Source organism: Myceligenerans pegani (genome assembly GCF_014892515.1).
Lineage (GTDB): Bacteria > Actinomycetota > Actinomycetes > Actinomycetales > Cellulomonadaceae > Myceligenerans > Myceligenerans pegani.
On sequence record NZ_JADBGR010000016.1, the window covers coordinates 1 to 41690 of the forward strand.

The 41690-nt window shown below is 72.7% G+C and carries 35 protein-coding genes and 2 tRNA genes; 16 read left to right on the top strand and 21 right to left on the bottom strand.

Annotated elements, in window-relative coordinates:
• Nucleotides 1-58: 58 nt before the first annotated feature.
• Genes amaB through IIE03_RS00685 form a run of 3 tightly spaced genes read right to left on the bottom strand, consistent with a single transcriptional unit; the run spans nucleotide 59 to nucleotide 4293 of the window.
• Nucleotides 59-1612 carry an L-piperidine-6-carboxylate dehydrogenase gene (amaB, locus tag IIE03_RS00675; protein WP_192860812.1) on the bottom strand — a complete coding sequence of 518 codons (1554 nt, stop codon included), beginning with the start codon at nucleotides 1610-1612 and terminating at the stop codon, nucleotides 59-61.
• Nucleotides 1609-3009, bottom strand: a complete 1401-nt coding sequence (hglS, locus tag IIE03_RS00680; RefSeq protein WP_192860813.1) for a 2-oxoadipate dioxygenase/decarboxylase — start codon at nucleotides 3007-3009, stop codon at nucleotides 1609-1611. Before hglS ends, amaB begins: the two co-directional genes overlap by 4 nt.
• Before the next feature lie 39 nt (nucleotides 3010-3048).
• A complete protein-coding gene (locus IIE03_RS00685) occupies nucleotides 3049-4293 on the bottom strand; it encodes an NAD(P)/FAD-dependent oxidoreductase (RefSeq protein WP_192860814.1) in 1245 nt (414 codons plus the stop codon).
• Between the two features lie 173 nt (nucleotides 4294-4466).
• Here IIE03_RS00685 and IIE03_RS00690 point away from each other — a divergent pair, with 173 nt between their 5' ends.
• Nucleotides 4467-5381 (top strand): SDR family NAD(P)-dependent oxidoreductase, encoded by a 915-nt coding sequence (locus tag IIE03_RS00690; protein WP_318842714.1) that lies wholly within the window; start codon nucleotides 4467-4469, stop codon nucleotides 5379-5381.
• A 102-nt stretch (nucleotides 5382-5483) separates the two neighbouring features.
• Here IIE03_RS00690 and dusB read toward each other — a convergent pair whose 3' ends face one another.
• Nucleotides 5484-6701, bottom strand: coding sequence for a tRNA dihydrouridine synthase DusB (gene dusB / locus IIE03_RS00695; RefSeq protein ID WP_192860815.1), 1218 nt, complete (start codon nucleotides 6699-6701; stop codon nucleotides 5484-5486).
• A gap of 174 nt (nucleotides 6702-6875) precedes the next feature.
• On the opposite strand from dusB, the gene IIE03_RS00700 reads away from it, so the two are divergent.
• Complete coding sequence (locus IIE03_RS00700; RefSeq protein ID WP_192860816.1) at nucleotides 6876-8594, top strand: carbohydrate-binding module family 20 domain-containing protein; 1719 nt, start codon at nucleotides 6876-6878, stop codon at nucleotides 8592-8594.
• A gap of 16 nt (nucleotides 8595-8610) precedes the next feature.
• Here the strand turns inward: IIE03_RS00700 and IIE03_RS00705 are convergent, their stop codons facing one another.
• From IIE03_RS00705 to IIE03_RS00715, 3 genes are all read right to left on the bottom strand, one after another.
• Complete coding sequence (locus tag IIE03_RS00705) at nucleotides 8611-9222, bottom strand: hypothetical protein (RefSeq protein WP_192860817.1); 612 nt, start codon at nucleotides 9220-9222, stop codon at nucleotides 8611-8613.
• A 144-nt stretch (nucleotides 9223-9366) separates the two neighbouring features.
• Complete coding sequence (locus IIE03_RS00710) at nucleotides 9367-11127, bottom strand: glycoside hydrolase family 13 protein (RefSeq protein WP_192860818.1); 1761 nt, start codon at nucleotides 11125-11127, stop codon at nucleotides 9367-9369.
• Between the two features lie 228 nt (nucleotides 11128-11355).
• Nucleotides 11356-12402 carry a LacI family DNA-binding transcriptional regulator gene (locus tag IIE03_RS00715; RefSeq protein ID WP_192860840.1) on the bottom strand — a complete coding sequence of 349 codons (1047 nt, stop codon included), beginning with the start codon at nucleotides 12400-12402 and terminating at the stop codon, nucleotides 11356-11358.
• Nucleotides 12403-12726: 324 nt separating this feature from the next.
• On the opposite strand from IIE03_RS00715, the gene IIE03_RS00720 reads away from it, so the two are divergent.
• The 3 genes from IIE03_RS00720 (at nucleotide 12727) to IIE03_RS00730 (ending at nucleotide 16553) form a co-directional block, all read left to right on the top strand.
• Nucleotides 12727-13953, top strand: a complete 1227-nt coding sequence (locus tag IIE03_RS00720; protein ID WP_192860819.1) for a sugar ABC transporter substrate-binding protein — start codon at nucleotides 12727-12729, stop codon at nucleotides 13951-13953.
• Between the two features lie 90 nt (nucleotides 13954-14043).
• Complete coding sequence (locus IIE03_RS00725; RefSeq protein ID WP_192860820.1) at nucleotides 14044-15630, top strand: ABC transporter permease subunit; 1587 nt, start codon at nucleotides 14044-14046, stop codon at nucleotides 15628-15630.
• Between the two features lie 32 nt (nucleotides 15631-15662).
• Nucleotides 15663-16553: a sugar ABC transporter permease gene (locus IIE03_RS00730; RefSeq protein ID WP_318842721.1), complete on the top strand. Its 891-nt coding sequence runs from the start codon at nucleotides 15663-15665 to the stop codon at nucleotides 16551-16553.
• A 25-nt stretch (nucleotides 16554-16578) separates the two neighbouring features.
• Here the strand turns inward: IIE03_RS00730 and dnaG are convergent, their stop codons facing one another.
• Nucleotides 16579-18621 carry a DNA primase gene (dnaG, locus tag IIE03_RS00735; protein ID WP_192860821.1) on the bottom strand — a complete coding sequence of 681 codons (2043 nt, stop codon included), beginning with the start codon at nucleotides 18619-18621 and terminating at the stop codon, nucleotides 16579-16581.
• 155 nt (nucleotides 18622-18776) lie between these two features.
• On the opposite strand from dnaG, the gene IIE03_RS00740 reads away from it, so the two are divergent.
• Nucleotides 18777-18968: a DUF4236 domain-containing protein gene (locus tag IIE03_RS00740; protein ID WP_192860822.1), complete on the top strand. Its 192-nt coding sequence runs from the start codon at nucleotides 18777-18779 to the stop codon at nucleotides 18966-18968.
• Between the two features lie 115 nt (nucleotides 18969-19083).
• Here the strand turns inward: IIE03_RS00740 and IIE03_RS00745 are convergent, their stop codons facing one another.
• The 4 genes from IIE03_RS00745 to IIE03_RS00760 form a co-directional block, all read right to left on the bottom strand.
• Nucleotides 19084-20250 (bottom strand): FAD-dependent monooxygenase, encoded by a 1167-nt coding sequence (locus IIE03_RS00745; protein WP_192860823.1) that lies wholly within the window; start codon nucleotides 20248-20250, stop codon nucleotides 19084-19086.
• Nucleotides 20247-20891, bottom strand: coding sequence for a TetR/AcrR family transcriptional regulator (locus IIE03_RS00750; protein WP_192860824.1), 645 nt, complete (start codon nucleotides 20889-20891; stop codon nucleotides 20247-20249). Before IIE03_RS00750 ends, IIE03_RS00745 begins: the two co-directional genes overlap by 4 nt.
• A gap of 206 nt (nucleotides 20892-21097) precedes the next feature.
• Nucleotides 21098-22195, bottom strand: a complete 1098-nt coding sequence (locus tag IIE03_RS00755) for a lytic polysaccharide monooxygenase (RefSeq protein ID WP_318842716.1) — start codon at nucleotides 22193-22195, stop codon at nucleotides 21098-21100.
• 95 nt (nucleotides 22196-22290) lie between these two features.
• A complete protein-coding gene (locus IIE03_RS00760; protein WP_192860825.1) occupies nucleotides 22291-22827 on the bottom strand; it encodes a MarR family winged helix-turn-helix transcriptional regulator in 537 nt (178 codons plus the stop codon).
• A gap of 87 nt (nucleotides 22828-22914) precedes the next feature.
• On the opposite strand from IIE03_RS00760, the gene IIE03_RS00765 reads away from it, so the two are divergent.
• From IIE03_RS00765 to IIE03_RS00790, 6 genes are all read left to right on the top strand, one after another.
• The gene (locus tag IIE03_RS00765) at nucleotides 22915-24261 is read left to right on the top strand and encodes an FAD-binding oxidoreductase (protein WP_318842717.1); all 1347 of its coding nucleotides are present in this window, start codon (nucleotides 22915-22917) and stop codon (nucleotides 24259-24261) included.
• A gap of 118 nt (nucleotides 24262-24379) precedes the next feature.
• Complete coding sequence (locus tag IIE03_RS00770) at nucleotides 24380-25816, top strand: MDR family MFS transporter (protein ID WP_318842718.1); 1437 nt, start codon at nucleotides 24380-24382, stop codon at nucleotides 25814-25816.
• A 121-nt stretch (nucleotides 25817-25937) separates the two neighbouring features.
• Nucleotides 25938-28346, top strand: coding sequence for a metallophosphoesterase (locus tag IIE03_RS00775; protein ID WP_318842719.1), 2409 nt, complete (start codon nucleotides 25938-25940; stop codon nucleotides 28344-28346).
• 69 nt (nucleotides 28347-28415) lie between these two features.
• Complete coding sequence (locus IIE03_RS00780) at nucleotides 28416-29714, top strand: deoxyguanosinetriphosphate triphosphohydrolase (protein ID WP_192860844.1); 1299 nt, start codon at nucleotides 28416-28418, stop codon at nucleotides 29712-29714.
• A 90-nt stretch (nucleotides 29715-29804) separates the two neighbouring features.
• Nucleotides 29805-30074, top strand: a complete 270-nt coding sequence (locus tag IIE03_RS00785) for a hypothetical protein (RefSeq protein ID WP_192860828.1) — start codon at nucleotides 29805-29807, stop codon at nucleotides 30072-30074.
• Nucleotides 30071-30469: a type II toxin-antitoxin system VapC family toxin gene (locus IIE03_RS00790; RefSeq protein WP_225997049.1), complete on the top strand. Its 399-nt coding sequence runs from the start codon at nucleotides 30071-30073 to the stop codon at nucleotides 30467-30469. The genes IIE03_RS00785 and IIE03_RS00790 overlap by 4 nt, the downstream gene beginning before the upstream one ends.
• Nucleotides 30470-30623: 154 nt before the next feature.
• On the opposite strand, the gene IIE03_RS00795 is transcribed toward IIE03_RS00790, so the two are convergent.
• The 3 genes from IIE03_RS00795 to IIE03_RS00805 all read right to left on the bottom strand — a co-directional run bounded on the left by IIE03_RS00795 (nucleotide 30624) and on the right by IIE03_RS00805 (nucleotide 32509).
• Nucleotides 30624-30696: transfer RNA gene (locus IIE03_RS00795), tRNA-Asn, on the bottom strand.
• Between the two features lie 102 nt (nucleotides 30697-30798).
• Nucleotides 30799-31305, bottom strand: coding sequence for a hypothetical protein (locus IIE03_RS00800; protein WP_192860829.1), 507 nt, complete (start codon nucleotides 31303-31305; stop codon nucleotides 30799-30801).
• A gap of 10 nt (nucleotides 31306-31315) precedes the next feature.
• Nucleotides 31316-32509, bottom strand: coding sequence for an AI-2E family transporter (locus IIE03_RS00805; RefSeq protein WP_192860830.1), 1194 nt, complete (start codon nucleotides 32507-32509; stop codon nucleotides 31316-31318).
• 183 nt (nucleotides 32510-32692) lie between these two features.
• On the opposite strand from IIE03_RS00805, the gene IIE03_RS00810 reads away from it, so the two are divergent.
• On the top strand, nucleotides 32693-33865 hold the full coding sequence (locus IIE03_RS00810; RefSeq protein WP_192860831.1) for an FAD-dependent monooxygenase: 1173 nt from the start codon (nucleotides 32693-32695) through the stop codon (nucleotides 33863-33865).
• A 133-nt stretch (nucleotides 33866-33998) separates the two neighbouring features.
• Here the strand turns inward: IIE03_RS00810 and IIE03_RS00815 are convergent.
• Nucleotides 33999-34072, bottom strand: a tRNA-Ile gene (locus IIE03_RS00815).
• Between the two features lie 282 nt (nucleotides 34073-34354).
• Between IIE03_RS00815 and def the strand changes: the two genes are divergently transcribed.
• Together def and IIE03_RS00825 are read left to right on the top strand one after the other, a co-directional pair.
• Nucleotides 34355-34840: a peptide deformylase gene (def, locus tag IIE03_RS00820; RefSeq protein WP_192860832.1), complete on the top strand. Its 486-nt coding sequence runs from the start codon at nucleotides 34355-34357 to the stop codon at nucleotides 34838-34840.
• A gap of 246 nt (nucleotides 34841-35086) precedes the next feature.
• The gene (locus IIE03_RS00825; RefSeq protein WP_192860833.1) at nucleotides 35087-35584 is read left to right on the top strand and encodes a DUF3145 domain-containing protein; all 498 of its coding nucleotides are present in this window, start codon (nucleotides 35087-35089) and stop codon (nucleotides 35582-35584) included.
• A 73-nt stretch (nucleotides 35585-35657) separates the two neighbouring features.
• On the opposite strand, the gene IIE03_RS00830 is transcribed toward IIE03_RS00825, so the two are convergent.
• The 5 genes from IIE03_RS00830 to IIE03_RS00850 form a co-directional block, all read right to left on the bottom strand.
• The gene (locus IIE03_RS00830; RefSeq protein ID WP_192860834.1) at nucleotides 35658-36902 is read right to left on the bottom strand and encodes a beta-ketoacyl-[acyl-carrier-protein] synthase family protein; all 1245 of its coding nucleotides are present in this window, start codon (nucleotides 36900-36902) and stop codon (nucleotides 35658-35660) included.
• 158 nt (nucleotides 36903-37060) lie between these two features.
• Nucleotides 37061-37309 (bottom strand): acyl carrier protein, encoded by a 249-nt coding sequence (locus IIE03_RS00835; RefSeq protein ID WP_123813823.1) that lies wholly within the window; start codon nucleotides 37307-37309, stop codon nucleotides 37061-37063.
• Between the two features lie 98 nt (nucleotides 37310-37407).
• Entirely contained in the window at nucleotides 37408-38409 is a 1002-nt protein-coding gene (locus IIE03_RS00840) for a beta-ketoacyl-ACP synthase III (RefSeq protein ID WP_192860835.1), read from the bottom strand.
• Nucleotides 38406-39410 carry an ACP S-malonyltransferase gene (locus IIE03_RS00845; protein ID WP_192860836.1) on the bottom strand — a complete coding sequence of 335 codons (1005 nt, stop codon included), beginning with the start codon at nucleotides 39408-39410 and terminating at the stop codon, nucleotides 38406-38408. Before IIE03_RS00845 ends, IIE03_RS00840 begins: the two co-directional genes overlap by 4 nt.
• 107 nt (nucleotides 39411-39517) lie before the next feature.
• Entirely contained in the window at nucleotides 39518-40819 is a 1302-nt protein-coding gene (locus IIE03_RS00850; RefSeq protein WP_192860837.1) for a PucR family transcriptional regulator, read from the bottom strand.
• Nucleotides 40820-40943: 124 nt separating this feature from the next.
• Here IIE03_RS00850 and IIE03_RS00855 point away from each other — a divergent pair, with 124 nt between their 5' ends.
• Nucleotides 40944-41645: a hypothetical protein gene (locus tag IIE03_RS00855; protein WP_192860838.1), complete on the top strand. Its 702-nt coding sequence runs from the start codon at nucleotides 40944-40946 to the stop codon at nucleotides 41643-41645.
• Nucleotides 41646-41690: the final 45 nt, after the last annotated feature.

The following is a 41690-nucleotide window of genomic DNA, read 5'->3' on the forward strand; positions in this document are numbered from 1 at the left end:
CATCCGACATCGAGCCGACCACGCGCGCTCGACGTCGAACCGACCGCGCACCGCGGGCTCAGCCGAAGTTGACGCCCTGCGCCAGCGGCAGCTCGTCCGAGTAGTTGATCGTGTTCGTCGCGCGGCGCATGTACTGCTTCCACGCGTCCGAACCCGACTCCCGCCCGCCGCCGGTGGACTTCTCGCCGCCGAACGCGCCGCCGATCTCCGCGCCGGACGTCCCGATGTTGACGTTCGCGATGCCGCAGTCCGACCCGGCCTCCGACAGGAACCGCTCCGCCTCGCGGGCGTCCAGCGTGAAGATCGCGCTGGACAGACCCTGCGGCACGCCGTTGTGCAGGGCGATCGCCTCGTCGAGCGTCTCGTACGTCATCACGTACAGCACCGGGGCGAACGTCTCCCGCCGCACGACGGCGGTCTGGCCGGGCATGCGCACGATCGCCGGCGCGACGTAGGTGGCCCCGGGGGCGCCGTCGACCGTCACCCGGCCGCCACCGACGAGCACCTCGCCGCCGTCGGCCCTCGCCTCTGCCAGCGCCTCGGTCATCCGCTCGGCCGAGCCCTCGTCGATCAGCGGCCCCACCAGCGTGCCCTCCGCGCGCGGGTCCCCGATCGGCAGGCCCTCGTAGGCGCGCACCAGGCGGGCGACGACGTCGTCCACGATCGAGGAGTGCACGATGAGGCGGCGCAGCGTGGTGCAGCGCTGGCCCGCCGTGCCGGCCGCGGCGAACACGACGCCCCGCGTGGTCAGGTCCAGGTCCGCCGACGGCGTCACGACGGCGGCGTTGTTCCCGCCCAGCTCCAGCAGGTAGCGGCCCATCCGGCCGGCGACCACGGGGGCCACGGCGGCGCCCATCCGCTCGGACCCGGTCGCGGACAGCAGGGCGACCCGCTCGTCGGCCACCAGCGCCTCGCCGGCCTCGAGTTCGCCCAGCACCAGCCGCGACACCTCGGACGGGTAGCCGGCCTCGACCAGCGCCCGGTCCAGCAGGGCGGCCGACCCGATCGCCGACAGCAGGGTCTTCTCGCTCGGCTTCCACACGACGGTGTCGCCGCAGACGAGCGCCACCGCGGTGTTCCACGACCACACGGCGACCGGGAAGTTGAACGCGCTGATCACGCCGACGACGCCGAGCGGGTGCCAGGTCTCCATGAGGCGGTGGCCCGGGCGCTCGGACGGGATGGTCCGCCCGCCGATCGACCGCGACAGCCCCAGCGCGTAGTCGCAGATGTCGATCATCTCCTGGACCTCGCCCAGGGCCTCGCTGGTGATCTTGCCCGCCTCGATCGTCACGAGCTCGGCGAGATCGGCCTTGTGCTCGGCGAGGAGCTCGCCCAACCGCTTGATCACGTGCCCGCGCGCGGGGGCAGGTACGGAACGCCAGGTGGTGAAGGCGTCGGCGGCCTGCCCGACGGCGGCCCGGGTCTCCGCGGCGCCATCGCGCCGCACCGTGACGATCCGCTCGCCCGACAGGGGCGAGCGCACCGGGATGCCCGCGTCGTCGGCGGCCTGGGGGACGCTCGCGCCGAGCCGTTCGAGCGCGGCCAGCGCCGCGGCGCGCAGCTCGGTGCTCAGGGGTGAGATGGACTGCGCCGGGGTGGTGGCGGTCATGACTGTCCTCCGGGGATCGTGGCAGGGGTCAGGGTCTCGGGGTCGACGCCGAGCGTCGCGGCGGTCGCCTGGCGGGACCGCTCGACCTGCCGAGCATAGAGCTCGAACGGGTCGTGCAGGTCGCGGCCCAGGGCGCCGGCCATCCAGTCGTCGTCGCGCTCGGCGCCGGTCTGTCCGGCGTCCTTCGCGCCCTCGTCGGTGAGGTTGGACTGGAAGATGCCGGCGGCGGAGCGGGGCAGGAAGTCCTCGTACACGACGGGGGCGCGGACGACGTGCGGGGCGCGCCCGCCGCCGTCGTCGGGCAGCAGCTCGTAGGTGAAGTAGCCGAGCCCTCGGTCGGCGAGCGCCGTCTCGCTGACGGGGAACGTGCGGTGCCAGATCTCGCGGCCGATCGCCTGGCGCTCGGCCTCGCCGGCACCGGCGGCACGCTCGTCCAGCTCGGCGACGGCGGCATCGTACGCGGCGCGGCCCTCCCGGGTGAGCGCGATGCCGCGCGCCTCGACCTCGCCGAACCGGACGCGGAGGGAGTCCTCGATCACCTGGCCGTCGGGTGTGCGGAAGGTGCGCGGCTCGGCGAGCGCGCGGAACGAGGTCTGGCGCAGCAGCACGTCCGGGCCCTCCCAGCGGGGCGGGCCCTGGATCGCGGGGATCATCGTGATCCCGCGGGCGGTCATCCGGGCGTACAGGTCGTCGATGTCGAGCACGCGCGGGGTGAGGTGGTTGATGTGCGTGGAGGCGACGCCGCCGATGTCGGCGGCGACGGCCGACACGCCCTCCAGCTCGCGGTACCAGGCCTGGTCCACGGGCTCCCGGGAGAGCTCGAACGCCTCGGTCGCGAGGCGCAGGAACTCCGCGGCGTCGGCGGCGGGGAGCCCGCCCTCGGCCTCGGCGCGGTCGGCGAGCCGCAGCAGCTGCGGCCCGAAGAGGCGCCGGGCGGCCAGGAACTCGTCGAGGCGCCGCTCCTGGTCCCGGGTGAAGAACCGGCGGTCGCCCGGCACGAGCATCGAGGTGAAGACGCGAAACGGGTTGCGGGCCAGCTCGTCGCGCTCGATCGGCCGGAACGCGGTCGAGATCACCGGGACCGACGACGACGAGGCGTCGCGCAGGTCGTAGAAGCCGACCGGGTGCATGCCCATGGCGCCGAAGATGCGCGCGACCTGCGAGATCTCGGTGGGCGTGCCGACGCGGATCGCGCCGTGGCGCTCGGCGGTCACGCGGTCGATCGAGCCGAGCCGTTCGGCGTCGGCGCCGTGCGTGGCGACGAAGTCGGCGTTGACCTCGTGGCTGACCTCCAGGAGCGTGGTGTAGGCGGGCACCTCCTTCCCGTACATGTCTGACAGCGAGCGGGCGAACGCCGCCCGCAACTGCCAGGGCTCAAGGAATTTCTCCTGAGACATGCCCCGTCCTTCCCTCAGCGCTTGTGGCGCGTGGTTCTGTCACCAGAATCTTTCCATGCCGAGGGGGGTTACGTCGATGTCCGGTTCCTGCTGTTCGAGGAGGTCCCGCACGACCTCGCCGACGGCGGGCGCGACCCGCGCCGCGGCGCCGTTGAACCCGGTCGCGTACAGCAACCCGGAGCTGTGCGCCCCGAGCAGCGGGAGCCCGTCGGGGGTCTCGGTGCGCGTGCCCATCCACCCGGGGGCGAGCGGAGCCTCGCCCAGGGCCGGCGCACACTGCGCCGCGGCCCGGCGCAGCACGGGGACCAGCCGCGGCTCGTGCCCCGGTTCCAGGGGCCGGTCCGGGCGCTCGACGCCCAGCATCACCCGGTCCGGCTCGGCGTTGGCGAACCAGAACGTGGAGCCGACGTCGATCGTGGCCGGGACCTGACCCGGCCGCGGGACGAGCGGCAGGGTGAAACCGAGGGCGCGCCGCCGGGCGACGAGGGGGAGGCGGAGGTCGCCGGGGTCCGCGGAGGCGGGCGGACCCGGGGCCAGGGAAGGCCCGGACGGCAGGTCCGACGCCGCGAGCTGCGCGGAATGCACCCCGGCGCACAGCACCACCGCGCCGGTGTGCACCTTCCCGTGCTCCGTCCAGGCCGCCGCGACCGCGCCGCCCGACCGCTCGATCCCCTTGACCATGCAGTGCTCCCGGAGCACCGCGCCCCGGTCGGCCGCCGCCGCGAGCAGGTCGGCCGCGGCGGTTCCCGGCGCATGCCACCGCTCGGGGGCGATCAGCGCCGCGCCCGCGTACTGCCAGGCGGCGACGTACGGGTTGAGCACCGCGGCGTCCTGCGCGCGGATCATCATGCTGTCCAGGCCCCGCGCGGCGTGCCGGGCGACCGCGTCGGTGTACGCGGCGACGAGGTCGTCGTCCGGCAGCAGGTGGAGGCTCGCGCGCGTCGATGCCCCGTGCCCGATGCCGGCGCGGGCCGGGAGGTCGGCGTACAGCTCGGCGCTGCGCCGGATGAGGGCCTCGATCGCTCGGCCCGCGGCCGGCACCTGCGCCCCGACGGCGTGCCCGGCGATCGGCACCGGTGGCGCGGCCCGCTGGGACGTCGTCGCGAAGTGCGTCGGTTCCGCGCCGTCGGGCAGGGTGAACGCCTCCGCGAGCAGCACGCTCGCACCGGCGTCGGCCAACTGGTACGCGACGGCGGCTCCGACGGCGCCGCCACCGGCGACGACGACGTCGACCGTCCTGGGCAGGGCGCCCTGCCTGCTCCGCCGGACGGAGGGGATCGGCATGCGCAGATTGTGCCACCGGGGATCCGGTTCGGCAGATCACGGGATCCAGGCTCTTGCGGCGCCCGCGCGGAGGCACCCGCTCGCGAAGGTCGCGGGCGGGTCGCAGGGGAGCGCCTCACCTGGAACGCCGCTCTCCGCTCGCCCATACTGGGAACCGCGACGAGGAGGAAGCCGTGCCAACCATCGTCATGACCGGCGGGACGTCGGGATTCGGGGCGATCGCTCTCGGACACCTGGCCGCCGCCGGCCAGGCCCGCTTGCTGATCGGCGCCCGCCGCCCGCCCGCCGTCGGCGATCACCTGCCGCTCGACCTGACGCGGCTCGACGACGTGCGCGCGTTCGCCGCCGCGGCCCTGCGCCGGCTCGACGGTGCGCCCGTGGACATCCTGGTGCTCAACGCCGGCATCGTCCGGGCCGACGACACCGGGCGCACCCCTGACGGCTTCGAGACCACCTTCGCGGTCAACCACCTGGCGCACTACCTGTTGCTCCGCCTCCTGCTCCCGGCGCTCGCCGACGGCGGCCGGGTCGTGCTGACCACCAGCGGCACGCACGATCCCGGCGTCGGCGCCGGTCTGGCGACGCCGCGGCACGCGGACGTCGGGCTGCTCGCGCGACCCGACCACGACCCGGGCCGGGACCCGCACCCCCGGCGGGCCGGCGAGCACGCCTACACCGCCTCGAAACTCTGCGCGATCCTCACGGCGCGGGCGCTGGCCGCGCGTCCCGAGGGGGAACGGCTCACCGTGCTCTCCTACGACCCGGGGCAGGTGTTCGGCACGGGCCTGGCGCACGGCCTGTCGCCGGTCCGCCGGGTCGCCTGGCGGGTGATGGGGGCCGGGGCGATGCGCGCGGTGACGACCCGGCTGTCGAGCACGATCAACCGTGCCGACGACGCCGGACGCGCCCTTGCCGGCCTGGCGCTCGGCGAGCGGGACGGCGGCACGGATCCACCGGCCGGGCGGGACTACGCGGCATTGCGCCGAGGCCGTCTGATCTGGCCCGACCCATCGGAGCTCGCGCGCGACGACACGCTCGCGCGCGACGTGTGGGACGCCAGCGAGCGGCTGCTGGGGCGGCTCGGGTGAGAGCGATCCGGATCAGCCGCCGTCTCTGACGAGCGGCTTCCTCGGGTTCCGCTGCGGGCACGTGCCTCGTTCCTCGGCCCGTACCCTCCGCTGCACCCGTCGTCAGCCGCCGCTGACGCTCAGTTCCGCCTCGCGGAGCCGGGCCTCGAACTCCGCGTCGAGCTCGCGGGAGTCGAGCCAGCCGTACGGGAGGTGCGGCGTCTTGGGAGTGCCCGCGCGCCCGCGCTGCCCCTCGGCGTCGGCCCCCGGGTAGCCGATCGTCAGGTCCAGCGCGTCGAGCAGCGCGCGGAGCTCCGCGAGGGAGGAGACCCGGGCGAGCGCGTGCCGGGCCTCGCCGCCCACCGCGTAGCCCTTGAGGTACCAGGCCATGTGCTTGCGCAGGTCGCGCACGCCGCGGTGCTCGTCGCCGTCGTAGTAGTCGACCATGAGCTCGCCGTGTCGGTACAGGACGTCCGCGACCTCGCGCAGCCCCGGCCGCACCCGGACGTCCGAGCCGTTGAACGCGGCGGCGAGATCGGCGAACAGCCAGGGGCGGCCCTGGCAGCCGCGGCCCACCACCACGCCGTCGGCTCCCGTGCGCCGGACCATGTCGAGGGCGTCCTCCGCGGACCAGATGTCGCCGTTGCCCAGCACGGGGACCGTCCGGACCGTCTCCTTGAGGCGGGCGATCGACTCCCAGTCCGCGACCCCGGAGTAGTGCTGTGCGGCCGTGCGGGCGTGCAGAGCGACGGCGGCGACGCCGAGCCCCTCCGCGATGTGCCCGGCCTCGAGATAGGTGAGGTGGTCGTCGTCGATGCCCTTGCGCATCTTGACGGTCACCGGGACGCCGTACGGTGCGGCGGCGTCGACGGCCGCGCGCACGATGTCGGTGAACAGCTGGCGCTTCCACGGCAGGGCCGCCCCACCGCCCTTGCGGGTCACCTTGGGCACGGGGCAGCCGAAGTTGAGGTCGACGTGGTCGGCGCGATCCTCGGCGGCGATGATCCGGACCGCCGCGGCGACCGTGGCCGGGTCGACGCCGTACACCTGCGCGGAACGCGGGGACTCGTCGGCGCCGAACGTGACGATGCGCAGCGCCGCCTCGTTGCGCTCGACGAGCGCGCGGGAGGTGACCATCTCCGCGACGTACAGGCCCGGATCGAACCCCGTGCTCCGCCCGGCCTCGCGGCACAGGGTGCGGAAGGCGCGGTTCGTCACGCCCGCCATGGGCGCGAGCACCACGGGCGTCGCCACGGTGAGCGGCCCGATCCGCAACGGTGGCAGCACGGGAGCCGGCACGGGCGTGCCGGCGCGGTCGAGAAGGGAAGTCACGCGCCCCATTGTCCCAAACCCCCGCGCCCCCGGAACGTCGCCTGCATCACGGCAGTTCTGGGGCGAGCGACGGCGGCGGCCCTTTTCATTCGTCCGAACCATCTGTATCGTCTTGCAACGAACTTCAGAAAATCTTGCAGCAAGGTTGCTGCGCACCGAGTCAGTACTACCCCGGGAGACGCAATGACGCGCCGAACACCGTTGTTCGCCCTGCTCACGGCCCTGGCCGCGGCCCTCGCGACCATGATCACCCTCGGCCTGACGACGGCCGCCTCGAGGGACGCCGCCGCCAGCACGCCCCCGCGCGGCGACCGGGACGTGATCCTCAACCTCTTCCAGTGGACGTGGAGCTCCGTGGCTTCGGAGTGCACCAGCACGATCGGTCCCGCCGGCTTCGGCTACGTGCAGGTGTCGCCACCCAACGAGCACGTCACCGGCACCCAGTGGTGGACGTCCTACCAGCCCGTTTCCTATCAGATCGAGTCCAAGCTCGGCACCCGCGCCGAGTTCGCCGCGATGGTGAACGCCTGCCACTCGGCCGGCGTCGGCGTCATCGCGGACGCCGTCGTCAACCACATGGCCGCGAACTCCGGCTCCGGCGTCGCCGGCAGCGCCTACGGCCAGGACTGGTTCCCCGGCATCTACGGCGGCAACGACTTCAACGACTGCAAGACGGACATCAGCGACTACGGCGACCGCTGGGAGGTGCAGAACTGCCGCCTGGTGAGCCTGCAGGACCTGCGCACCGGCTCCGACTACGTGCGGGGCCGGCTCGCGGACTACCTCGACGACCTGACCTCGCTCGGCGTCGACGGGTTCCGCATCGACGCCGCCAAGCACATTCCCGCCGAGGACCTCGCCGCGATCAAGGCGCAGAGCTCGGGCGTCTTCTGGGTCCAGGAGGTCATCGGGGCCGCCGGTGAGCCCATCCAGCCGTCCGAGTACACGGGCAACGGCGACGTGCACGAGTTCGACTACGCCCGCCGGCTCCGGCACGACTTCGACGGTCAGATCAAGAACCTGCGCTACATCGGTGACAACAAGCTGCCGAGCGACGTCGCGAGCGTCTTCGTCGACAACCACGACACCGAGCGCAACGGCGAGACGATGAACTACCAGTGGGGCGCCAAGTACGTGCTGGCCAACACGTTCATGCTGTCCTGGCCGTACGGCTCGCCGACCGTCTACTCGGGCTACGAGTTCTCCGACTACGACGCCGGCGTGCCCGGATCCACCGACACCTCCGTGCCCGACGCCGACTGCGGCGGCGTGTTCACCTGTACCCAGCGCTGGACCGAGATCCGGGGCATGGTCGGCTTCCACAACGAGGTCGCCGGCACCGCCGTCACGAACTGGTGGGACGACGGCGCCAACAACATCGGCTACGGCCGCGGCCAGAGCGGCTACGTGGCCATCAACAACACCGGCTCGTCCGTGAGCCGCACCTACGAGACCTCGCTCCCGGCCGGGACGTACTGCGACGTCGTCGCCGCCTCGAACTGCTCGGTCACGTGGACGGTGAACGGGTCCGGCCAGTTGAGCGCGACGCTCCCCGCGTACGGCGCGCTGGCGGTGCACGTGGGCGCCACGTCGGGCTCGCCGACGCCGGAGGACGGCGACGTCTCCGTCGCGGTGCACGCCGAGACCGTCTGGGGCCAGAACGTCTACCTGGTGGGCGACCGGCCCGAGCTCGGGTCGTGGACCCCGTCGAGCGGCGTCGCGCTGTCGGCCGCCTCGTACCCGACCTGGACCGGGACGGTCGACCTGCCCGCCGGTGCCACCTTCGAGTACAAGTACGTGAAGATCGACGGGAACGGCAACGTGACCTGGGAGAGCGGGGCGAACCGCACCGCCACGGTGGGCCCGGACGGCTCGCTCACCTTGAACGACACCTGGCGCTGACCCCCCGACTCCTGCTCTACACCCCCGCGCGGCTCGCTGCGTCGAGGGCTTCGGTAAGGGCCGACCGGAGCTCCTCGGCGGCCGAGCCCGCGGGGCGCTCGAGGAGCCGCAGCTCGTCGCCGTCGGTGCGCACGTCCATCAACCGGTCGTCGACCACCGACCACAGGCGATCCCACACCATCACGGGCCGATCGCTGCCGCGCCACGCGTCGACGCGCACGCGGAGATTGCTCTCCTCCGGCCCGAGGAGGTGGTCCGCATCATCGGCCTGCGTGCTCGGCGGCTCGGAGTCCGGGAGGGTCGCGGCGAGCGATCGCCACAGCTCGTCGCCGTCGCTGACGGTGATCCGCACGCCCGGTTCGACGCGCGTCCCGCCCTCGACCGACTCGATCCGCTGCGTCACGGTCACGGCCCGGCCGCCGACCAGCGTCAGCCGGGACCGCACGCCGCGACCCCCGGCCGTCGTCACCAGCAGTGCCCGGACGGGCGCGTCCAGATGATCCGCGAGGATCCCGGCCACGCCGTCCGTCGCACCGGCACGCGCGGCGCGCACCAGCCGGCGCCACTCCTCCGTCTCGACCTGCAAGGTCTCGGAGCCAGGGGTGGAACCGGGCGTCGAACCGGGCATCTGCTGCCTCTCTCGTCGGACGGACGTCTCATCCCGAGGAACGTACCGAGCACCGCGACGAAGAGCGACGGGGAGATGTCCCCATCGCGAACGAGGCCACGGGACCCGTGGTCCCGCGGCCTCTTGGTGTCGCGCCGCTCCAGGTCAGGCGCGCAGCCAGACGGTCGTGTCCGTGGGAAGGCCGGTGCCCCGCGGGGTGTCCGCCAGCGGGCCCGAGGCGATCAGGACCTCGGCACCGTCGGGCAGCGCGACCGGCGTCGTCCCGAGGTTGGTGAGGACGACGACGCCGCCCACGCGGAGCGCGACCACGTCCTTCGCGTCCGCGTACCCGGCGATCCAGGCCAGGCCACCCCGCCCGAGGCGCTCGGCCCGGCGCACGCCGAGCGCGGCGCGGTACATCTCGAACGTCGAGCCGTCGACGCCGTACTGCTGGTCCGCGGCCAGCTTCCGGTAGGAGTCGGGCTGGGGGAGCCACGTCCGCTCCGACGGGCCGAAGCCCATTCCGGGCCGGTCCGCCTCCCAGGGCAGCGGGATGCGGCAGCCGTCCCGGCCGGTCTCCTCGCCGTGGGTGCGGAAGAACGCCGGGTCCTGGCGGACGCCGTCGGGCAGCGTGGTGTGATCGGGCAGCCCGAGCTCCTCGCCCTGGTAGAGATAGGCGGAGCCGGGCAGGGCGAGCATGAGCAGCGTGGCCGCGCGGGCGCGGCGCAGGCCGAGCTCGGCGTCGGGCTGCGGGTCGCGCGGGCCGATGCCGTTCATCGGGCCGTCGGCCGTCTCGTCGAGGCCGAGGCGAGATGCGTGGCGCACGACGTCGTGGTTCGACAGCACCCACGTCGTGGGGGCGCCGACGGTGTCCATGGTCTCGAGCGACTCGGTGACCACGTCGCGGATCCGGGCCGCGTCCCACTTCGTGGTGAGGAACGCGAAGTTGAACGCCTGCTGCATCTCGTCCGCGCGCACGTATCGCGCGAGGCGGGACATCGGGCTCACCCACGCCTCGGCGACGAGGCAGCGATCGCCGTCGTACTCCGCGAGGACCTTGTGCCATGCGCGGTAGATCTCGTGCACGCCGTCCTGGTCGAACATCGGGCCCTCGTTCGAGCCGCCCGCCGCGCCGGTGCCCTCCGCGAGGTCCGCAGCGTCCCTGCCCTCGACCATGGCGACCTTGCCGCCCCAGTCGGGCAGGCCCTCCGCCTTGACCATGCCGTGCGCCACGTCGACGCGGAAGCCGTCCACACCCCGGTCCAGCCAGAACCGCAGCACGTCCTCGAACTCGGCCCGGACCTCGGGGTTCTCCCAGTTCAGGTCCGGCTGCGAGGAGTCGAACAGGTGCAGGTACCACTGCGGGCCCGCGGGACCGTCGTCCTCGCGGGGCGCGAGCCGGGTCCACGCGGGGCCGCCGAAGATGGACTGCCAGTTGTTCGGCGGCTGCGCGCCGTCGGCGTCCTTGCCGTCGCGGAAGACGTAGCGGCCGCGCGCGGGGGAGCCGGGCGCGGCCGCCAGCGCCTCCTGGAACCAGGCGTGCTGGTCCGAGCTGTGGTTCGGGACGAGGTCGACGATGACGCGCAGGCCGAGCTCGTGCGCGCGGGCGCGCATGGCGTCGAAGTCGTCCAGGGTGCCGAACAGCGGGTCGATCTGCCGGTAGTCGGTGACGTCGTAGCCCGCGTCCTTCTGCGGGGAGCGGTAGAACGGGCTGAGCCAGACGGCGTCGACGCCGAGCCTCGCCAGGTGGTCGAGCCGGGCCGTGATGCCGGGCAGGTCGCCCATCCCGTCGCCGTTCCCGTCCGCGAACGAGCGCGGGTACACCTGGTAGATGACGGCGTCACGCCACCATTCGGTGTCCGTGGCGGGGGCGTGGACCTGGTCACCGCCGGCGAGGGGCACAGCGGGGCGTTCGGTGCGAGTCATCGATGAATCGTCCTCGGAAGTCGGAAGTGTCTGGGTCTGCGCGGGAGTCCGGCGCAGTGCGCCTGCAAGATTGTTGCAGAGAGTTGCAGGGAGCGTACAGCCCGACGGGGCTCCTCCGCAGTAACCTCCACGACGCGAGAGGCGTCGGCGCCGAACAGCCGGTTGGTTCGTTTCATCGGCCGTGATGCACGGCACACGTGACAGCTCGACGGCGTGGGGTCAGGCGACCTACGGCTGGGGGGCCGCCCCGGTCGACCCGCGCACCACGAGCTCGGGCGTGAAGAGCAGTTCCGTGCGCGGCGCCCGCTCCCCGTGGATCTCGGACAGCAGGGCGGAGACCGCGGCCCGGGCCATCTCGGTGACCGGCTGGCGCACCGTGGTCAGCGGCGGGTCGGTGAACGCCACGAGGGGGGAGTCGTCGTACCCGACCACGGACACGTCGTCGGGCACGGACAGCCCGCGCTGCCTGGCCGCGCGGATCGCGCCGAGCGCCATGAGGTCCGAGCCGGTCACGATCGCGGTGTGACCGGCGTCGATCAGCTCGCTCGTCGCCGCCTGACCGCCCTCCAGCGTGTACAGCGTGCCGACGATGTGCCGCTCCCTGACCTCCTCGGCGCTGCCGGCCAGCCCGTGGGCGACCAGCTCGGCGCAGAACGCGTCGATCTTGCGCTTCGCGGGCACGAACCGCTCCGGCCCGATCGCGAGCCCGATCCGCCGGTGCCCGAGCGAGACCAGGTGACGCACCGACAGCTCGATGCTGGCGGCGTCGTCCGGGGAGACGAACGGCGCGTCGATGCCCTCGGCGTACCCGTTGACGAGGACGATCGGCATCCCGCGGCCGCGCAGCCGCTGGTACCGCTCGCGTGACGCGCGCATGTCGGCGTGCTTGCCCGACGCGAACACGATCCCGTCCACGGCGTGGTCGATCAGCGTCTCCACGTACTCGTCCTCGGTGGTGCCGCCGGGCGACTGGGTGCACAGCAGCGGCGTGTAGCCGTGCTCGGTCAGCTGCGACTCGATGGCCTGCGCGAAGGCGGGGAACACGGGGTTCGACAGCTCCGGCACCACGAGGCCGACCAGCCCGGCCGGGCGCGCCCGCAGGGCCGCCGGGCGCTCGTAGCCGAGCACGTCGAGGGCCGTCAGGACGGCCTGGCGGGTCTCTCCGGCGACCCCCGGCTTGCCGTTCAGCACGCGGGAGACCGTCGCCGTGGACACGCCGGCCTGGGCCGCGAGGTCGGAGAGTCGGGTGCGCACGAGAGGAAGCCTAGGTGACATCGCGCGTGTCGTCGTACTGGTGGTCCGCATCGTGTCGCCGCTCCGTCGTCGAACTGGTCGGGGTGCCGCCGGGCGTCGCCCGGCGCCGGGGCGGGCTCGCGCCGGGCGCTCGCGACCAGTGCGTCCGCACACCGATGCTGAAACTTTATCGCAAGAACTTGCACAACACGTTGCAACACATCTACGGTCAGCTCCGTCGGACCGAGGGCGACCGGCCTCGCGGAGGCCGGACGCCGGCGCGAAACGCGCCGGCGCCACGCCGTCGGAACATGAACCAGGTCCGCGACCACGCCGGTCGTGGCCGTGAACCTACTGGGAGTACCGATGCGACGGAGCATCCTGACGGCGGCCACCGCCGTCACGGCAACGCTGGCGCTGACCGCGTGCTCGGGCGGCGCGGAGCCGGCGGCCGAGGAATCGACCGCGGCACCCGAACTCGAGGGCAGCCTGACCGTGTGGGTCGACGAGACCCGGATCGACATCTTCACCGAGCTCGCCGAGGACTACTCGGACGAGCGCGGGATCGAGATGGAGGTCGTGCAGAAGGCGTCGGGCGACATCCGCGAGGAATTCGTGCAGCAGGTCCCGACCGGCGAGGGGCCGGACATCGTCGTCGGCGCCCACGACTGGACCGGCGAGTTCGTCACGAACGGCGTGGTCCAGCCCATCGAGCTCGGCGACAAGGCCGCCGGCTTCTCCGACGTCTCGGTCGCGGCGTTCACCTACGACGGCGCCGTGTACGGCGTGCCGTACGCCGTCGAGAACATCGCCCTGGTCCGCAACGACGACCTCGTCTCCGACACCCCGGAGACCTTCGACGAACTGGTCGCGCAGAACGACGACACCGGAGCCGAGTACCCGGTCGTCATCCAGCAGGGCGACGAGGGCGACGCCTACCACCTCTACCCGCTGCAGACCTCGTTCGGCGCCCCCGTCTTCGAGCAGAACGCCGACGGCTCCTACAGCCCCGAGCTCGCGCTCGGCGGCGCCGCCGGCGACGCGTTCGCCGAGTACCTCGGCGAGCTCGGCGAGCAGGGCGTCCTCGACCCGGCGATCGACGGCGAGAAGGCCAAGCAGCTCTTCCTCGACGGCAAGACCCCGTACATGGTCACGGGCCCCTGGTACGCCGCCGAGTTCACGGCCGCCGACATGAACATCTCCGTGCTCCCCGTCCCGAGCGCCGGCGGCGAGCCCGCCGAGCCGTTCGTCGGCGTGCAGGGCGCGTTCATCAGCGCCAAGACCGAGAACGCCCTGGTCGCCAACGACTTCGTGACCAACTTCCTCGGCTCCGCCGACGTGCAGCTGCGCCTCGCCGAGGCCGGCGGACGCGCCCCCGCCTCCACCGAGGCCGCCGGCCAGGTCGAGGACGAGATCATGCAGCAGTTCGCCGACGCGGCCGGCACCGCCCCCATGCCGTCGATCCCCGAGATGGGCTCCGTGTGGCAGTTCTGGGGCGTGACCGAGGTCGAACTCATCCAGGGCAAGGCCAAGGACCCGGCCACGTCCTGGAACACGATGGTCGAGAACATCCAGGGCGCCATCGACGGCTGAACCCCGGAACCACGACGTGAGCGGTAGCGCTCGCCCCCGCCACCCGGTGGCCGGGGCGAGCGCTACCGCGGATGCGACGGAGAGGCGACGATGACCGAGGTTTCGCTCGGAGGTCCGGTCGGCACGCGCGACAGGCGGGGGAGCGACTCCCACGCCCGCCGCACGGGGCCCGGCTGGTACGTGAAGATCGTGCTCATGGCTGCGGTGAACGCCCTGGGCCTGTACGGGGTCTGGACCGCCGTCGTGGTGGGCTCGTGGGGCGTGGCGACGTTCCTGGCGCTCGCCGTGGCCGCCGCCGACTGGGTGTACTTCTCCCGCCGGATGCTCCCGGCGAAGTACCTGTACCCCGGGCTGGTGCTGCTGCTGGCGTTCCAGCTGTTCGTCATGCTGTACACGGCGTACGTGGCGTTCACCAACTACGGCGACGGCCACAACTCGACGAAGGAGGACGCCGTCGCGGCGATCTCCGCGCAGAACGAACGGCGCGTGGAGGGCTCGGAGACGTTCCCGCTCACGGTCGTGGAGCGGGACGGCGAGCTCGGGTTCGCGATCCTGCGCGACGGCGAGGTCGTCGTCGGCGACGCGGACACGCCGCTGGAGCCCGCGTCCGGGTCCGACGACGGCGCCCGCGTGACCGCCGTCGACGGCTGGACCACGCTCGAGTTCGCGGAACTGGTGTCGCGCTCGGCCGAGATCACGGAGTTGCGCGTGCCGTTCTCCGACGACCCGGCCGACGGCGGTCTGCGGACGCAGGACGGTTCGCTCGGCTTCGTCGCCGCGCCGGTCCTCGTGTACGACGCCGCCACCGACGCCTTCACGAACGTGAGCACCGGTGTGACCTACACGCCCGACGACCACGGCTCCTTCGTGTCCGCCGACGGCGAGGCGCTCACCCCGGGCTGGCGCGTCGGGGTGGGCTTCGAGAACTTCACCGCCATCTTCACCGAGGACCGCCTGGCCGGGCCGTTCTTCCAGGTGCTGGTGTGGACGTTCGTGTTCGCCGGGCTCTCGGTGGTCACCACGTTCGCGCTGGGGCTGTTCCTCGCGATGGTGTTCAACGACCCCCGCGTCAAGGGACGCAAGGTCTACCGGTCGCTGCTGATCCTGCCGTACGCCTTCCCCGCCTTCCTCGCGACGCTCGTGTGGCGGGGCATGCTCAACGAGAAGTTCGGCTGGATCAACGAGGTGCTGCTGGGCGGGGCGGAGATCCCGTGGCTCACGGATCCGTGGCTCGCCAAGTTCTCCGTGCTGGCGGTGAACCTCTGGCTGGGCTTCCCATACATGTTCCTCGTCACGACGGGTGCGCTGCAGTCGATCCCGGGCGACGTGCTCGAGTCCGCGCGCGTGGACGGCGCGAGCCGGTGGCGGTCGATCCGCTCGATCGTGCTGCCGCTGCTGATGGTGTCCACCGCGCCGTTGCTCATCTCGGCATTCGCGTTCAACTTCAACAACTTCGCGCTGATCTACATGCTGACCGGTGGCGGGCCGCACTTCGAGGGTGCGCCGGTGCTCGTGGGGCACACGGACATCCTCATCTCGATGGTGTACTCCGTGGCGTTCGACTCGGGCGTCAAGCAGTACGGACTCGCCAGCGCGGTGTCGCTGCTGATCTTCGTGATCGTCGGCGTCATCTCCTGGCTCGGCTTCCGCCGCACCCGGACCCTGGAGGAACTGTGAGCGCCCTGACGAAGACCGCGCCCCGCGGGGGCGTGGCCCGCGAGGACAGGTACCGGATCCGGCACGACGCCGGCCCGCGCGGCACGCGCTGGTGGACCGAGGTGGGCTGGCGGCACGTGGTCGGGATCGTGATGGTGGTGATCTGCGTGGTCCCGCTCCTGTACGTGATCTCGGCGTCGCTCAACCCGTCGGGAACCTTCACCGGGTCGAACCGGCTGTTCAGCGAGGTGGGCCTGAACAACTACGCCGAGCTGTTCGAGTCGCGCTACTGGCGCTGGTTCGTCAACTCGTTCGTCATCGCCGTCACGACCGCGATCGGGACGGTGCTCATGGGCGGCGCGGCGGCCTACGCGTTCAGCCGCTTCCGGTTCTCGGGACGGCGTGCCGCCCTGACGACGCTGCTGCTGGTGCAGATGTTCCCGCAGATGCTGGCGGTCGTGGCGATCTTCCTGGTGCTGCTCACCATCGGGGACGTGATCCCGGTCCTGGGCACCAACTCGACCCTCGCCCTCATCGCGGTGTACCTGGGCGGCGCGCTGGGGGTGAACACGTTCCTCATGTACGGGTTCTTCAACACCGTGCCGCGCGAGATCGACGAGGCCGCGAAGATCGACGGGGCGGGGCACGCCCAGATCTTCTGGACCATCATCCTGCGGCTCGTGTCCCCGATCCTCGCCGTGGTGGGGCTGCTCAGCTTCATCGGGACGTTCGGCGAGTTCATCATCGCCAAGACGGTGCTGCAGAGTCCCGACCGGCTGACGCTGGCGGTGGGGCTCTACCAGTGGGCGTCGGACGAGCGCAACGCCCCCTGGGGGCTGTTCTCCGCGGGCGCGGTCCTGGCGGCGGTGCCGGTGGTGGTGCTGTTCCTGCTGCTGCAGAAGTACATCGTGGGCGGCCTGACGGCGGGCTCGGTCAAGGGCTGAGCGTGCTGCGAGGGCGTGGGAGACCTCAGGCGGTCTCGCGCAGGGCGCGGCGTTCCTGCTCGATCTTCGTGAGTTCCGCGAAGGCCGCCTGGTACGCGTCGAAGTCGGCGGCCGGGTCCAGGCGTTGCAGGCGGCTGCGGGCGTGGGCGATGCGGCGGTTGAGCCCCATGTCGACCAGACGGCGGATCACGCCCTCGACGAAGCCCGGCACGGCGGCCTCCCGGTCCTCGGGGAGGTCGACGACGGCCAGCTCCGTGACGATCGGCGCGACCGTCTCCGGGGCGCGGTCCAGGACCTCGTCGACCCACGCGGCCGGTCCCACCGCCTTGCCGGTCACCGCGCCACCCGCCGCGACGACCGACTCGTGGACCGTGCGCCAGGCGGGCGTCAGGAAGGCGTCCGGCCCCAGCTCGTCGAACGCCTCCGGCACGTGCTGCGGGTACTGGAGCACGACGGCGAGCGCCAGCCGCTCGGCGCGCGCCACCGGGTCGCGCGGGTCCGGGGCGGGGATGCCCGACGGCGGCGCCGCGGCCGTTCCGCCACCGGGCGCGCCCGCGCCGTCGTCGGCCCCGGGACCTCCCGGGCCGCCGTGACCGCGCCCGCCCTGACCGCTGCCCTGGCCACGCCCGGAACCACCACGCCCGGAACCACCACGCCCGGACGACGCGTCGCCGGGCCGGCTCGGCGCGGCATCGCGCGGCGCCGGCGTGCTCGCCGCCCGCTTCACCTCCCGCGCGACGGTGCGCTCGTCCATGCCGAGCCAGCCCGCGAGCATGCGCGCGTACTCGGGCCGCAGGGCGGTGTCGCGCATGCCGGCGATGCGGGGCGCGGCCTTGCGGAGGGCCCCGACGCGCCCCTCGGCGGTGTCGAGGTCGAACTCCTTCAGGTCGGTCTCGATGACGAACTGGAACAGCGGCGTGGGCTTCTCCACCAGGGCCCTGACGGCCTCGGGGCCCTTGGCCACGCGCAGGTCGCAGGGATCCATGCCGTCGTCGGCGACGGCGACGAACGTCTGCGCGTAGAAGCGCTGGTCCTCGCCGAAGGCGCGCATCGCGGCCTTCTGCCCGGCCTCGTCGCCGTCGAAGGTGAAGACGACCTTGCCGCCGAGCGTGGCCCCGGAGCGGAGCTGCATGCCGCCGCCCACGGCCGTGTCGCCCATGAGGCGGCGCACCACGCGTGCGTGCTCCGCGCCGAATGCGGTGCCGCACGTCGCGACCGCCGTCGTCACCCCCGACAGGTGTGCCGCCATGACGTCCGTGTATCCCTCGACGATCACGACCTGCTTCTTCTGCGCGATCTCCCGCTTGGCCAGGTCGATCCCGTACAGCACCTGGGACTTCTTGTAGAGCGGGGTCTCGGGGGTGTTGAGGTACTTGGGGCCGTTGTCGTCGTCGAACAGCTTGCGGGCGCCGAAGCCGATCACGGCGCCGGTGACGTCGCGGATGGGCCAGACCACGCGGCCGCGAAAGCGGTCGTACACGCCGCGCTGCCCCTGGCTGACCAGGCCGGCGGTGATCAGCTCGTCCCGCGTGTAGCCGCGTCCCTGCAGGTGGCGCGACAGGTTGTCCCAGCCCTGGGGTGCGAAGCCGACGCCGAAGTGCTCCGCGTCCGCGCGCTCGAAGCTGCGTTCCGCGAGGAGCCGCCGCGCGGGGGCCGCGCCGGCGGTCATGAGCTGTTCCGCGTAGAACTCCTGGGCGACGCGATGCGCGTCGAGCAGGCGCTGTCGCTTGCCCGGTTCCTCGCGCGGCCGGGTCGGGCCGCCGTCCTCGTAGCGCAGCTGGACGCCGACCTTCGCGGCGAGGTGCTCCACGGCCTCGGCGAAGCCCATGCCGTCCATCTTCATGAGGAACGTGAAGACGTCCCCGCCCTCGCCGCAGCCGAAGCAGTGGTACCGCCCGACGCTGGGGCGCACGTTGAAGCTGGGGGAGCGCTCGTCGTGGAACGGGCACAGCCCTTTGAGCGAGCCCACGCCGGCGGGCTTGAGCGTGACGTGGGCCGAGATCACCTCGTCGATACGCGCGCGCTCGCGTACCTCGTCCACGTCCTCGCGCCTGATGATCCCCGCCACGCACGTGAGTCTATGCGCGGACGACGGGGGGCAGGGGTTCGTCCACAGGCGGCGCATCAAACCTGGATTTGTCGGACTACACGTGTTCGATACTCTTTGCCCAGAGTTCGGTCGCGGGCGTCCTGTCCCGCGACTCCTTGCTGGAGAGGGAGAGAATGGTCAAGCTCGGCGGAGGCAACCTCCGGTACCGCAAGCGGCTGTCGCTGGGGCCGCTGAAGTTCAACATCACCCAGAAGGGCCTGTCGTCGATGAGCATCAAGCTCGGCTTCTGGACGTGGAACTCCAAGACCAAGAAGCACTCGCTCAACCTCCCGGGCGGCCTGAGCTGGTACAGCAACTCGAAGTAGGATCCGCGCCGCTCGTGCGCGCCCACCGGCTCGCCGACCACGACGACGGCGTCGATGCGGACATCGGTAACGACGTGATCGTCGTGCTCGGCGACGGCCGGCGCGCCACGGGCGGTCAGGCCACCAGCTCCGCGACGGTGCGGTGCTCCTTCGGGAACAGCGGGCCCACCAGGATCCTGTCGAGGCCGGGCAGGCGCATCGCGCGGAATCCCCAGCGGCGCAGCAGGAGCTTCGTCGTCGTCGCCGGGACGAACCAGTCCGCGGCCCGGTCCCGGGCGTTCGCCTGCACGCCGCCGGCCATCGGTCGCCAGAGGCGCTCGTAGTCGGCCAGTCCCTCGGCCACCGTGCCCGCCCGGTTCAGCCGCTCGGCCAGCACGTACGCTCCCGCCACGCCGAGCGAGGCGCCTTGTCCCGCGACCAGGGACACCGCGTGGGCTGCGTCGCCGATCAGCGCGACCCGGCCCGCGTGCCAGCGCGCCGTGTCGATCTGCGCGACCAGGTCGTAGTAGACCTCACCGGACGGCGGGCAGTGCGCCAGCGCCCGGTCCGCCAGGTCGCCCAGGCCCGCGTACTCCTGCCGCAGCACCCGGCGCGGATCGTCGGGAAGGTCCAGGTCGGACGTGCGGTGCACCGCGAACACGGCGACCCGGTCCTCGCCGATCCCGTAGAACCCCATCTGACGGTCGAGCGACTCGGTGAGCACGAACTGCCGGCGCACCTCTCGGTGCATCTCGGGATCCGTTAACACGTAGGCGCCGGTGTGCATCCCGAGGGGCCGCACGTCGTCCCGCTCGCCGCCGAACACGAGCGACCGGACGCGCGAGTGGATGCCGTCCGCCCCGACCACGAGGTCCGGGGTCAGGACCGTGCCGTCCGAGAGCTCGACCGCGTCGTCGTCGATCCGCTCGATCGTGGTGCCGTACCGCAGGCCGACGTCGCCGGGCAGCGCCTCGCGGAGCACTCTCTCGAGCGCGGGGCGCATGACGCTGGTGATCTCGCCGTCGAGCGCCTTGGTGAACCGGTCGTAGCCGACGGCGACCGTGGTGCGGCCGCGGGCGTCGATGTACCGGAACTCGTCGACCGGGCTGGCGGCCTCGCGCAGCTGTGGCAGCAGGCCCATGGCCGTGAGGGCCTGGAATCCCGGGCCGAAGAAGTCGATCATGTATCCCTGCTCGCGCGGCCCCGGCGCCGAGTCGACGACGAGCACCTCCCACCCGTGGTGGTGGAGCCGGCCGGCCGCGGCCAGGCCGGCGATACCGGCCCCGCAGACGATTGCCTTCATCGTTGCTCTCCCTTCGGTTCGTTCGGGTCCGGGCCGACGTCGGCCGGTGGGGCGCTCTCGGAGCCGACGCCGGCCCCTGCCTCGGCGAGCCGTCGCAGGACGGGCGCGATCGTCGCGGCCGAGAGCTCCGGGTCCAGCCCCTTGTGCAGCATGAAGCCGTCGAACGTGGCCAGGACGACGACCGCCGTCGCCTCGGGTGCTGGGTGCCCGGCGCGCGCCAGAGCCGTCGCCAGGTCGTGGCGGAGGCCGAGCATGAGACCGGCGATCTCCGCGCGCAGCACCGGGTCCCGGGTCGCGGCGAGGTAGGCCTCGACGAACAGCAGCGACGCCGGGTCGTCGGCCGCGTACCGGTCCAGATCGTTCAGGAGCGCCTCGACCCCGTCCGCGGGATCGTCGGCCCGGGACAGCCACGTGGCGGACTCGTCGAGCGTGGTGCGCATCGCCTCGGTCGCGGCCTGCCGCAGCAGCGCCGGCAGGGACTCGAAGTGGTAGTGCACCAGGCCGGCGTGCACCCCGGCCCGCTCCGCGAGGTTCCGGGTGCTGACGGCGTTCCATCCGATCTCGCTGACGAGCTCGCGCGCGGCCGCCAGCAGCCGGGCGCGCACGGCCCGTCCCCGGTCGGCGCTCGTCCGTGCGGTCACACGTCCTCCCTGGGCAATCGACTTGGGCGATCGACCAAACACTAGCTCGACCGCCGGAGCCACCGCAAGCTCGACTGCCCGGAGCGGGGAGGGTTCCGGGCGGACGCGCCGAGGCGGCGGGCCGGACAGGGCCCGCCGCCTCGGCGGTCATCGTGCGGTCGTCGGGTTCGTCGGCCGGGTGCCGGACGGGCCGTCGGGCCCGCGCGTCAGCCGATCGAGCAGGGTGTCCCGTTGAGGGTGGCGGCCGACGGCGTCGACGGCCCGCCGTTCGCGAGGTATCCGAACGTCGCGCTGCCGCCGGCCGGGATGGAGCCGTTCCACCCGGCGTTCGAGAAGGTCACCGTGTCGCCCGCTTGCGAGTACTCGCTGTTCCACGACTGGGTGACCGTGTCCCCGCCGGGGAAGGTGACCTCCACGTCCCACGTGCCCACGGCGTCCTCGGTGGTCACCTCGCCCGCGCCCTGGTAGCCGCCGCTCCAGGAGTTCACCGAGTTGATCGTGACCTGGCAGGAGCCCGGCTCCTCGGTCGGGGTCGGCGTAGGTGTCGGAGTGGGCGTGGGTGTCGGAGTGGGCGTGGGGGTCGGCGTCGGGGTGGGCTCACCGTTGCCCTCGCCGAACACCACGTCCGAGCACGCGTAGAACGCCTCCGGGCTGTCCGAGCGCTCCCAGATCGAGTAGATGATGTGACGTCCCTGCTTGTTCGGCAGGTTCGCGTTCCAGTAGTACTCGGCGCCCTCGGGGCCGTTCTGCGTGGGCGGGTCGTACGCGACGTCGAACGGCTGCGGCTCCAGGTCCGACCACTTCAGCGGCTGGCTCGGGTCCCAGCCGTCCCGGGTGACGTACTGCATGAACTTGCCGGGATGGGCCGCCCAGGCCGAGTACCGGAACGTGACGTTCTGCCCGGCGGTGACCCGCGTCGTCGGCCAGTCCGTGCCACCGGGACGCATCCCCGCGAAGTCCGCGCCCGGGCCGCAGAGGTTGCCGTCCGGGATGATCTCGCGGTGCCGGTCGCCGGCGTTCGAGATGAGGTTGCCGAACCAGTTGTAGAACGCGTAGTTGCCGTACTGCTGCAACGCCGCGGCGCACTTCGGGTTCTGCGGGTTCAGGGCGCCACCCTGGCCGTTGTCGATGCCGTCGCGGTAGCAGGCGTAGGTCCGGGACTGGGGGAACAGGGTCGTGCCGTGCGCGTCGGCCTCGGGCGGTGCCGGGTCGGCCACCACCACGAGCAGGGCCCCGAACAACGCGAGTGCCGCGGCCATGACCACCGCGCGTGCTCGCGTGACTTTCTTGACTGTTGCCGTCACTCGTCTCCACTCCTTCGTCGGTACGAGGTGTCGCCTCAGCGTCCGACGACGGTCGTGGGCGCGGTAGGAGCCGAAACGTGTAGGCGCGGTCGGTCCTACCGGACGCCCGGCTCCCGCGGCCAGTCCTCCGGCAGGATGTCGCGCCCGCCCTCCGGCGCGGCCGCCGCCAGTCGTCCCAGCACCTCGAGGAAGCGGGCGACGTCGTCCTCCGAACCGATCACCGCGCGCAGCCGGCGGTCGAACTCGACGGCCGCGGCCCGCAGCTCCTCGAAGAGGCGGGCGCCGTCCTCGGTGACCTCGACGTGCTGCACGCGCCGGTTGTCGGGCATGCGGGTACGCCTGATCAGTCCGTTGTCCTCCATGGCGCGCAGATGGTGGGTGAGCGTCGCCTCCCGGATCCCGACCGCGCCGGCCAGCTCCCGCTGCGTCCGCGGCGGGCTCGTGCCGAGCGCGAGCAGGATGTGCCACACCTGCCAGGACGCGCCGTGCTCCACGAGCAGGGCATCGAACCCGCGGATCAGCGGCTGCGCCGTCTTCCACAGGGTGACGGCGACGGGGCGCCGGCCGCGCGGCGCCTGCGCGGCTCGCGGTTCGTCACCAGGGGCGGGGCTTTCGTCGGAGGTGTCACTCATGGCCCGAGCCTCCCACAAAACCCTTGCCATCTAATCCTTCGAGATCTAAGGTTTGATCGAACGTGTGTCCACGACCTGGAGGCTCTCGTGTCAATCCCCCCGCTCCACGCATCCCTCACCGCGCTCGCCGAGACGTTCGGCGACCGCCTGCTCACCCCCGCGTCGCCCGGGTTCGACGCCCTCGCGGCGCCCGTGTTCGCCGGCGAGGCGCGCGTCCCGGCGGTCCTCGCGCGGCCACGCACCGCCGCCGAGGTGTCCGGCGTCGTCCGCGCGGCCCGCGACGCCGGGCTGCCGCTCACCGTCCGCTCCGGCGGCCATTCCTACACTCGCGCCTCGCTGCTCGACGGCGGCGTCGTGCTCGACCTGCGCCTCATGGACGGCGTGCGCATCGACCAGGAGGCCCGGACCGGGCACGCCGAGGGCGGCGCGTCCGCCGGCGCCTACACGGCCGCCGCCGGAGAGCACGGCCTGGCCACCGGGTTCGGCGACACCGGCACGGTCGGGATCGCGGGCCTCACGCTCGGCGGCGGGATCGGATTCCTCAGCCGCCGCGACGGGCTCACGCTCGACAACCTGGTGGGCGCCGAGGTCGTGCTCGCCGACGGCGAGATCGTCGAGACCGGCCCGGACCAGGAGCCCGACCTGTTCTGGGCGCTCCGTGGCGGAGGCGCCGGGACCGGCGTCGTGACCCGGCTGGATCTCCGGCTGACGGAGACCCCGGGTGTCGTCGGCGGCATCCTCGCCTGGCGGCCCGAGCCGGAGGTGCTGTCCGACGTCGTCGCGGCGATCGCCGCGGCCCCGGACGAGCTGTCCGGCATGGTCAACGCCATGGTCGCCCCGCCAGCGCCGTTCCTGCCCGGCGAACTGCACGGCAAGCCCGTGATCATGGCGCTGGTCTGCTGGTCCGGCGCGCCCGAGGCGGCCGACGACGCCCTGGCCCCGCTCCGGGCGCACGCCCCGGTCGTCGACCTCGTCGCGGCCAAGACCTACCCCGCCATGTTCGAGGGCGGCGGTCCCGACGTGGCCGGCGTCCGTGCCGCGATCGCGACCGGGTTCACGGACGTCCCGGACCGGGAGGCCGCCGCGGCGATGATCGACGCCGTCGGTGCCGCGTCCGGTCCGGCCGTGGTCAACCTGCGGGTCATGGGCGGGGCGATCGGACGGGTCGGCGCCGACGAGACGGCGTTCGCCCACCGAGGTCACGCGGTCATGACGTCCGTCGCGGGGATGACGCCCGACCCCGAGCAGGAGGCGGCCGTGCGGGCCTGGGTCTCGGACGCCGCCTCTCGGTTCGGCGTGGACGACGGGCCCGCCTACGTGAACTTCCTGGGCGGAGACGCCCCGGAGGACCTCGCGCGCGCCCACCCCGGAGCCACCGGCGAGCGCCTGCGTGCCGTTCGTGCGAAGTACGGTGCGATCGGCGCCCCCGCCTGATCGGTGGCTCCCCCTGATGGGTGCCGCCGTGTCGGCCGTGCCCGGGAATACAACGTGCCCTGGGCAACCTTGTACGGGGAGTGCACACCATGACCGCCGGGGCCCTCGGGGGCGCCGCGTGACCTCCGCCGCTCCCGCCCAGCCCGTCACCCGCCGCAGCGTCGGCCTCCGCTCGGAGCGCGGTCCCATCCTCGGATCCCTGATGCTCGCGGCCGCGCTCGTCGCGCTGGACGCCACGATCCTGGCGACCGCGGCGCAGACGATCGCCCGCGAGCTCGGGGGTTTCGAGCGCCTGCCGTGGGTGTTCTCCGTCTACATGCTGGCGCAGGCGGTGAGCGTGCCCGTGTACGGGCGGCTGGCCGACGTGCTCGGCCGCAAGCGCGTGATGCTCGCCGGCATCGGGCTGTTCCTGCTGGGCTCGGTGCTGTGCGGGCTGGCGCCGTCGATGACGTGGCTCATCGCCGGTCGCGTCGTGCAGGGGCTCGGCGCGGGCGCCGTCATGCCGATGTCGATGACCATCGTGGCCGACGTCTACACCCTGGCCGAGCGCGCGAAGACCCAGGGGTACCTGGCGAGCGTCTGGGCGATGTCGTCCGTGGTGGGGCCGACGCTGGGCGGGGTGTTCTCGCAGTTCGCCTCGTGGCGCTGGATCTTCTGGATCAACGTCCCGCTGTGCCTGCTGGCCGCCGGGATGTTGTGGCGCAGCTTCCACGAGTCCGGGCGCGACGGCGGCCGCGAGCCGATCGACTACGTCGGCGCCGCGTTGCTCACGACGGGCAGCACCGCCCTGTTGCTGGGCCTGCTGGAGGGTGCCTCCCTGCCCGGGACGCTGACGGCCGGGCTCTTCGTCCTCGCCGTGCTGCTGCTGGGCGGCTTCGCCTGGTGGGCCCTGCGGACCGCCCATCCGGTGTTCGACCTGCGGGTGCTGCGCCGTCGCGTGATCGGGTCGTCCACGGGCGCCGCCCTGATGGTCGGCGTCATCGTGCTCGGCCTGTCCACCTACATCCCGATCTACGCGCAGGGCGTGCTCGACGTCGGCCCGCTCGTCGCCGGGTTCGCCCTCGCCGCGATGATGCTGGGCTGGCCCCTGACGGCGACCTGGTCCGGCAGCTTCTACCTGCGCATCGGGTTCCGCGCCACGGGCCTCATCGGCTCGACGCTGGTGATCGCGGGTTCGCTGCTCGCGGTGTTCCTCCTCGGCGAGGACTCCGCGGTCTGGCAGGTCGGCGCGACCACGTTCCTCATCGGCGCGGGCATGGGACTGACCGCGGTTCCCACCCTCATCGCGGCCCAGACGAGCGCGCCCTGGCACGAGCGCGGCGCCGTCACCGGGATCAACATGTTCTCCCGCTCGATCGGCTCCGCCGTAGGCGTGGCGGTCTTCGGCGCCATCGTCAACGCGCACGCCCAGGTGGGCCCGGACGGCACGCCGGAGGGCCCCGGCCTCGCCCAGGCCATGCACCTCGTCTTCATCGCCACGGCGGCGTGCGCGGCGCTCATGCTCCTCGCGGTCGCGCTCATGCCGAAGGACCGGCCGGCGCCGGCCGGGGAATAGGCGCCTCTCCTGGCGTTCTCCGCGAGTTCATCGTCCGGCAGAGACGGGTTCAGGGAGCGGGCCCAGTCTGGGACGGGCCCGCCGATGCGGGCCCGCACCACCCCGGAGATTGGACCAGCCCGTGCACCCCACACCCACCGTGCCCGCGCGTACGAGCCGGACGGCTCGCCGCGTCGCGGGTGCCGCCCTCGCCCTGTTCGGCCTCGTCGCCCCGCTGGCGGCCACGCAGACCGGCCCCGCGGCGGCCGCCATCGACGACACCGCTGTCAGCGGGACCGCGGACGACACCGCCTCCCGCTTCACCCTCGCCGTCCTCCCGGACACGCAGTTCTACTCGCGCTACTCCGGCGACCAGTTCGTGCCTCGCTACGGTTCGGACCCCTACCAGGTGCAGACCGAGTGGCTCGCCGACGTCCAGGACGAGCTGCGCATCCCGTTCACGACACACCTGGGCGACGTCGTCGACCGCGTCGGCGTCGAGAACGAGTGGCGGGTCGCCGACACGGCGATGAGCACGCTCGAGGCGGCGTCCCTGCCGTACTCGATCCTGCCCGGCAACCACGACGTCCGGAACTCCGACGACCGGCTCACCGACGAGGACTACGACCTCGACGCCGAGCCGTACCTCGACTGGTTCGGCCCCGACCGCGCGGTCCGCAACGAGACCTACGGCGGCAGCGACCCGACGGGCCTCAGCGAGTACCACGTGTTCGAGGCCGAGGGGCAGCGGTTCCTCGTGCTCGCCATGACGTGGCGGGCGTCGGACACCACCATCGCCTGGGCGAACGAGGTCATCGACAGCCACCCCACGCTGCCCGTCATCCTCACGACCCACTCCCTGATCGACGTCGACACCGACGGCACCACGGCCAAGGACACCGAGTACGGCCTCAAGCTGTGGGACGAGCTGATCGCCCCGAACGACCAGATCTTCCTCACGTTCAACGGCCACTTCCACGGCGCCGCCCGCCAGACCCGCCTGAACGACGCCGGCCACGAGGTCACGCAGATCCTCATCGACTACCAGATGGCGTACGACGGCGGGAACGGCTACCTCGGCCTGCTCGAGTTCGACCTGACGAACGACCGCATCTCGATGCAGACCGCCTCCCCGTGGGTCACGTGGAAGCCGCAGGAGTCCCTCACCGCCTACGACCAGCCGTTCCTCGAGGGCCCGAACCAGCAGTTCACGATCGACATCGACTTCTCCGACCGGTTCGGCGGCTTCGCCCCGGAGTTCGGCCCCGGCACCCCTGACGAGCCGTCCCTCACGCAGCGCGCCCGTGACCTGCTCCTCGACGGGTTCACCGGCCCCGACCCGGTGACGACCCAGCCGCCGGCCTCCACCGGGGACTACCCCCGCGTGGACGGCACGCTCGCCCACTGGCGCTTCGGCGGCCTGGACGGCGTCCTGCCCGAGAACGCCGTCGTGCCCGACGTCGCCGGCGACAACGACATGCACCGCGTGCCGATCGGCGAGTCCGGATCGCCGGCGGCGCGGGTCGAGGACGTCACCGTCACCCACGACGAGGTCCACCCGCTCTCCTCCGACGGCGCGGCCGTCTGCTTCGCCGACTCCGACAAGACGGCGCAGCGCCTCAGCTACCTCGCCACCGACGCGGACGCCCCGGTGAACGACGTCGACCTCGCGGACGGCTACACGATCGAGACGTTCCTGAAGATCGACGGCGGCTTCACCGAGGACACCAACGCCTGGATGAAGGCCCTCGTCCGGTCCGGCAACCGCTCCCGGCTGCCCGGCATGCCCTGGTCGCGGTGGGACTACACCGCCTCACCCGTCGCGCTCGGGCTGTCGAACCTCAAGGAGTTCCAGTGGACCGAGGTCCCCGTCGAGACCACCAAGGGTGACCGCACCGCCTGGTCCGGCGAGATCATCCTGGACCGCTGGGTGCACGTCGCGCTGGTGAACGACCCGGCCGACAGCACCACCACGATGTACGTCGACGGCGCACCCGTGCTGCGCAACGCCACCGACACCCTCGGGCACAGCATCGAGCGGGACATGCCGTGGCTCATCGGCACCGACTGGGTCGACGACCACGCCACCAACGGCTGGCACGGCTGCGTCGGCGAGACCCGCGTCATCGACCACCCCACGGGGCCCGACGAGTGGCTCACGGGCCGCGCCGACCTCGACGGCCTCGCCGTCGACCTGTCCGACGGCGACCGCGTCCGCCACCTCCGTGAGGTGACCGGCACCGGCGTCCCGGGCGCCACCGTGGACGTCACGATCGAGCGCAACCGCCCGACCTGGCCCTGGGCCGGGCACCGCGGGGGCCGGGACCACTGGGGCTCGGACCACCGGGGCTCGGACCACTGGCCCTGGCCGCCCGAGGACCGCCGGATCACCACGGTCGTGGACGACGACGGCACGTGGTCCGCCCGCATCCGCCCGCAGCTCCGGAAGGGCGAGTACACGCTGCGTGCCACGCAGTCCCTCGGCGACCGCGATTCGGCACCCGTCGAGGCGACGTTCACCGTCACCCGGCGTCCTGGCCACCGTGGCTGACCCGGCACGCGGTCCGGCCGCCCGGGCCGGCGGGACCGCGTGCCGGAGCTGTCCGCCAGCAGGACTAGCCTGGTGGGCGTGAACGAGACCGCCGTGCCCGCCGCTCCGGCGTCGTACACCGACCACGACGCCGAGCGGTGGGTCACGGAACCGCCCAAGTCCATCTCACGCACCCCCTTCGAACGCGACCGCGCCCGCGTCGTGCACTCCTCGGCCCTGCGCCGCCTGGGTGCCAAGACCCAGGTGCTCGGCGCCGGCCACGACGACTTCGTGCGCACCCGCCTCACCCACTCCCTCGAGGTCGCCCAGGTGGGCCGCGAGACCGGCCGCAGCCTCGGCTGCGACCCCGACGTCGTCGACACCGCCTGCCTCACCCACGATCTCGGCCACCCGCCCTTCGGCCACAACGGGGAGACGGCGCTCGCCGAGCTGGCCCGGGGGATCGGGGGGTTCGAGGGGAACGCCCAGACGCTGCGGCTGCTGACGCGCCTGGAGCCCAAGGTCTTCGCGGAGGACGGGCGGCCCGTCGGCCTGAACCTCACGCGGGCGACGCTCGACGCGAGCGTGAAGTACCCGTGGGCGTACGGGGCGGGACCCGAGCGCCCCGACGGGCGGCCGAGCCGCAAGTTCGGCGTCTACCCCGACGACCTCCCGGTGTTCACGTGGCTGCGCGAGCGGGCGCCGCTCGGGGTCAAGTGCCTCGAGGCACAGGTCATGGACCTGGCCGACGACGTCGCCTACTCCGTGCACGACGTCGAGGACGGCGTGGTGGCGGGCCGGATCGATCTCGACCGCATGGCCCACGCGGAGGAACGGGCGCGCGTGGCCGAGCACGTGCGCGACTGGTACGGCGCGTGGTACTCGCCCGACGCGATCGACGCGGCGATCGGCCGCCTCCAGGACTACCTGCGCGGCGAGGGGTACCTGCTGCGCGCCTACGACGGGTCGCGGCGCTCGCTGGCGTCGCTCAAGGACATGACGAGCCAGCTCATCGGCCGGTTCGTGGGCGCGGCGACCGCGGCGACGCGCGACGAGTACGGGGACGGGCCGCTGACGCGGTACGCGGCGCGCCTCATGGTTCCCGAGGAGACCGAGCTGGAGATCCTCGCGCTCAAGGGCATCGCCGTGACCTACGTGATGGCGCCCCGCGGGATGGAGCCCCGGTACGAGCGCGAGCGGGAGATCCTCACCGACCTGGTGCACGTGCTCACCGAGCGCCCCGACGAGCTGGAGCCGTCGTTCGCCGCGGACTGGAAGGACGCCGTCGACGACGCGGGCCGGCTGCGCGTGGTGATCGACCAGGTGGCGTCGCTCACGGACCTGTCGGCCCTGGCTCTGCACACCCGGCTGACGCGGCCGAGAGGCTGATGCCTCGGCGCGAAGCACGCCGCACCGGCCCGCTCCCGTCAGCCACCTGACGCCTCGCGGCGCCTCGCCTTACAACGGTATGGTGTTGGTATGGCTAGCAAGAAGGTCACGATCACGCTCGACGAGGCGCTGGTCGAGGCACTGACCGCCGCGGCACACGAGGACGGGGTACCGGTCTCGCGCGTGGTGTCGAGCGCGGCCGAACGGGAGCTTCGCCGGCGAGCGGGGATGGCCGTGGTGCGCGAATGGGAGGCCGAGCACGGCGCGTTCACTCCCGAGGAGCTGGCCGCTGCGCGGGCTGAACTCGCGGAGGCCGAGGCGGCCCACCTGTCCCGGACGAAGAAGAACCCGGCCGCGTGAGCGCGATCCCCTACGTCTACGACACAGGGGCGCTCATCGCGCTGGAGAACGACGACCGCCGCGCGTGGGTACGGCACCGCCTCGCGCTCCAGGACGACACCCCGATCCACATCCCGGCCGGGGTCACCGCCCAGGTGTGGCGCGACCCGCGTCGACAGGTCCGGCTCGGCGAGATCATCTCGGCCTGCGCCGTCGAACCGCTCGATCTCGATGCGGCCAGGACTGTCGGCATCCTGTGCGGAAGGGCGCGCACCAGCGACGTCGTGGACGCCTCCGTCGTCACGCTCGCCGTGCGGCTCGGCGGGGCCGTCGTCTGGACGTCCGATCCCGGCGACATCGCCGCCCTTGCCGACGCGCGGGACGCCGGACCGACCATCACGATCCGCACCGTGTGACGCCCTCGCGTCCGGCAGTCGTTCACGTCGCGTTCGCGCTGGTCGACCCACGGCTCGACCTACAGTTACTCACCTTGTGCGCAGGAAATAGCAGGCGACATCAGAACGCACCGCAGGCCAGGACCCAAAGGGCTCTGGCCTGCGGTTTTGTGGGCTCCCCCGACTGGACTTGAACCAGTGACCTGCCGATTAACAGTCGGACGCTCTGCCAGCTGAGCTACGGGGGATCGTGCCGCCCGCGCGGTGTCCCGCCCGGCGACCTGCAAAAGAGTAGCAGGTCCGGCGCGGTGGGCCCGAATCGAAATCGGGGACCGCCCGAGCGACATCGATCACACCGGCAGGCCGACCGTGGAACGGGCGCGCGCCTCCGCCGCGTCGACTGCCGCCGCGACCTCCGGGTCGCTCAGGTCGAGGTCGGCGCCGCCCACCACCTGGGAGAACATGTCCCCGTTCGCCCGGCGCCGCACGGCGACCCGCGCGGACCGGCCGCCCGGCAGGTTCACGGGCGCGGCGTGCACCACGGACCACTGCACCCGTTCGCGCAGTGCCTGCGGGAAGGAGGCGCGCCCCTGCGACGCGAGCCGCAGGACCAGCGGGGCTCCGCCGTCGACCCACTCGACCGTGATGGTGCCGCTCTCGGGATCGGCGGACGCGCGGTCGACGTCGCACCACTCGCGGTCGACCGTGACCTCGCCCCCGCTCGCCACGAGAAGCGCGGCCCGCGACGCGAACGCCCAGTCGCCGCCGTCGAGCTCGGCGCGGGCCAGCGGTCGGTCGCCACCGTGCTCACGGAGCGCGGTGCGGACGGCCTCGGGGAGGCGCATGAACATCTCCATGGGCGCCACGCTACTGCGCCGGGGCCACGGGGTCCGGGGATGGCGTCGGCGGGCCCGCGCCGTCACCGGCCACGTCTTCCCCGGCCTCGTCCGGGCGGGCCCGCAGGCGGCTGAACACCGCCCACGACACCGCCGTGAGCGGCACCGCGATCACCGCGCCCAGCAGCCCGGCGAGCACCGTCCCGCAGGTGATGGCGAGCGCCATCGCCACGGGGTGCAGGTTCACCTGCTTGCCGGTGATGAGGGGCTGCAGCACGTTGGCGTCGATCTGGGCGATGACGGTCATCCCGACCGCGACGATGATCGCCGACGTCGGATCGCCGGTCGCGAGCGTGACGACGGCGCTGATGACGATGGCCGCGACGGGGCCCACCATCGGCACGAACACCGCCAGGAACACGACCACCGTGAGCGGCAGCGCGAGCGGGTTGTTCATGACGGTGAGGAAGACGCCGGCCATCGTCGCGTCGGCGAGAGCCACGAAGGCGATGCCACGCGTGTAGCCGGAGAAGGTGCGCCAGCCGGTCTCGCCGGCCGCTTCCCAGTTGCGGCGCGCCCGCGCGGGCAGCTGGTCGACGAACCACCGCCACATGGCGCCGCCGCCGGTGAGAAAGAAGATCGTGAGGAACATCCCCAGCACGACGACGGTGGCGCCGGTGGCGGCGAGGTTCGCGCCCTGCAGCGCCTGGTCGAGGACCGCGCCGCTGTTCTCCTCGAACCAGGTGCCGCCGTCGACGAGCCACTGCTCGCTCGTGCCGACGTCGAACGGCAGGGACTGGGCCAGGGAGTCGAGACCCGTGGTGAGCTGGGTGGTCAGGTCGTCGGCGCGAGCGGCGATCGTCGAGACGACGTACGTCGTCAGGCCGCCCACGACGGCCAGCAGGGTCAGGAGCGATGCGATCATCGCGAGGCCGCGCGGCAGGGCACGGTCGTAGAGGTTGCCCAGCGGCAGGAGGACGGCGGTGAGGACGAGCGCGAGGTACACCGCGACGAACACGATCTGCACGAGGCTGATCAGGTACACCACCAGGGCGATCACGGCGACGATGCCGATGAACCGCCATGCGGCGTCGCCGGTGGCGCGCAGCCAGGTGCGCTCGGGCCTGCCGGGTTCCGCTCCACGCACGACGGCGGTCGTGGCGGCTTCCGCGGCAATGCTCGGCTCTTCCGGGCCGGCGTTCCGTACCGGCGCGTGGGTGGTCATGACCGCTCCTGTCCTCGTGGTCTTCTCGGGTCTGCTGCCGTGCCAGGCGGACGAGCCCGCGCGGCGCGACGGAGGAAATGTATCGGTTTGCCAGCCTTCGTGACAGCGCCGCATGGACGCGGCGCACTTCAGGAAAGCACCATGAGCACTGCACCGCGCGCAAAGCTATCCCGGGAGGCTGACATGGGCAGGACGGCGATCGTGGTCGGGGCAGGGCTGGGCGGGCTCACCGCGGCCGTGGCGCTGCGGCGCTGCGGCTGGGACGTGGCGGTGGTCGAGCGCTCGCCGGAGCCGCGCACCACCGGCGCCGGGATCGTGCTGCTCGCCAACGCCCTCCGGGCGCTCGACGAGGCCGGCGCCGGTGAGGCCGTCCGGGCGCTGGGCAGCATCGTGTACCCCGGATCCCTGCGGGACGAGCGTGGCCGCGAGCTGGTGACGGTGGACGCGGCGCAGATCGAGCAGCGGCTGGGGACGCCCGCGATGGTGTTCCGCCGCTCCGAGCTGCAGGAGGCGATCGCCGGTCACCTGGAACCCGCCGTGATCCGCTACGGGGCGCGCGTGGCGGGGATCGAGCCCGGCGACGAGGCGGCCCGCCCCGCCGTGACGCTCGACGACGGCGAACGCCTGACCGCCGACCTGGTCGTGGGCGCGGACGGGGTGCGCGGCGTCAGCCGCGCCGTCGTCGTCCCCGACGCGCCCGAGCCCGCCTATGTCGGCTCCACGACCTGGCTGGCGATCACCGAGGCGCCCGGGATCGCCACCTCGTCGCAGACGTGGGGCCCCGGCGGTGAGGTCGGGTTGCTTCCGCTGAAGGACGGGCGGGTCTACTGGTACGCCACGCGGACCGGCCCGGCCGGCGGCGCGTCCGACGACGGCGCGCGGCACCTCGCCGAGGCCCGCGACGCGTTCGCCGGCTGGCACGAGCCGATCCCGGCGGTGATCGCCGGCACCCGGCCCGACCAGGTGCAGCGCGTGGACCTGTATGCCCTGCCCCGGCCCGTGCGCACGATGGTGCGCGGCCGTGCGGCGCTGGTCGGCGACGCCGCGCACGCCATGCCCCCGAACGTCGGCCAGGGTGGCGCGTCCTCGATCGAGGACGCGGTCGTGCTCGCGGCGTCGGTCAGCGGTGCGCCGTCGGTCGTCGAGGGGCTCCGCGCCTACGACGACGCCCGGCGGCCGCGCACCGCCGGCGTCCTGCGGGCGGCGTGGGCGTCGGCGCGGTTCGGCGAGCAACTGCGCAACCCGGTCGCGGTCGCGGCCCGTAACGCGCTGCTGCGCGTGCTGCCCTCACGCGTCTACCTGGACGGGATGCGCCGCTTCACCGAGTGGACGCCGCCGCGGCTGCCGGTGGGGTGAGGCCGGATCGCCGGAGTGATGCCGGGTCGCCCGCGGGCGTGCGGCCGGTACAAGACAGCGCGGGGTTTCCGCTGGGTCCGTGCCGGAGAACGGAAACGATGAGGCCCGGAATCCGTGGGATTCCGAGCTCTCGTGCCCCGTCTGGGACTTGAACCCAGGACCGACGGATTATGAGTCCGCTGCTCTGACCGACTGAGCTAACGGGGCGTGCGGCCCCGTCAGCCCCGCGGGCGGACGTTTCCGCGAGGAGGAGCCTACCTTGCGGAGCCGATAAATCCGTGGTGCCCAGGGCCTCCGCATCTCTACGGTGCGTGACGCGGCACGAGCCGCCCGGGAGCGTGGCCACGATGCAGGGTGGCGTGGTCGACAAAGGGCGTGGTCGCCGGAAAGCGCGTGGTCGCGGGCATGCGCAGGGGAGGTCAGGCGGGCAGCCGTGGGCATTGCCGTGCGGGTACGGCGTGTCAGCGTGGCGTGGAAGAATCTGCGTCCATGGCGATGCGTGAGATCCGGGTGATGCCCGACCCCGTCCTGCGAACCCCCTGCGATCGGATCACGACGGTGGACGATCGCGTGCGCGGGCTCGTGGCGGACCTCGTGGAGACCGTCGACGCCGAGGGGCGTGCCGGGCTGGCCGCGAACCAGATCGGGGTCGGTCTGCGGGCGTTCTCGTGGAACATCGAGGGGGAGATCGGGTACGTCCTCAACCCGACCATCGTCGAGCTGGGCGAGGAGACGCAGGACGGCGGCGAGGGATGCCTGTCCGTGCCGAACCTCTGGTACCCGACCGTCCGGGCGAACTATGCGCGTGTGGTGGGCACGGACCTGGACGGCAACGTGGTGGAGGTCTCCGGCGAGGGCCTGATGGCACGCTGCCTCCAGCACGAGTGCGACCACCTCGACGGCAAGCTCTACCTGGACCGGCTCGAGCGCGAGGCCCGCAAGGAGGCCATGCGCGAGCTGCGCGCACAGCTCTGACCGTTCGTTCTTCACTTGGACGACAGTCCAATAAGTCCGTTAAAGCGGTAATGTGGACCAGAAAGATGGTGGAAAGGTGAAACTTCTCGCCGTGAACGCGCTACTTCGCGTGCACGGGGCCGAGGAGTCGTGCAGGATGGGCAGCGGACGTAGTAGTGCACGCTGACATCACGCACGACGCTCGGCCACAGCGCCACCGCCCGGTGAGGACGTAGGGGAAGACGTGCCTCGACCAGGGAGGAAGACATGGCCGGCGGAATAGTTCGTGGTGTGCTGTTCGTGCATTCTGCGCCCCGTGCCCTCTGTCCGCACATCGAGTGGCAGGCAGGCGGCGTCCTGGACCTTCGGGTCACGATGGACTGGACGCCGCAGCCTGCGGGGCGCGGGCTCTACAGAACCGAATACTCATGGCAGGGGCCGCAGGGGACGGGCGCCAAGCTGGCGTCCGCCCTGCGCGGCTGGGATCACCTGCGCTACGAGGTGACGGAGGAACCGAGCCAGGGCGTCGACGGCGCCCGCTGGTCGCATACTCCCGACCTCGGCATTTTTCATGCCATGACCGACGTCCATGGCAACATCGTCATCCCCGAGGACAGGGTGCGAGCCGCGCTCGACCACAGCGACCCCCGCGCCGTCCGCGACGCCCTGGACCTCGCCCTGGGCGCCGCATGGGACGACGAGCTCGAGCCCTTCCGCCAGGCGGGTGCCGGTGCCCCGGTCCGCTGGCTCCACCAGGTCGGCTAGCGCCCCGCCGCGCGAGAACGACGAGGCCCCGGGTCCGCGATCGCTCGCGGCCCCGGGGTTCTGTCGGCGCTGATCAGGCGTTCTGGATCAACAGCGCCACGTTGTGGCCGCCGAACCCGAACGAGTTGTTGATCGCGGCGATGTCGCCGCCGGGCAGCTTCGCGGGCTCGTCCCGCACCAGCGGGACCTGCAGTTCCGGGTCCGGGTTCGCGACGTTGATGGTCGGCGGGGCGAGCCGCTCCGCCACGGCCTTCACCGTGAACATCGTCTCGATCGCGCCCGCACCGCCGAGCAGGTGCCCCGTCATGGACTTCGTCGCCGACAACTGCACGTGGTCCGCGTCGCTCCCGAACAGGCGTCGGATCGACGCCGTCTCGGTCAGGTCGCCCACCTTGGTGGACGTGGCGTGGGCGTTGACGTGCACGACGTCGGCCGCCGTCACCCGGGCGTCCTCCATCGCTGCGCGCATCGCCGCGACCTGACCCGTCCCGTCCGGGTCGGGCGAGGTGATGTGGTACGCGTCGGACGACAGCCCCACACCGCTCACCTTCGCGTACACCCGCGCGCCGCGGGCGGCGGCGTACTCGGCGCTCTCCAGCACCACGACGGCCGCGCCCTCACCGATGACGAAGCCGTCCCGGTCGACGTCGTACGGGCGGGAGGCGCCCTCGGGGTCGTCGTTGCGCAGCGACAGCGTGCGCGACGCGGCGAACGCGGCGATCGGCATCGGATGGATCGTGGCCTCGGTACCGCCGGCGACGACGACGTCGGCGCGGCCCGTGCGGATCATCTCGACGCCGTACCCGATGGCCTCGGCCCCCGAGGCGCACGCCGACACGAGCGCGTGGGCGCCTGCCCTGGCGCCCAGGTCGAGCGACACGAACGCGGTGGGGGAGTTCGGCATGAGCATCGGCACCGTCATGGGCAGCAGCCGGCGGGCGCCGCGCTCGCGCAGCGTGTCCCAGCCGTCGAGCAGCGTCCACACGCCGCCGATCCCGGACGACACGACGGATCCCAGCCGCTCGCCGTCCACCTCGGGCTCCCCGGCGTCCCTCCACGCCTCGCGCGCGGCGATCACGGCGTACTGCGCGGACGGGTCCATGCGCTTGAGCTCGGGCCGCTTGAGCACCTCTTCCGGCTTGACCTTGATGGTCGCCGCGAAGTTCACGGGGATCTCGTAGCGCTCGGCCCAGTCGTTGTCCATGGTGCGCGCACCGGACTTCCCGGCGAGCGCGGCCTCCCAGGTGGAGGGCACGTCCCCGCCGAGCGGTGTGGTGGCGCCGAGGCCGGTGACGACGACGTCGCGTGCGGAGGTCATGGGGTCTGGCTCCTGGGTAGGTGGTGCGATGGGATGTGATGTCCGACGGCGGTCCGGCGGGCCTTCGCGACGGAGGGCCACCGGACCGCCGCCGTCGGACGGTGCGGGCGACGGCGGTGTGCCGGCCCGTGCCCGTCAAGACACGAGCCCGTGGGGGGTCAGTCCTGGGCGGTCTTGATGTAGCTCACGGCGTCGCCGACGGTCGCGAGGTTCTTGACCTCCTCGTCGGGGATGCGGACACCGAACTTGTCCTCGGCGTGCGTGACGATCGTCATCATCGACAGCGAGTCGATGTCGAGGTCGTCGGTGAAGGACTTCTCCAGCGCGACGTCGGCAGTGTCGAGGCCGGTCTCCTCGGCGACGATCTCGGCGAGACCCGTGAGGATCTCCTGCTCGGTGTTGGCCATGGGGCTTCCTTTTCTTCTCGGTGGGAGCCGGGGCTCCCGGGGGAATTACGTGACCGCTCGTGTCGGCGTGCGCCGGGGCGAGCGGTACGAAGCGAAGGTTACGGCAGGACGATGACCTGCGCGGCGTACACCAGTCCGGCGCCGAAGCCGATCTGCAGGGCGATGTCGCCGGACTTGGCGTGGCCCTCCTCGAGGAGGCGCACGGTGGCCAGCGGGATCGAGGCCGCCGACGTGTTGCCGGTGTCGGCGATGTCACGGGCGACCACGACCGAGTCGGGCAGCTTCAGCTGCTTGACGAGCTGGTCGATGATGCGCATGTTCGCCTGGTGCGGCACGAACACCTGGATGTCCTCAGGGGTGACGCCGGCGTCGGCCATGGCCTTCGCGGCGATCGGCGCCATCTGGAAGGACGCCCACTTGAAGACGGTGGGACCGTCCTGCCGGAGCGTCGGCCAGCCGAGTGAGGCGTCCTCGCGCCACTCCTGCCACGAATGGGTCTGCCGGATGGCGGTGTGCTTGGAACCGTCCGAGCCCCACACCGTGGGCCCGATGCCGGGCGTGTCCGACGGCCCGACGACCGCGGCGCCCGCACCGTCCCCGAGCAGGAACGAGATGGAGCGGTCGGTCGGGTCGACGATCTCCGACAGCTTCTCGGCGCCGATCACGAGCACGTTCCGGGCGAGCCCGGCGCGCACGAGGCCGTCCGCCTGGCCGATGCCGTAGGTGTACCCGGCGCAGGCGGCCGAGATGTCGAAGGCGGCGGCCGGGGTCGCGCCCAGCCGGTCGGCGAGGATCGAGGCCGCCGACGGCGTCATGTGCATGTGCGTGATCGTCGAGACGATCACCGCGTCGATGTCCGCGCCCGTGAGGCCGGCGGCGTCGAGCGCCTTGCGGGCCGCGGCCTCGGACATGTCGAGCACGTCCCGGTCGGCGCCCGCGCGGCGACGGGTCACGATGCCCGTGCGCTGCTGGATCCACTCGTCGGACGAGTCGATGGGGCCGGCGATGTCGTCGTTGGTGACGACGTTCTCGCCGCGCTCCGCGCCGATCGCGAGGATGCGGGAGTACCGCGTGGGCTGGGACTGCTGCAGGAGGGTCACTGTGCTGCTCCGGGATTCGTGGCGGCGGGGGTGCCGGCGGACTCGGCGCCGGCGGCGCTGTGGCGGGCGATGAGGTCACGAGCGGCGTCGACGTCGTCGGGCGACTTCACCGCGAGGGTCTCCACGCCCTTGAGGCCGCGCTTGGCGAGGCCGGTCAGCACGCCGCCGGGGGCGAGCTCCAGCAGGGCCGTCACGCCGCGGGCGGCGAGCGTCTCCATGACCAGGTCCCACCGGACGGGCGCGGTGACCTGCGCCGCGAGGTTGGACAGCACGTCGGAGGCAGTGCCGTGGCCGTGTGCCCCGCCGGCGTAGGCCGTGCCGTCGAGGTCGGCCAGGAAGGGGAGCACGGGATCGGCCGCCCCCGGGAAGCCGGTCGCGGCGGGCTCGAACTCGGCGCGGGCCGAGTCCATGAACGGCGTGTGGAACGCACCGGCGACCTGCAACGGGATCACGCGGGCGCGCTCGGGCGGGTTGTCCGCCAGCTTCGCGAGGCCGTCGAGCGCGCCCGCGGCGACCACCTGGCCGCCGCCGTTCACGTTCGCGGGCCACAGCCCGGCCGCCTCGATCGCGGCGAGCACCTCGTCGGGCTTCCCGCCGACCACGGCGCTCATGCCCGACGGCGCCGCCGCGGCGGCCTTCGCCATCGCGCGGGCACGCACCGAGACCAGCCCGGCCGCTCCGGCGTCGGACACGACCCCGGCCACGGCGGCGGCGGCCAGCTCACCGACGGAGTGGCCCGCGGTGACGTCCACGACGGCGGCCGCGTCCCGGCCGTCCAGGATCACGCGCAGGGCGAGCAGCGACGACGCGACGATCAGCGGCTGCGCGACAGCGGTGTCGCGGATCGTGTCCGCGTCCGACGTCGTGCCGTGGGCGGCGAGATCGGTCTCCGCGGCCTCCGAGGCGGCGGAGAGCAGGTCGGACGCTCCGGGCAGTTCGAGCCAGGGGCTGAGCATCCCGGGGGACTGAGAACCCTGTCCAGGGCAGACGACGGCGAGCACCCGTCCACTCTGCCAACGCGATCTCAGCCCGGGACGTCGCGACGCGTACCAAGGTTTTCGGAGGCAATTGTGGGATGTCTACAAGACTCGAGGCCGCGAGGAGGGCGTCATCGCTCGCCGAGCTGGCCGAGCGCGAGCGCCACCTGCAGCACGAACGACTCACGCGCGTCGAGCGGGTCCCAGCCCGTGATCTCCGAGACCTTGCGCAACCGGTAGCGCACCGTGTTGGGGTGGACGTACAGGCGGCGGGCCGCCGCCTCCAGGGACCGCCCCGTCCCCAGGTACGCCGACAGCGTCTCCAGCACCGAGCCCCCCGCCTCCGCCAGCGGGGTGTACGCCTGGGTCACCAGGGTGCGCCGGGCCGACGCGTCGCCGGTCAGGACACGCTCGGGAAGCAGGTCGTCGGCCATCACCGGGCGCGGGGCCTGCGGCCACGCCGGCGCGGCCGCCATCCCGGCCAGCGCCGATCGCGCGGACCGGGCGGCGTCGTCCAGGCCGGACACCGCCGACCCGATCACCACCGGACCCGGCCCGAACCGGCCGAGCAGGCCGGTCGCGGCCTCCACCAGGTCCCCCTCACCCCCGAGCACGAGGACGAGCCGGTCGCCGTGGATCCCGACCAGGGCGTCACCGGCGCTGCGCCGCGCCGCGCGCCGCAGCTCGGCGGCCCTGACCTCGTCCAGGCCGGGGTTGGTGGTGCCGACGACGACGAGCGTGCCGCCCTTGCCGCTCCAGCCCAGGGCCGACATCCGGCTGCGCAGCGCGTCGTTGCCGTCCCCCCGCACCAGCGCGTCCACGACGAGCGCCTCCAGCCGGGCGTCCCACGCACCCCGCACCTCGGCGGCGCGGGCGTAGATCTCGGCCGCCGAGAACGCGATCTCGCGCGAGTACCGCAGCACGGCCTCGCGCAGCTCCCGCTCCCCGCCCGGCGCGGCGATCTGGTCCGACATGTCCTCCACGACGTCGACACCGCAGCGCACGAGCTGCAGCGTCTGCTGCAACGAGATCGTGCGCGTCAGCTCCGGGGGAGCGGCCGAGAACATCTTGTCCACCCCGTGCGGCGGGCGGTGCGGGTCGGCGAACCAGGTGATGAACGCGTTGACACCGGCCTGCGCGACGAGCCCCACGTAGGACCGGTCCTCCGCCGGCAGGTCCCGGTACCAGGACAGATGCTCGTCCAGGCGGCGCAGCGTCGCCGACGTCAGCTTGCCGCTCGCGTCGCGGACCCGCCGCAGGTTCTCCCCGCTGGTCGCCTCCCCGCCAGTTTCGCCATCGGGCGCCGCGGCCTTCCGGCCGGACGCCGGACGCGCCTTGCGGCCGGACGCCCCGGGCGCCCTGCCGGGCTCGGAACTCGTCTTGCGGCCGGGCGAGGAGCCGGTCGAGGGTGCGGTCTTCGGCGATGCGGGCACGGGGCGAGAATACGGGCCCGGTTGTACGGAGTCCACAAACGGACTAATCGCTCACCGCTTGCGGCGGCCCGGGGAACCGTGCTTTCAGCGGCCGGGCCAGGCCCGCCCCTGTAGGGTCGAGGGTATGGCCCTGATGCACCGGCTCCGCCGCCTCATCCGCAGGCCTACCTCTGCTTCCAGCGTCGGCGCACGCCACCCGTCGCCGTCTGCCCCACGTCGAGGAGACACCATCCACGAGGACGCGCTACGAGCTCAACTCGCTGACGACCCGAACAACATCGAGGCCTTCACCGCGCTCGCGGACATGGTCCGACGTCATGCTGCCGAGGGCCACAGCGAGCCGGACCCGTTGCGCGAGGCCGAGCACGAGTTCACCGCCGCCGAACTGCGTAGCCAGGCCGCCGACCTGGCGGTCTGGGCGCTCGCCGAGGAGATCGGCGGCAACCCGCGCGGCTGGTACCCGCTGGTGGAACTGGGGCGGCTGTCACTGGCGGAGGACCCGGAGGGCGCGGTGCGGCGGTTCACGACGGCGGCCGAGCGCGACCCGGAGGGACGGGCGCTCGCCGAAGGGCTGGCGATCCTGCGCGGGGCGGGCATGCCGGTGGAGGCGCTGGGGCTCGGCGTCGGGCACTGGAAGGTACGGGAGCACACGCCCGAGGTGGGGCAGCACCTGGTCCGCGCCGCGCTCGAGGCGGACCGGATCTCCGACGCGAAGCAGCACCTGCGAGCGTTGGGGCTGCACCCGGACCGGGACGCCGTGGCGAAGCTCCGGACGGAGCTGGAGAAGGAGATCGCCGCGAGCGAGCGGCGCGCGGCCGGGACCTGACGGCAGGCCACCGCATTTTCGGCGGGTGTGGGAGCGCTTGCGGGG

Excerpts from the sequence above, each read along its gene's own strand:
- amaB (WP_192860812.1), bottom strand. The coding sequence starts at position 1,612 with ATGACCGCCACCACCCCGGCGCAGTCCATCTCACCCCTGAGCACCGAG.
- hglS (WP_192860813.1), bottom strand. The coding sequence starts at position 3,009 with ATGTCTCAGGAGAAATTCCTTGAGCCCTGGCAGTTGCGGGCGGCGTTC.
- IIE03_RS00685 (WP_192860814.1), bottom strand. The coding sequence starts at position 4,293 with ATGCCGATCCCCTCCGTCCGGCGGAGCAGGCAGGGCGCCCTGCCCAGG.
- dusB (WP_192860815.1), bottom strand. The coding sequence starts at position 6,701 with ATGGGGCGCGTGACTTCCCTTCTCGACCGCGCCGGCACGCCCGTGCCG.
- IIE03_RS00700 (WP_192860816.1), top strand. The coding sequence starts at position 6,876 with ATGACGCGCCGAACACCGTTGTTCGCCCTGCTCACGGCCCTGGCCGCG.
- IIE03_RS00705 (WP_192860817.1), bottom strand. The coding sequence starts at position 9,222 with ATGCCCGGTTCGACGCCCGGTTCCACCCCTGGCTCCGAGACCTTGCAG.
- IIE03_RS00710 (WP_192860818.1), bottom strand. The coding sequence starts at position 11,127 with ATGACTCGCACCGAACGCCCCGCTGTGCCCCTCGCCGGCGGTGACCAG.
- IIE03_RS00715 (WP_192860840.1), bottom strand. The coding sequence starts at position 12,402 with ATGTCACCTAGGCTTCCTCTCGTGCGCACCCGACTCTCCGACCTCGCG.
- IIE03_RS00720 (WP_192860819.1), top strand. The coding sequence starts at position 12,727 with ATGCGACGGAGCATCCTGACGGCGGCCACCGCCGTCACGGCAACGCTG.
- IIE03_RS00725 (WP_192860820.1), top strand. The coding sequence starts at position 14,044 with ATGACCGAGGTTTCGCTCGGAGGTCCGGTCGGCACGCGCGACAGGCGG.
- IIE03_RS00740 (WP_192860822.1), top strand. The coding sequence starts at position 18,777 with ATGGTCAAGCTCGGCGGAGGCAACCTCCGGTACCGCAAGCGGCTGTCG.
- IIE03_RS00745 (WP_192860823.1), bottom strand. The coding sequence starts at position 20,250 with ATGAAGGCAATCGTCTGCGGGGCCGGTATCGCCGGCCTGGCCGCGGCC.
- IIE03_RS00760 (WP_192860825.1), bottom strand. The coding sequence starts at position 22,827 with ATGAGTGACACCTCCGACGAAAGCCCCGCCCCTGGTGACGAACCGCGA.
- IIE03_RS00785 (WP_192860828.1), top strand. The coding sequence starts at position 29,805 with ATGGCTAGCAAGAAGGTCACGATCACGCTCGACGAGGCGCTGGTCGAG.
- IIE03_RS00800 (WP_192860829.1), bottom strand. The coding sequence starts at position 31,305 with ATGGAGATGTTCATGCGCCTCCCCGAGGCCGTCCGCACCGCGCTCCGT.
- IIE03_RS00805 (WP_192860830.1), bottom strand. The coding sequence starts at position 32,509 with ATGACCACCCACGCGCCGGTACGGAACGCCGGCCCGGAAGAGCCGAGC.
- IIE03_RS00810 (WP_192860831.1), top strand. The coding sequence starts at position 32,693 with ATGGGCAGGACGGCGATCGTGGTCGGGGCAGGGCTGGGCGGGCTCACC.
- def (WP_192860832.1), top strand. The coding sequence starts at position 34,355 with ATGGCGATGCGTGAGATCCGGGTGATGCCCGACCCCGTCCTGCGAACC.
- IIE03_RS00825 (WP_192860833.1), top strand. The coding sequence starts at position 35,087 with ATGGCCGGCGGAATAGTTCGTGGTGTGCTGTTCGTGCATTCTGCGCCC.
- IIE03_RS00830 (WP_192860834.1), bottom strand. The coding sequence starts at position 36,902 with ATGACCTCCGCACGCGACGTCGTCGTCACCGGCCTCGGCGCCACCACA.
- IIE03_RS00835 (WP_123813823.1), bottom strand. The coding sequence starts at position 37,309 with ATGGCCAACACCGAGCAGGAGATCCTCACGGGTCTCGCCGAGATCGTC.
- IIE03_RS00855 (WP_192860838.1), top strand. The coding sequence starts at position 40,944 with ATGGCCCTGATGCACCGGCTCCGCCGCCTCATCCGCAGGCCTACCTCT.